At 66.0% G+C, this 55,485-nt stretch carries 52 protein-coding genes and 3 pseudogenes (1 of these 55 only partly in view); 13 read left to right on the top strand and 42 right to left on the bottom strand.

The annotated features are described in order from the left end of the window. From ACE3QW_RS22320 to ACE3QW_RS22300, 5 genes are all read left to right on the top strand, one after another. On the top strand, window positions 1-455 hold the final stretch of the coding sequence (locus ACE3QW_RS22320) for an AMP-binding protein (protein ID WP_237355873.1). It extends 1,255 nt beyond the left edge of the window; only the last 455 of its 1,710 coding nucleotides appear in the window; the start codon falls outside the window, past its left edge; the stop codon is at window positions 453-455. Window positions 456-476: 21 nt separating this feature from the next. After that, complete coding sequence (locus tag ACE3QW_RS22315) at window positions 477-1,664, top strand: acetyl-CoA C-acyltransferase (protein ID WP_237355872.1); 1,188 nt, start codon at window positions 477-479, stop codon at window positions 1,662-1,664. Between the two features lie 3 nt (window positions 1,665-1,667). Then, the gene (locus tag ACE3QW_RS22310; protein WP_374254097.1) at window positions 1,668-2,864 is read left to right on the top strand and encodes an acyl-CoA dehydrogenase family protein; all 1,197 of its coding nucleotides are present in this window, start codon (window positions 1,668-1,670) and stop codon (window positions 2,862-2,864) included. Window positions 2,865-2,874: 10 nt separating this feature from the next. Further along, a complete protein-coding gene (locus ACE3QW_RS22305; protein WP_374254095.1) occupies window positions 2,875-4,029 on the top strand; it encodes an acyl-CoA dehydrogenase family protein in 1,155 nt (384 codons plus the stop codon). 100 nt (window positions 4,030-4,129) lie between these two features. After that, window positions 4,130-5,806, top strand: a complete 1,677-nt coding sequence (locus tag ACE3QW_RS22300; RefSeq protein ID WP_374254093.1) for an electron transfer flavoprotein-ubiquinone oxidoreductase — start codon at window positions 4,130-4,132, stop codon at window positions 5,804-5,806. A gap of 838 nt (window positions 5,807-6,644) precedes the next feature. Here the strand turns inward: ACE3QW_RS22300 and ACE3QW_RS22295 are convergent. Further along, a pseudogene (locus ACE3QW_RS22295) lies at window positions 6,645-7,274 on the bottom strand (transposase); the annotation flags it as partial. A 5-nt stretch (window positions 7,275-7,279) separates the two neighbouring features. Between ACE3QW_RS22295 and ACE3QW_RS22290 the strand changes: the two are divergent. After that, window positions 7,280-7,474 (top strand): annotated as a pseudogene (locus tag ACE3QW_RS22290) (transposase); the annotation flags it as partial. A gap of 112 nt (window positions 7,475-7,586) precedes the next feature. Here the strand turns inward: ACE3QW_RS22290 and ACE3QW_RS22285 are convergent. Further along, window positions 7,587-8,483 (bottom strand): SDR family oxidoreductase, encoded by an 897-nt coding sequence (locus tag ACE3QW_RS22285; protein WP_237355868.1) that lies wholly within the window; start codon window positions 8,481-8,483, stop codon window positions 7,587-7,589. Window positions 8,484-8,577: 94 nt separating this feature from the next. Here ACE3QW_RS22285 and ACE3QW_RS22280 point away from each other — a divergent pair, with 94 nt between their 5' ends. Continuing rightward, window positions 8,578-9,420, top strand: coding sequence for a helix-turn-helix transcriptional regulator (locus ACE3QW_RS22280; RefSeq protein WP_229644294.1), 843 nt, complete (start codon window positions 8,578-8,580; stop codon window positions 9,418-9,420). Window positions 9,421-9,504: 84 nt separating this feature from the next. Here the strand turns inward: ACE3QW_RS22280 and ACE3QW_RS22275 are convergent, their stop codons facing one another. Continuing rightward, window positions 9,505-10,410 carry an AraC family transcriptional regulator gene (locus tag ACE3QW_RS22275; RefSeq protein WP_229644295.1) on the bottom strand — a complete coding sequence of 302 codons (906 nt, stop codon included), beginning with the start codon at window positions 10,408-10,410 and terminating at the stop codon, window positions 9,505-9,507. An 87-nt stretch (window positions 10,411-10,497) separates the two neighbouring features. On the opposite strand from ACE3QW_RS22275, the gene ACE3QW_RS22270 reads away from it, so the two are divergent. Beyond that, window positions 10,498-11,352 (top strand): SDR family oxidoreductase, encoded by an 855-nt coding sequence (locus tag ACE3QW_RS22270; protein ID WP_229646964.1) that lies wholly within the window; start codon window positions 10,498-10,500, stop codon window positions 11,350-11,352. 88 nt (window positions 11,353-11,440) lie between these two features. On the opposite strand, the gene ACE3QW_RS22265 is transcribed toward ACE3QW_RS22270, so the two are convergent. The 14 genes and pseudogenes from ACE3QW_RS22265 to ACE3QW_RS22200 form a co-directional block, all read right to left on the bottom strand. After that, a complete protein-coding gene (locus ACE3QW_RS22265) occupies window positions 11,441-11,869 on the bottom strand; it encodes a CopG family transcriptional regulator (RefSeq protein ID WP_229644296.1) in 429 nt (142 codons plus the stop codon). Between the two features lie 5 nt (window positions 11,870-11,874). Then, complete coding sequence (locus tag ACE3QW_RS22260) at window positions 11,875-13,848, bottom strand: conjugal transfer protein TraG (RefSeq protein WP_374254090.1); 1,974 nt, start codon at window positions 13,846-13,848, stop codon at window positions 11,875-11,877. A gap of 24 nt (window positions 13,849-13,872) precedes the next feature. Continuing rightward, a complete protein-coding gene (locus ACE3QW_RS22255; RefSeq protein ID WP_374254088.1) occupies window positions 13,873-15,612 on the bottom strand; it encodes a relaxase/mobilization nuclease domain-containing protein in 1,740 nt (579 codons plus the stop codon). Continuing rightward, a complete protein-coding gene (locus ACE3QW_RS22250) occupies window positions 15,605-15,859 on the bottom strand; it encodes a hypothetical protein (protein WP_374254086.1) in 255 nt (84 codons plus the stop codon). Before ACE3QW_RS22250 ends, ACE3QW_RS22255 begins: the two co-directional genes overlap by 8 nt. Next, on the bottom strand, window positions 15,856-16,395 hold the full coding sequence (locus tag ACE3QW_RS22245; protein ID WP_374254175.1) for a lytic transglycosylase domain-containing protein: 540 nt from the start codon (window positions 16,393-16,395) through the stop codon (window positions 15,856-15,858). Before ACE3QW_RS22245 ends, ACE3QW_RS22250 begins: the two co-directional genes overlap by 4 nt. 291 nt (window positions 16,396-16,686) lie before the next feature. Beyond that, window positions 16,687-17,237, bottom strand: a pseudogene (locus ACE3QW_RS22240) (S26 family signal peptidase). Then, window positions 17,234-17,764: a DUF2840 domain-containing protein gene (locus ACE3QW_RS22235; RefSeq protein WP_237355866.1), complete on the bottom strand. Its 531-nt coding sequence runs from the start codon at window positions 17,762-17,764 to the stop codon at window positions 17,234-17,236. The pseudogene ACE3QW_RS22240 and the gene ACE3QW_RS22235 overlap by 4 nt, the downstream one beginning before the upstream one ends. Continuing rightward, complete coding sequence (locus tag ACE3QW_RS22230; protein WP_237355824.1) at window positions 17,761-18,012, bottom strand: hypothetical protein; 252 nt, start codon at window positions 18,010-18,012, stop codon at window positions 17,761-17,763. Before ACE3QW_RS22230 ends, ACE3QW_RS22235 begins: the two co-directional genes overlap by 4 nt. Further along, window positions 18,009-18,662, bottom strand: a complete 654-nt coding sequence (parA, locus tag ACE3QW_RS22225; protein ID WP_374254084.1) for a ParA family partition ATPase — start codon at window positions 18,660-18,662, stop codon at window positions 18,009-18,011. Before parA ends, ACE3QW_RS22230 begins: the two co-directional genes overlap by 4 nt. Continuing rightward, window positions 18,659-19,813: a replication initiator protein A gene (locus ACE3QW_RS22220; protein WP_374254082.1), complete on the bottom strand. Its 1,155-nt coding sequence runs from the start codon at window positions 19,811-19,813 to the stop codon at window positions 18,659-18,661. Before ACE3QW_RS22220 ends, parA begins: the two co-directional genes overlap by 4 nt. Before the next feature lie 15 nt (window positions 19,814-19,828). Next, window positions 19,829-20,110, bottom strand: a complete 282-nt coding sequence (locus ACE3QW_RS22215; protein WP_374254080.1) for a helix-turn-helix transcriptional regulator — start codon at window positions 20,108-20,110, stop codon at window positions 19,829-19,831. 140 nt (window positions 20,111-20,250) lie between these two features. Next, window positions 20,251-20,709: a DUF2285 domain-containing protein gene (locus ACE3QW_RS22210; RefSeq protein ID WP_374254079.1), complete on the bottom strand. Its 459-nt coding sequence runs from the start codon at window positions 20,707-20,709 to the stop codon at window positions 20,251-20,253. Then, window positions 20,675-21,019 carry a transcriptional regulator domain-containing protein gene (locus ACE3QW_RS22205; RefSeq protein ID WP_374254077.1) on the bottom strand — a complete coding sequence of 115 codons (345 nt, stop codon included), beginning with the start codon at window positions 21,017-21,019 and terminating at the stop codon, window positions 20,675-20,677. Before ACE3QW_RS22205 ends, ACE3QW_RS22210 begins: the two co-directional genes overlap by 35 nt. A gap of 130 nt (window positions 21,020-21,149) precedes the next feature. Continuing rightward, window positions 21,150-21,425: a DNA -binding domain-containing protein gene (locus ACE3QW_RS22200; protein ID WP_374254075.1), complete on the bottom strand. Its 276-nt coding sequence runs from the start codon at window positions 21,423-21,425 to the stop codon at window positions 21,150-21,152. Window positions 21,426-21,613: 188 nt separating this feature from the next. Here ACE3QW_RS22200 and ACE3QW_RS22195 point away from each other — a divergent pair, with 188 nt between their 5' ends. Beyond that, the gene (locus tag ACE3QW_RS22195; RefSeq protein WP_237353990.1) at window positions 21,614-21,832 is read left to right on the top strand and encodes a helix-turn-helix domain-containing protein; all 219 of its coding nucleotides are present in this window, start codon (window positions 21,614-21,616) and stop codon (window positions 21,830-21,832) included. Between the two features lie 57 nt (window positions 21,833-21,889). Here the strand turns inward: ACE3QW_RS22195 and ACE3QW_RS22190 are convergent, their stop codons facing one another. The 7 genes from ACE3QW_RS22190 to ACE3QW_RS22160 all read right to left on the bottom strand — a co-directional run bounded on the left by ACE3QW_RS22190 (window position 21,890) and on the right by ACE3QW_RS22160 (window position 29,741). Next, window positions 21,890-22,216: a DUF736 domain-containing protein gene (locus tag ACE3QW_RS22190; protein WP_237355859.1), complete on the bottom strand. Its 327-nt coding sequence runs from the start codon at window positions 22,214-22,216 to the stop codon at window positions 21,890-21,892. 450 nt (window positions 22,217-22,666) lie between these two features. Beyond that, window positions 22,667-23,248: a hypothetical protein gene (locus ACE3QW_RS22185; protein ID WP_237355858.1), complete on the bottom strand. Its 582-nt coding sequence runs from the start codon at window positions 23,246-23,248 to the stop codon at window positions 22,667-22,669. A gap of 119 nt (window positions 23,249-23,367) precedes the next feature. After that, a complete protein-coding gene (locus ACE3QW_RS22180; RefSeq protein ID WP_237355857.1) occupies window positions 23,368-23,535 on the bottom strand; it encodes a hypothetical protein in 168 nt (55 codons plus the stop codon). Window positions 23,536-23,920: 385 nt separating this feature from the next. Further along, window positions 23,921-24,841 (bottom strand): DUF2493 domain-containing protein, encoded by a 921-nt coding sequence (locus tag ACE3QW_RS22175; protein WP_374254072.1) that lies wholly within the window; start codon window positions 24,839-24,841, stop codon window positions 23,921-23,923. Between the two features lie 338 nt (window positions 24,842-25,179). Beyond that, window positions 25,180-26,217, bottom strand: coding sequence for a toprim domain-containing protein (locus ACE3QW_RS22170; protein WP_237355855.1), 1,038 nt, complete (start codon window positions 26,215-26,217; stop codon window positions 25,180-25,182). Window positions 26,218-26,307: 90 nt separating this feature from the next. Continuing rightward, window positions 26,308-28,371 carry a ParB/RepB/Spo0J family partition protein gene (locus tag ACE3QW_RS22165; protein WP_237355854.1) on the bottom strand — a complete coding sequence of 688 codons (2,064 nt, stop codon included), beginning with the start codon at window positions 28,369-28,371 and terminating at the stop codon, window positions 26,308-26,310. A gap of 173 nt (window positions 28,372-28,544) precedes the next feature. Then, window positions 28,545-29,741 (bottom strand): DUF932 domain-containing protein, encoded by a 1,197-nt coding sequence (locus ACE3QW_RS22160; RefSeq protein ID WP_237355853.1) that lies wholly within the window; start codon window positions 29,739-29,741, stop codon window positions 28,545-28,547. A gap of 215 nt (window positions 29,742-29,956) precedes the next feature. Here ACE3QW_RS22160 and ACE3QW_RS22155 point away from each other — a divergent pair, with 215 nt between their 5' ends. Both ACE3QW_RS22155 and ACE3QW_RS22150 read left to right on the top strand, forming a co-directional pair. Further along, a complete protein-coding gene (locus tag ACE3QW_RS22155; protein ID WP_371745042.1) occupies window positions 29,957-30,124 on the top strand; it encodes an integrase core domain-containing protein in 168 nt (55 codons plus the stop codon). Window positions 30,125-30,280: 156 nt separating this feature from the next. Beyond that, window positions 30,281-31,252, top strand: coding sequence for a hypothetical protein (locus ACE3QW_RS22150; RefSeq protein WP_374254069.1), 972 nt, complete (start codon window positions 30,281-30,283; stop codon window positions 31,250-31,252). Window positions 31,253-31,371: 119 nt separating this feature from the next. On the opposite strand, the gene ACE3QW_RS22145 is transcribed toward ACE3QW_RS22150, so the two are convergent. The 6 genes from ACE3QW_RS22145 to ACE3QW_RS22120 form a co-directional block, all read right to left on the bottom strand. Then, on the bottom strand, window positions 31,372-32,628 hold the full coding sequence (locus ACE3QW_RS22145; protein WP_374254067.1) for a three-Cys-motif partner protein TcmP: 1,257 nt from the start codon (window positions 32,626-32,628) through the stop codon (window positions 31,372-31,374). After that, the gene (gene tcmP / locus ACE3QW_RS22140; RefSeq protein ID WP_237355850.1) at window positions 32,625-33,539 is read right to left on the bottom strand and encodes a three-Cys-motif partner protein TcmP; all 915 of its coding nucleotides are present in this window, start codon (window positions 33,537-33,539) and stop codon (window positions 32,625-32,627) included. The genes ACE3QW_RS22145 and tcmP overlap by 4 nt, the downstream gene beginning before the upstream one ends. Beyond that, window positions 33,539-34,276: a DUF5131 family protein gene (locus ACE3QW_RS22135; RefSeq protein ID WP_237355849.1), complete on the bottom strand. Its 738-nt coding sequence runs from the start codon at window positions 34,274-34,276 to the stop codon at window positions 33,539-33,541. Before ACE3QW_RS22135 ends, tcmP begins: the two co-directional genes overlap by 1 nt. Before the next feature lie 111 nt (window positions 34,277-34,387). Beyond that, entirely contained in the window at window positions 34,388-35,674 is a 1,287-nt protein-coding gene (locus ACE3QW_RS22130; RefSeq protein WP_374254065.1) for a type II toxin-antitoxin system HipA family toxin, read from the bottom strand. After that, window positions 35,671-36,003 (bottom strand): helix-turn-helix domain-containing protein, encoded by a 333-nt coding sequence (locus ACE3QW_RS22125; protein WP_237355847.1) that lies wholly within the window; start codon window positions 36,001-36,003, stop codon window positions 35,671-35,673. Before ACE3QW_RS22125 ends, ACE3QW_RS22130 begins: the two co-directional genes overlap by 4 nt. Window positions 36,004-36,271: 268 nt before the next feature. Next, the gene (locus ACE3QW_RS22120; RefSeq protein ID WP_237355846.1) at window positions 36,272-37,543 is read right to left on the bottom strand and encodes a site-specific integrase; all 1,272 of its coding nucleotides are present in this window, start codon (window positions 37,541-37,543) and stop codon (window positions 36,272-36,274) included. 395 nt (window positions 37,544-37,938) lie between these two features. Here ACE3QW_RS22120 and ACE3QW_RS22115 point away from each other — a divergent pair, with 395 nt between their 5' ends. Next, the gene (locus tag ACE3QW_RS22115; protein WP_374254062.1) at window positions 37,939-38,145 is read left to right on the top strand and encodes a hypothetical protein; all 207 of its coding nucleotides are present in this window, start codon (window positions 37,939-37,941) and stop codon (window positions 38,143-38,145) included. 140 nt (window positions 38,146-38,285) lie between these two features. Here ACE3QW_RS22115 and ACE3QW_RS22110 read toward each other — a convergent pair whose 3' ends face one another. The 4 genes from ACE3QW_RS22110 to ACE3QW_RS22095 all read right to left on the bottom strand — a co-directional run bounded on the left by ACE3QW_RS22110 (window position 38,286) and on the right by ACE3QW_RS22095 (window position 46,803). Further along, window positions 38,286-39,011, bottom strand: coding sequence for a SapC family protein (locus ACE3QW_RS22110; protein ID WP_374254060.1), 726 nt, complete (start codon window positions 39,009-39,011; stop codon window positions 38,286-38,288). 258 nt (window positions 39,012-39,269) lie between these two features. Then, window positions 39,270-39,704: a globin family protein gene (locus ACE3QW_RS22105; protein ID WP_374254058.1), complete on the bottom strand. Its 435-nt coding sequence runs from the start codon at window positions 39,702-39,704 to the stop codon at window positions 39,270-39,272. A 9-nt stretch (window positions 39,705-39,713) separates the two neighbouring features. After that, window positions 39,714-45,392, bottom strand: a complete 5,679-nt coding sequence (locus ACE3QW_RS22100; protein ID WP_374254056.1) for an autotransporter domain-containing protein — start codon at window positions 45,390-45,392, stop codon at window positions 39,714-39,716. A 226-nt stretch (window positions 45,393-45,618) separates the two neighbouring features. Then, window positions 45,619-46,803 carry a helix-turn-helix transcriptional regulator gene (locus ACE3QW_RS22095; RefSeq protein ID WP_374254054.1) on the bottom strand — a complete coding sequence of 395 codons (1,185 nt, stop codon included), beginning with the start codon at window positions 46,801-46,803 and terminating at the stop codon, window positions 45,619-45,621. A gap of 189 nt (window positions 46,804-46,992) precedes the next feature. Between ACE3QW_RS22095 and ACE3QW_RS22090 the strand changes: the two genes are divergently transcribed. Next, window positions 46,993-48,036 carry a helix-turn-helix transcriptional regulator gene (locus ACE3QW_RS22090; protein ID WP_374254053.1) on the top strand — a complete coding sequence of 348 codons (1,044 nt, stop codon included), beginning with the start codon at window positions 46,993-46,995 and terminating at the stop codon, window positions 48,034-48,036. Between the two features lie 157 nt (window positions 48,037-48,193). Here the strand turns inward: ACE3QW_RS22090 and ACE3QW_RS22085 are convergent, their stop codons facing one another. The 8 genes from ACE3QW_RS22085 to ACE3QW_RS22050 form a co-directional block, all read right to left on the bottom strand. After that, window positions 48,194-49,381, bottom strand: coding sequence for a GNAT family N-acetyltransferase (locus ACE3QW_RS22085; RefSeq protein WP_374254051.1), 1,188 nt, complete (start codon window positions 49,379-49,381; stop codon window positions 48,194-48,196). After that, on the bottom strand, window positions 49,378-50,283 hold the full coding sequence (locus ACE3QW_RS22080) for an alpha/beta hydrolase (protein WP_374254049.1): 906 nt from the start codon (window positions 50,281-50,283) through the stop codon (window positions 49,378-49,380). Before ACE3QW_RS22080 ends, ACE3QW_RS22085 begins: the two co-directional genes overlap by 4 nt. Further along, window positions 50,283-51,203, bottom strand: coding sequence for an arginase family protein (locus ACE3QW_RS22075; protein WP_374254047.1), 921 nt, complete (start codon window positions 51,201-51,203; stop codon window positions 50,283-50,285). The genes ACE3QW_RS22080 and ACE3QW_RS22075 overlap by 1 nt, the downstream gene beginning before the upstream one ends. Before the next feature lie 13 nt (window positions 51,204-51,216). After that, window positions 51,217-52,659, bottom strand: coding sequence for an aspartate aminotransferase family protein (locus ACE3QW_RS22070; protein WP_374254045.1), 1,443 nt, complete (start codon window positions 52,657-52,659; stop codon window positions 51,217-51,219). Then, entirely contained in the window at window positions 52,652-53,371 is a 720-nt protein-coding gene (locus ACE3QW_RS22065; RefSeq protein WP_374254043.1) for an MtnX-like HAD-IB family phosphatase, read from the bottom strand. The genes ACE3QW_RS22070 and ACE3QW_RS22065 overlap by 8 nt, the downstream gene beginning before the upstream one ends. An 8-nt stretch (window positions 53,372-53,379) precedes the next feature. Then, on the bottom strand, window positions 53,380-54,597 hold the full coding sequence (locus ACE3QW_RS22060) for a beta-ketoacyl synthase (protein ID WP_374254041.1): 1,218 nt from the start codon (window positions 54,595-54,597) through the stop codon (window positions 53,380-53,382). Further along, the gene (locus tag ACE3QW_RS22055; RefSeq protein ID WP_374254039.1) at window positions 54,594-54,911 is read right to left on the bottom strand and encodes an acyl carrier protein; all 318 of its coding nucleotides are present in this window, start codon (window positions 54,909-54,911) and stop codon (window positions 54,594-54,596) included. The genes ACE3QW_RS22060 and ACE3QW_RS22055 overlap by 4 nt, the downstream gene beginning before the upstream one ends. Before the next feature lie 87 nt (window positions 54,912-54,998). Beyond that, window positions 54,999-55,485 (bottom strand): HlyD family efflux transporter periplasmic adaptor subunit (locus tag ACE3QW_RS22050; protein ID WP_374254037.1); only part of this gene is annotated, 487 nt, incomplete at its 5' end.

Here is a 55,485-nt window from a genome sequence, read left to right as displayed (position 1 = left end):
AGGGCTATCTCGGCGACGAGGCGGCCACCGCCGCCGCCTTCCACGACGGCTGGTTCCTCACCGGCGACATGGGGCGCATGGACGAGAGCGGCCTGTTCGAGATCGTCGACCGCCGCAAGAACATGATCATCTCGTCGGGCTTCAACGTCTATCCGGCGGCGGTGGAGAGCGCGATCTACGAGCATCCGGCGGTGGAGGAAGTGATCGTCATCGGCGTGCCCGATGCCTATCGCGGCCAGTCCGCCAAGGCCTACGTGAAGCTGAAGGCCGGGGCCGAGCCCTTCACCCTCGACGCGCTCACCGACTTCCTCGCCGACCGGCTCGGCCGCCACGAGATGCCCCGCGCGCTGGAATTCCGCGCCGAGCTGCCGCGCAGCCCCGTCGGCAAGCTCCTGCCCAAGGTGCTGATGGCGGAAGTGGCCGCGGCCGCCGGCGAAGCCCCCGAAACACACTGAAGACCAGAACGAGGAAGCCCAATGGCTGATGCCGTCATCGTCTCCACCGCGCGCACGCCCATCGGCAAGGCGCAGCGCGGCGCGCTCAACATCACCAAGGGCGCCGACATGGCCGCCCACGCCATCCGCCACGCCCTTGCCCGCGGCAAGGTGGACCCCGCCGAGGTGGAGGAGGTCGTGATGGGCTGCGGCTATCCGGAAGGCGCCACCGGCGGCAACGTCGCCCGCCACGGGGCGCTGGTGGCCGGCATTCCGGTGACCGCGACCGGCGTCACGGTCAGCCGCTTCTGCGCCTCGGGGCTGGAGGCGGTGGCCCATGCGGCGCGGCGCATCGCGTTCGACGGCGTGCCGGTGGCGGTGGCCGGCGGCGTGGAATCCATCTCGCTGGTGCAGCCGGTGAACCGCGAGCTGTTCCGCAACGACTGGCTGATGGCGCACAAGCCGGACATCTACGTCACCATGATCGAGACCGGCGACAACGTCGCCCGGCGCTACGGCATCACCCGCGCGGCGCAGGACGCCTTCTCCCTCGAGAGCCAGCAGCGCACCGCCCGGGCCCAGCAGGCCGGCCTGTTCGACACCGAGATCGTGCCCATCACCGTCGAGAAGGCGGTGACCGACAAGGAGACCGGCGAGACCCGGCGCGAGAGCGTCACCCTTTCCCGCGACGAGGGCAACCGCGCCGACACCACGCTGGAGGGCCTCGCCAAGCTGAAGCCGGTGCGCGGCGAGGACGAGTTCGTCACTGCCGGCAATGCCTCGCAGCTCTCGGACGGCGCCTCCGCGAGCGTGCTCATGTCGTCCACCGAGGCGGCGCGGCGGGGGGCGCAGGTGCTCGGCATCTTCCGCGGCTATGCCACCGCCGGCTGCGAGCCGGACGAGATGGGCATCGGCCCGGTCTTCGCCGTGCCGCGCCTTCTGGAGCGCAACGGGCTGAAGGTGTCCGACATCGGCCTGTGGGAGCTGAACGAGGCGTTCGCCTCCCAGTCGCTCTATTGCCGCGACACGCTGGGCATCGACCCGGAGATCTGCAACGTCAACGGCGGCGCCATCTCGGTGGGCCATCCGTTCGGCATGAGCGGGGCGCGCCTCGTCGGCCACGCGGTGCTGGAGGGGCGCCGGCGCGGCGTGCGCTATGCGGTCGTCACGATGTGCATCGCCGGCGGCATGGGTGCCGCGGGCCTCATCGAAATCAATCCGGAGGCCTGATCCATGGACCTGCGCTTCACCCCCGAAGAAATCGCCTTCCGCGAGGAGGTCCGCACCTTCTTCCGCACCGCCATCCCGGCCGAGATCCGCACCAAGGTGTCGGAGGGCCGCAAGCTGGCGCGCGAGGACTACGTGACCTCCCAGCGCATCCTGAACGACAAGGGCTGGGCCGTGCCCCACTGGCCGGTGGAGCATGGCGGCCAGCCGTGGAGCGCGGTTCAGCGCTACATCTTCATGGAAGAGCTGATGCAGGCGGCGGTGCCGCTGCCGCTGCAGTTCAACTGCTTCATGGTGGGCCCGGTGATCGCCACGTTCGGCAGCGAGGAGCAGAAGCGCCGCTTCCTGCCGCGCATCAAGAGCCTGGAGGACTGGTGGTGCCAAGGCTTCTCCGAGCCCGGCGCCGGCTCGGACCTCGCCTCGCTGAAGACCCGCGCGGTGCGCGAGGGCGACCATTACAGCATCGACGGCCAGAAGACCTGGACCACGCTCGGCCAGTATGCCGACTGGATGTTCTGCCTCGCCCGCACCGACCCCAACGCCAAGAAGCAGGCTGGCATCTCCTTCATCCTCATCGACATGAAGAGCCCCGGCGTCACCGTGCGGCCCATCATCACCATCGACGGCCGGCACGAGGTGAACGAGGTGTTCCTCGACGCCGTGAAGGTGCCGGTGGAGAATCTGGTTGGCGAGGAGAACAAGGGCTGGGACTATGCCAAGTTCCTGCTCGCCAACGAGCGCACCGGCATCGCCCGCATCGGCATGTCGAAGGAGCGCATCGCCCGCATCAAGCGCCTCGCCCGCACCACCCCGGCCGGCGCCGGCACCATGTGGGACGACATCGATTTCCGCTCCCGCCTCGCGAGCGTGGAGATCGAGCTGAAGGCGCTGGAGATCACCCAGATGCGCGTGGTGGCGGCGCAGGCGACGCGCGATCCCACCAAGCCCGATCCCGCCTCCTCCATCCTGAAGATCAAGGGCTCCGAGCTGCAGCAGGCCACCACCGAGCTGCTGCTGGAGCTGGCCGGCCCGCAGGCCCTGCCCGCCCTGCGCGACGGCGCCGGCGACAATGATGCCGAGGCCCTGTTCGCCTGGGCGGACGCGGCGGCGCCGGTCTATTTCAACCACCGCAAGGTGTCCATCTACGGCGGATCCAATGAGATCCAGCACAATGTGATCGCCAAGGCGATCCTCGGCCTGTGAGGAGGGCTCCATGGATTTCGACCTGACCGACGAGCAGTCGCTCCTCAAGGATACCGTCCGGCGCTGGGCGGCCGACACCTATCCCGGCATCGAGCAGCTGGCCTCGGCCCGCGCCGAGCCGCTCGGCTTTCCGAAGGCGCGGTGGGTGGAGCTGGCGGAGCTGGGCCTGCTCGGCCTGCCGTTCGCGGAAGAAGATGGCGGCTTCGGCGGCGGCCCGGTGGAAACGCTGGTGGTGATGGAGGCCCTCGGCCGCGCGCTGGCGCCCGAGCCCTACCTCGCCAGCGTCATCCTCGGCGGCAGCGCCGTACGCCTCGCCGGCAGCCCGGCCCAGCGCGCCGCGCTGCTGCCCGGCCTGATGGACGGCACCGCCGGCCTCGCCTTCGCCCATTCCGAGGTGCAGGCGCGCTACGACCTGAATGACGTCGCCACCGCCGCCCGCGCCGTGGACGGCGGCTTCCGCCTCGACGGCCGCAAGAGCGTGGTGCTGAACGCCGATGCCGCCGCGACCCTCGTGGTCAGCGCCCGCACCGCCGGCGACCGGCGCGATGCGGCCGGCATCACCCTGTTCCTTGTGCCGGTGGATGCGGCGGGCGTCAGCCTCATCGCCTATCCCACCCAGGACGGCGGGCGCGCGGCGGACGTGATCCTCTCCGACGTGTTCATCCCCGCCGACGCGATGCTGGGCCCGGAGGGCGAGGGGCTGGCCATCGTCGAGCGCGTGACGGAAGGTGCCATCGCCTCCGTGTGCGCCGAGACGGTGGGCCTGATGGAGGCGCTGCACGAGCTGACGGTGGAATACCTGAAGACGCGCAAGCAGTTCGGCGTCGCCATCGGCTCGTTCCAGGCGCTGCAGCACCAGGCGGTGGACATGTTCGTCGCGCTGGAGCAGGCCCGCTCCATGGCGCTCTATGCCGCCATGATGGTGGAGGCGGAGGACGCGGCCGAGCGCGCCGTCGCCCTCTCCGCCGCCAAGGTGCAGATCAACCGCGCTGCCCGCTTCGTGGGCCAGACGGCGGTGCAGCTGCACGGCGGCATCGGCATGACCATGGAATATATCGGCGCCCACCACTTCCGCCGCCTCGCCATGATCGAGCTGATGTTCGGCGACACCGCCTATCACCAGCGGCGGGTCACCCTCGCCGGCGGCCTCGTCGGGATAGGTTGAAGGTTCTCCTTGGGTGTAAGGGCGCGGCCGGTTTAGGCGCCCCCGCGGTCCACGGGAACAGAGTCAGAGGGGCGTACGATGATCACTCTGGGATATTGACATGAGTACGGAGCACGGACTGCCTGAACGCGAGGGCATGGATTATGACGTGGTGGTGGTCGGCGCCGGGCCTGCCGGCCTTGCCACCGCCATTCGCCTGAAGCAGCAGGCGGCCGAGCGCGGCAGCGACATCTCGGTGGTGGTGGTGGAGAAGGGCTCCGAGGTGGGCGCCCATATCCTTTCCGGCTCGGTGATCGATCCGGTCGGCCTCGACGCGCTCCTGCCCGGCTGGCGCGAGGAGGCGGACGCGCCGCTCTCCGTCCAGGTCAACGATGACCATTTCTACCTGCTCGGCCCCGCCGGCGGCATCCGCCTGCCCAATTTCGCCATGCCGCCGCTGATGAACAATCACGGCAATTTCGTCGGCTCGCTGGGCAATGTCTGCCGCTTCCTCGCCACCAGGGCCGAGGCGCTGGGGGTGGAGATCTATCCCGGCTTTGCCGCCGACGAGATCCTCTTTGACGACAAGGGCGCGGTGACCGGCATCGCCACCGGCGACATGGGCGTCGACAAGAACGGCTTGCCCAAGGGCGAGTTCACCCGCGGCATGGAATTGCGCGGCCGCTACACCGTGTTCGCCGAGGGCGCGCGGGGCCATCTCACCAAGCAGCTCATCGCCAAGTACGGCCTCGACGCCGGTCGCGACGTGCCGAAATTCGGCATCGGCCTGAAGGAGCTGTGGAAGGTGAAGCCGGAGAAGCACAAGCCCGGCCTGGTGCAGCACGGCTTCGGCTGGCCGCTCGACGGCAAGACCGGCGGTGGCGCCTTCATCTACCATATGGAGGACGAGCAGGTGATGGTGGGCTTCGTGGTCCACCTCAACTACCAGAACCCCTGGCTCTCGCCCTTCGACGAGTTCCAGCGCTTCAAGACCCATCCCTTTTTCCGCGACACCTTCGAGGGCGGCAAGCGCATCGCCTATGGCGCGCGCGCCCTCTCGGAAGGCGGCTACCAGAGCGTGCCGAAGCTCAGCTTCCCCGGCGGCGTGCTGGTGGGCTGCGCGGCGGGCTTCGTGAACGTGCCGCGCATCAAGGGCAGCCACAACGCGGTGCTCTCCGGGATTCTGGCCGCCGACCACCTCGCCGGCGCGCTGGGCGAGGATCGCGGCCATGACGAACTCATCAGCTACGAGGCGGCGTGGCGCTCATCCGCCATCGGTGCGGACCTGAAGAAGGTGCGCAATGTGAAGCCGCTGTGGTCGAAGCTCGGCACCTTCATCGGCATTCCGCTGGGCGCGCTGGACATGTGGACCAACACGCTGGGCTTCTCCCTGTTCGGCACCCTGAAGCACGGCAAGACCGACGCCGCCTCCCTGAAGCCGGCGAAGGATTGCAAGAAGATCACCTATCCCCGCCCCGACGGCGTGCTCACCTTTGACAAGCTGTCGTCGGTGTTCCTGTCCAACACCAACCACGAGGAGAACCAGCAGGTGCATCTGGTGGTGAAGGACATGGCCCTGCAGAAGGCGTCGGAGCACGACATCTATGCCGGCCCGTCCAACCGCTACTGCCCGGCCGGCGTCTACGAGTGGATCGAGGAGGGGGCGGACGCGCCGCGTTTCCAGATCAACGCGCAGAACTGCGTCCACTGCAAGACCTGCGACATCAAGGACCCCAACCAGAACATCACCTGGACCGCCCCCGAGGGTGGCGGTGGGCCCAACTATCCAAATATGTGAGGGACGCATCACGACCGGGAGGGAGGCAACCTGAACTGCGTTTCCAGGTGCGGATTTGCGGTCTTATGCCGCTGCCGCCGACCTCGGCGGCTTTCGGTTGCGGTGGCTGGGCGGATTGCTGGCACGAAGGGAAGCCGGTTTGGAAGCACCTGACGCCGCGGCCGCTTCTTCCTGCTCGACGAGGTGATTATCTCGTTTGGCCTCCTCTATGGGGACCACCTTGCTTCCAGTTACGTACGGTTGGCAGTCCCCACAGACCGAACAAAAAGCAAGAGACCGCTTTTCGGCGAGACGCCAACGTCTGCTCCTGTGAAGGGTTTCGGATGCCGGCCCGATCACGACAGCGGGACTGGGCATGCGGGCCGGCGTCGGAAAGCCTCCAGGGGAGGAAACCGCGGTTCGACGTGCACGACGGTCGAGGTCTTTGCGGTGCTATGGGGATTTGAGGCAGGCGTTGACGGGGGAGACACCGATCGAGGGACCGATATCGAGGTACATGATGGGGCCAATGCACTCCGGTCGTGTTCCGGTCTTCGCGGCAACAACATCTTTCCGGTGCCGCAATGATGATGGACGCGGCCTTGCCGATGACAAAGCGCGTGCGGCCCCGATGCCGGAGATGGCGTTGCCTTCGACGAGACACTGGTGCCGGGGAACGGGCTCGGCGCTCATGAGCTGTCGAACCTGAAGGGTTCAGCGGACCATGTCCGGGGCAGTGCCCCATGGGCGAATGTCTCGATGACGGTCATGGAGCCGCCGCAGCACCGGCAGCGCAGAGCTGTTGCCTCCTTTTTCTCGTCGACGGAGGATGGCGCCAGGCGTTGCGAGTTCTCCTCCCGCGGCTCCAGCAGCGCGCGGATCCTGTCGATGTTGGCGGCGCGGACCGCGCTGGCGAACAGGCCGTAGTGCCGGATGCGGTGGATGAACTCGTCCGCCGGCAGGATCAAGGCCTTGATCCAGCCGTTGCCGGTGGCCTTGGCCCGGGCGCGATAGTCCTTCCAGCGGAAGGTGACCCCACGGTCGTCCATGGAGATGAGCCGGCTGTTGGAGATGGCGACGCGGTGCGTGTAGCGCGACAGATAGGCCAGCACCGCGGCAGGGCCGGCGAACGGACGCTTGGCGTAGACCAACCCACTCGGCGCGGCGCAGGGGTGCCAGCATGGCCTCGAACGCCCCCTTCTCCGCCAGCGGGACGAGATCACCGAAGAAGGCGAGCCGGCCGGTGGCGTGGAGCCTCCGCAGACCGTCGAGGAAGAAGCCGCCGGAACAGGCGGGACAGCACCCGCACCGGCAGGAAGAACCGGGCTCGGCCGGCAATCCAGCGGGTACCATCAGTCGAGAGCCCGCCGCCGGGCACCACGGCATGGATATGGGGATGGTGGGTGAGCGCCGATCCCCAGGTATGGAGCACCGCAGTGATGCCGATGCGGACGCCGAGATGCCTCGGGTCAGCGGCGATGGTGGCCAGAGGCATACGTCACCTCGCGCCGGCAGCGGAAGAAGGTGGAGATGCTGTTCGCCCACCTGAAGCGCATCCTCAGGCTCGACCGCCTGCGACTGCGCGGCCCGAACAGTGCCCGGGACGAGTTCCATCTCGCTGCCACCGCTCAGAACCTCAGGAAGCTCGCCAAGCTGGTGCCCAACGGCCCCAGAGCCGTGACGGCTTGAAGGAGAAGCGCACGCCCCTCACGAGTGCCAATGTCGCCACGCCTCCAGCGCCGACTTTTTCAACGGAATCGGCGCGATCTGGAGGTCCGCGGATGCGGTGGACCGAGGCCGGTCACCCCTCGGAGAGCGGCAACCGGTCCAGGTCGGCGATGAGACCGGGGCCGGCCGGCTCCCAGCCCAGCTTCTTCCGAGTCTGCTCGCTCGAGGCAGGCAAGCTGTGGGTCATGAAGGAGGAAAGCCAGCCGAAGTGGGTCTCCGCCGCCTCCGGAGCGATGGGCGTGACCGGAAGCTGGAGCCGTCGGCCGACCGCTTCCACGATATGGCGGAACAGCACGCCTTCTTCCGCCACTGCATGGTACCTGGCCGACGGCTCAGCCCTTTCGACGGCCAGCCGATAGAGGCGCGCGACGTCGAGGACATGGGCGGCGGGCCAGCAATTCTCGCCGTCTCCCACATAGGTGCACACGCCTTGCGCGCGGAACATCGCGATGGCGTAGCTGACGAGCCCTTGCCGGGCCGTGTCGTGCACTTGCGGCAGGCGCACCACCGAAACGTTGGCGCCATCGGCGGCGAGGGCGGCGGCAGCCTCTTCCGAGGCCGCGCGGGGATTGGTTTGCGAACTCAGCGCCGCATTATCTTCCTTGGCGGGCGCGCCGGGCGCGGTTTTCGCGATGGCGGTCCCGGAGGTCACGATCAGAGGACGGCTGGAACCGGCGAGTGTGGAGCCGAGCGCCAGGATGACCCGGCGGTCGTCCTCGCAATTGGCGACGAATTTCGAGAAATCGTGGTTGAATGCCAGATGGATGACGCCGTCGCATTGGGCCGCAGCACAGGTCAGATCTTGCAAATCCTCGAGCGATCCCCGATGAACCCCGGCGCCGGTGTTCAGCAACGCCGTCGCCTTCTCCGGCGAACGGGCCAGCCCGAGCACCTGGTGGCCGGCTGCGATCAATTCCTTGACGACGGCGGAGCCGATAAAGCCGGTCGCGCCGGTGACAAACACACGCATGGGAAAGGTCTCCGCGGGTTGACGGGAGACGGGTTTCGGCGCCTTAGCTATCCGGGTAAAGTCGTGAGCTTATACGGGTATAATGACTAACAGCATGGCCGATCCCACGCGCGACGAAAACCGGCTCGGGGCCTATCTGAAGGATCGGCGCGGGAAGCTCGATCCTGCCGCCCTCGGCTTTTCCCCGGCGCGGCGGCGCACCCCCGGCCTGCGCCGGGAGGAGGTGGCGCAACGCGCCAATATCAGCCCCACCTGGTACACGTGGCTGGAGCAGGGACGCGGCGGCGCCCCTTCCGCCGACGTGCTCAACCGTATCGCGCGCGCCTTGATGCTGACCGACCTGGAGCGCGAGCATCTCTTCCTGCTCGGTCTCGGCCGCGCCCCCGAAGTGCGCTACAGGAAGAATGACGACGTCTCGCCCCGTCTGCAGCACGTGCTCGATGCGCTCGACCCCAGTCCCGCCTTCATCCGGACCGCATTGTGGGACGTGGTCGCCTGGAACAGGGCGGCGACGGTGATGCTCACCGATTACGGCAAGCTGCCGCCGGAGGAGCGCAACATTCTGCGCTTCATCTTCCTCGATCCACGGGTGCGCGCCGCCCAGGCGGACTGGGAGAGCGTCGCGCGGCTCGTGGTCGGCGCGTTCCGCGCGGCGGCGGCGCGAGCGGGTGCTGCGGCGGAAATAAAACCCCTCGTCGAAGAGCTCTGCCGTCTCAGCCCGGAATTCGCGGCCCTGTGGCGCGACAACGACATCCATGGCCAGGGCGAAGGCCTCAAGCACATCCGCCACCCGGTTCTGGGCACCGTGACGCTTGAATTCTCCACCTTCACGGTGGAGGGCCGCTCTGATCTCAGCATGGTCGTCTACAATCCGGCGACCCCTGCCGATGCGGCGAGGATCAGGGGTTTGGTGGAGGCGAAGGCTGGTTCTGAGTGAAGAGCGACGGTGCGAGCGGGGGCGATCTCGGGAAGGACTTCAATGTCTGGAAGGGGAGAGCGGCCCCATTGATCCGGAGGGTCGTCATGCGCTCCGTCTGGCGCGCGCGAATGCGCCCGGTGACGTGCCGACCCGCCGGCGAAACGCGGTGCTGAAGGCGCTTGCGGACTCATAGCCGAGCTGTTCCGCGAGGCGTTCCAGCGATTGTCCGCCGCGGCTCAGGGCGTTCTGCGCCAGGGCCATCCGCCAACGCGACAGATACTCGATGGGCGCGCAGCCGACGACGTCAGAAAATCGGGCAGCGAAGGCAGAGCGCGACATGCCGGCGACAGCCGCCAGCTCGGCCACCGTCCATCCGGTTCGAACGTCGGTATGCATGCCCCGCAGCACCCCGGCGAGCGCCGGGTCTTGCAGTCCCGCCAGCAAGCCCGCGGGCAAGGCGCCGTGGTCCCGGCCGCGCCAACGCAGGCACTCCACCAGCAGCACCTCCAGCAGCCGCTCCAGGATCATGTCCCAGCCGGGCCGATCGGCTCCACATTCCTCCATCATCAGATCGACAAGACGGCCGAGCCGGCCGGTATCACCGTCAGACGAACGGATGTGGATCATGGACGGCAGCAGCTCGAGCAGAACCGGCGCATTGACAGGATCGATCCTGAAGCTGCCGCCGAGCATTCGGAAATCCGGCTCGCCTTCCAAATCCCCGTGGTGGACGGCCTCGCTCGACGGGGCGCACGGCGCACAGGCGACGCCGGGCCGGCTGAACAGGGTGAACGATGGCGTATCGGGCAGGAGCACGAAGTCGCCGCGGTCGAGCAGAACCGGCTCTTCTTTCTCGATCGCAAGCCAGCATTGCCCGGCGAGCACGATGGCAAACCCCGGCTGCCCATAGGCGGCGTAGCTCGCCCCCCAATCGCCGCCCCCGGTGATTGGCTTGGACAAAGCGGCGCTCGGGCGCAGCAGAGAGATGACCTCGCTGAGGGGATCCATTCTGGACGAGCAATAATGATTTTAGGCATATTGATTATATATCGTATCGCCAGCCTGTCTATCCTGCAGGGGAACACGGAGACAGGCATGACCCCCACCATTCTCATCACCGGCACCTCCTCAGGCTACGGCAAGGCGATCGCGGAGCACTTTCTGGCTCAGGGTTGGAATGTCGTCGCCACCATGCGCCGGCCGGCCCCCGGCATCTTTCCCGTTTCGGATCGGCTGCGCGTCCTGCAGCTCGATGTCACCGATGGTGACAGCATCACCCACGCCATCGCTGACGCGGTTGCGGCGTTCGGTGCCATCGATGTTCTGGTGAACAATGCCGGGATCGGCATGGCCTCCGTGGTGGAAGCGACACCGGACAGCATCATCCGCGAGATCTTCGAGACGAACAGCTTCGGCGTGTTCGCAACATGCCGCGCCATCATTCCGCACATGCGCCGGCAGGGACATGGTGTCATCGTCAACGTGACGTCCAGCACGGCCATCGGCGTCATGCCGCTGGTGGCGATCTACGCCGCCAGCAAGTGTGCCGTGGAAGGCTATACGGAATCCCTGTCCTATGAGCTGGAGCCGTTCGGCATCCGCGCCCGCCTCGTGGAACCCGGCTACGCCCCGACGACGAATTTCACCACCAATGGTGGCCCGCGCATGCAAGGCCTGATCCCGGCGGACTACGAGGCCTTCGCCCTCGGGTGCTTCCAGAAGATGGCCCATTATCCGACCGCCTATTGCACCGAGGCAGAGGTGGCGCAGGCTGTGTTCACGGCTGCGACGGCCGAGGGCGAAGAGATCCGCTATCCGGCAGGTCCCGACACCCGGCTCCTCGCGGAGCTGCGCTGGAGCACTTCTGAACCCCATTATCTGGAGAAGATGCGGGAGATGTTCCGCCCGAATCTCCCAAGCCGTGCCCTTGCCGACACGCGCGCGCTCTGAGGCTGCGCCATCGCGCCAGCCATCATGGCGGCGGGACTGTTTGACCGCCTGCGGTGCGAACATTGGTCATCGCGCAAGAGCCCCTGTCTCACGGTTTGGGAACACCGCCTTCCTCAGAGACCTCCTGCACCAACCTCGGCCCCTGCGCGAGCCGCCGCCCCAGCGCCGCGACGAATGCCTCATACCGCTCCCCCACCTTGGCTCGCGCGGCCTGGGCCGTCGGCTCGGGCAATGCCGGCGTGGTGGCCAGCCAGAATCGCACGAACACGGCCAGCGTCTCGACAGAGATGCCGAGGTCTCGTTCCAGCCGGGCGATCCGCCTGTCCAGCTGATCAAGGCGCTTCGCGACGGCAGCCTCCCGCTGCTCGGCCGCGTCTGGAGACAGGAAGGAGGCAATGGCAGCCTCCGCGATCAGAGACTGAGGCTGATCCCGCCGAGCGGCATAATCGGCGAGAAGCCGCATAGTGGCCGGATCGAGATAGACCGAGATCTGCGCCTTCTTCTTGCGTAGGGCCATCGCCGTCACAGCTCCATGCTGTCATTGGGATCGAGCGAAACCTGGCGCGCGACGCCCTGCATCGTGCGTGTCATGCGACTGGTCCGGGCGACGTCGTCCTCGCTGTCGTCGATCAGATAGATCTCGAACTCGTTGGGGGGCTGCTCATGGGCCTCCACCACCCGCGCCAATTCCGGCTGGCGCCGCTGTTCGGAGCTGGTGGTATCCTCGTCGTCGCTCCCCTCGACCATCAAGTTGATCTGTGAAGGCACGGGCTGCGGAAAGACGCTCCAGTCGTCGGGCTGACGATCGCGAGGGGCCAGGAGCTCCGGCGGGTGCAGCACCCGCTCCCTGAACCGCTCATCCTCGTAATATCGCGCCTTCTTCGCCCGGATCGGCGGCGTACCGGCGATCATGACAATCTCGTCCGCCGGCGGAAGCTGCATCACCTCGCCGGCAGTGAGCAGTGGTCGGGCTGTTTCCGAGCGCGACACCATAAGGTGCCCGAGCCAGGGCGACAGCCGGTGGCCGGCATAGTTTTTCATGGCCTTCATCTCCGTGGCGGTGCCGAGGGCATCGGACACGCGTTTCGCCGTGCGCTCGTCGTTGGTCGCGAAGCTCACCCGCACATGGCAGTTGTCGAGGATGGAGTTGTTCGGCCCGTAGGCCTTCTCGATCTGGTTCAGGGACTGGGCGATGAGGAAGCTCTTGAGCCCGTAGCCCGCCATGAAGGCAAGCGCGCTCTCGAAGAAGTCGAGCCGCCCGAGCGCGGGGAACTCGTCCAGCATGAGCAGGAGGCGATGCCGGCCGGCCTTCGCCTGCAGATCCTCTGTGAGGCGGCGCCCCACCTGGTTCAGGATCAGGCGGATCAGCGGCTTCGTGCGATTGATGTCCGAGGGCGGCACCACAAGGTAGAGGCTGGTCGGGCGGCCACCTGCCACCAGGTCGGTGATCCGCCAGTCGCAGCGCCGAGTCACCTCGGCCACCACGGGATCTCGGTAGAGCCCGAGGAAGGACATGGCGGTGGAAAGCACGCCGGACCGTTCGTTCTCGGATTTGTTGAGGAGCTCGCGGGCGGCGCTGGCGATTACGGGATGGGGACCCGCCTCTGCCAGATGCGCCGTCGTCATCATGGCGGCGAGGGTCGTCTCGATGGGCCGCCGGGGATCAGAGAGGAAGGCCGCGACACCGGCCAGGGTCTTGTCCCGCTCGGCATAGAGCACATGGAGGATGGCGCCCACCAGCAGAGCATGGCTGGTCTTCTCCCAGTGATTGCGCTTCTCGAGGGAGCCCTCGGGGTCCACGAGGATGTCGGCGATGTTCTGGACGTCGCGCACCTCCCATTCCCCGCGGCGGACCTCCAGCAGGGGATTGTAGGCAGAGGAGCGCACATTGGTGGGGTCGAACAGCAGCACGCGCCCATGCTTCGCCCGGAAGCCTGCGGTGAGCTGCCAGTTCTCGCCCTTGATGTCGTGGACGATGGCCGAGCCCGGCCAGGTGAGCAGCGAGGGCACGACGAGGCCGACGCCCTTGCCGGAGCGGGTGGGCGCGAAGCACAGGACGTGCTCGGGTCCATCATGGCGCAGATAGTCCCGCCCATGGCGGCCGAGCACAACCCCGTCGGAACCGACAAGTCCGGCTGACCGGATCTCGTCCGGCTCGGCCCAGCGGGCGGAGCCATAGGTCTCGACGCGCCTCGCCTCCCGCGCCCGCCAGACCGACAGGCCGATGGCGATCGCGATGGACAGGAACCCGCCCGAGGCGGCGATGAAGGCGCCTTCTGTGAAAATCTCCGGCGCATAGGCGTCGTAAAAATACCACCACCAGAAGAAAGCCGGCGGGTGATAGACGGGCCAGTGCCCCAGCACGAACCAGGGCGGGCCGAGCTGGTCCTGGAAGCCCAGCCGCCAGGCGACATATTCCGTCGCCCCCCACGTGGTGGCCAACACGATGGCGAAGACGGCGAGGATCTGGCCCCAGAGGATCTTGGTCGCGGACATACTGCGGTCCCTTCACGGTTAAGGTCAGAGGCCGAGGCCGCGCTTGCGGCCGAAGGACCAGTCGATGCCGCCGTCAGTTCGGGCGACGCCGGAGATGTGCTTGCCCAGCTGCTTCTCCAGCGAAGGCGTCCAGGGCACGAGCTGGAAGCCGAGGCCGTCGTCGATCATGGCGAAGCGCCCCGAGGCCAGCGCAAAGCGCTGACGGTAGGTGCCGGAGACATAGTCTCCCCCGCCAGATCGATTGAACGGCCGTCCGGTCTCGGCAGCGAGCTTCCCGCCCAGAGCGTCCACCTCCCATTTGCGCAACGTCTCGATCAGGTCACGGGCGAAGGTGACGCGCTGGCCTTGACGCTCGGCCAACCCCTCCCGGACCAGATGGTCGGCGCGACGTTCCATCGCCCCGCGCACCTCGGCGCCGAAGCCGCCCTTTGACAGGGACGCCGGCGCACGGCTGAGCGCCTGCCGGTCGAGCCAGGTGGCGCCGGAGGCCGTGATCTGCCGCTCGATGTCGAGGTCGGAGCGGACCGCGAGCGCAACCCGCGCCTGACCCCGCCCATCCTCGAACCTCCGGAGTTCGACGATGGAGCCGGGAGCGCCGTCGCCAGTCGCCTCGAGGTCGGGCAGTCGGATGTGATGGGTCCGTCCGTCGATGCCATCCACCACGGCATAGACCGTACCCTTCAGCTCGTCATCGAGGCCTCGATCCACGAGACGACCAATGATAGGAGCATCCAGGTTCTCGCCGGCGAGCACATAGCTTGCCGTGCCGCGCTCGATACCTTGGTCGCTGAGCGCGCGGTGCATCCGCTTGATGATGTCGCCGCGCTCTCCGAGGGCACGGAGCGTCGCCTCGGCCTTCTCGTCGATCACCCACTGGCCCGGGCCAATCTCATCGGCGAGGCCGAGGGCCTGGAGCTTGCGCAGCCGGCCGACCTTCATCGGCAGGAAAGCGTCCGCCCCACCATCGGCATCGCGCGCGACGTCAATGACGCCAACCTCGCGCTGGTCGCGGATCAGCTGGCGATCGAGCTGGGTCCATCTGTCAGCCTCCACCTGCTGCTCGACGGCGCGGTGGATGTCGAGGTCGGTACGCGGCCCCAGCTCCTGGGTGACGAGATCCTGCGCACGGGCGCGCATGCCCTCCTTGATGTAGTCACGGGAGATGACGAGGTCCTGGCCGTCATCGGTCCGGCCCCGCACCAATATGTGGAGGTGGGGATTGTCGGTGTTCCAGTGGTCGACCCCGACCCAGTCAAGCTTTGTGCCGAGGTCCTTCTCGATCTGGCCCATGAGGTCGCGAGCGAAGGACCGGAGGTCGGCCATGTCCGCCGCATCCTCGGGCGACACGATGAAGCGGAAATGGTGCCGGTCGTCGGTACAGCGCTCCGCAAAGACACGGCCGTTCCCGTCCTCGGCGCTCGGCCCGAACAGGCGCGCCTTCTCTCCGTCCCGGGTCACGCCTTCCCGGCGCAGATAGGACAAGTGCGCGGTCAGCGGTGTGGCACGGGCGGTGTGGCGCACCACGCGGATCTTGATGACGACGACGCGCGAGCGACCCGTGAGCAGGCGGTTGGCCTGGATGCTCGCCGTCCGCCCGCGGCCGAAGTGGGAGCGCTTGCCGGAGGTGAGGCGGCCGGATCGGGAGACATGCCCGCCGGCCTTCTGGGCCGCCGTAAGGGCTTGGGCGATGAAGGGGCGGGCCCGCTGCGTGCGGGTCGAGCGGATGCGGCCGGGGCGGACGCGGAATTCACGCTCATCAGCCATGACGCAGCCCCGCAATGTGGGAGAACATCAATGAAACTAGAGGCTTGAGCGTTCGATGCACGTTGTCGATCAGCGGGACAATGTGCGTTTGGCTGAAAATCCACCTGCAAAAACAACCGCCCGACCGAAGCGCACCTTGCGCCCTTTTATCTCGCCATCGGTCGGTGGTTTCCCAGTCCTTCCGCCCCGTCCTTCGCTTGAACGGCAGAAAACCCGACGAGGTGCGAATGAGCCCGGTCGTGGTCATTGCACGCCTCCCGAGCCACCAAGAGCCACGAAGAGGCCTTCCGCGCGCGGAGCAATCGCTGAGACATCCCGTAAGTCGGGCGTCGGCTGGGCACGATCGTGTGACGCCAGATCTGCAGCCGACGTGCGGATCGGCTGCACCGCAAAGATTGGAGATTGAGCCCAGGATGGCGTCTCGACCGCCGGCGTGGAGCGCGATGTCGGCGAGGAGGGCTGAGCCTCTCCGCGCGCGATGTCCGGCGCCAGCCTGTCGACATAGGCGCGCGTCTCCGGTGGCAGGGGGCGCCCTTTCCGCGAAGCCTCGTAGCGGCCCGGCCCCGCATTGTAGGCCGCGAGGAAGCCGGGATTGCCATAGCGGTCGAATAGCTCCCGCAGATAGGCGGCGCCCGCCACGATGTTGTCGTGCGGGTCGTAGGGATCCTCGCCGAGACCGTAATGGATGCGCAGTTCGGCCCAGGTCTGCGGCATGATCTGCATCAGCCCCATTGCGCCTTTGGACGAGGTCGAGCGCGCGTCGCCGTCGCTTTCGGCGCGCATGACGGTCCGGATCCAGGCTGCGGGAATGTCGAAACGCTCCGCCGCCTCCGCGATGAAATCGGCGTAGCGATCGCTCGGCGAAGGTGGGGTCTGTGGCCCTCGTGTTTCCGCCGCCATGGCTGTTGTTGGCCAGGCGCAGGGCACTCCGGAAAGGAGAAGAAGCACCAGCGCACGGGGGCAAATGAGCACTCGCATCGATGCGTGTACGCCATCGCAGGCGCAAGAAAACAGTATGGCCCGCAGCATGACGGCCTCTCGAGGTGTGATGAAGGTGGAGATGGTCGGTGGCGCTCAGCGCGTCGGCGCGCGCCAGACAAAGTGCCCGTCGCCAGCCTCGTCGGTGTAGATCGGCACGGCACGGCGCGGCCGATCACGGTGCTTGCGGGCAGTGGCCCGAAATACCGTCCGTCGAGACTGTCCGGCACGTCGAAGTTCATGAGGAAGAGCTCGCCTTCCGCGATGCGCCGACAGCCGCGCCAGACCGGCAGGGGACGGCCGATACTGTCGCGCTCCAGCGCCTCGCCGTAAGCCACGCCATCGACGGTGATGGTGCGGTCCTTGCGGCAGACTTCCTGTCCGGGAAGCGCCGCCACGCGCTTCATCAATGGGACGCCCGCGCCCACATAGCCGCGCTCCACCAGGAAACGGGCGAGCGCCGCCTGCTGCGTGATGGCCAGGAGGTCCGTGACCTCGAGCCTGCGCGCCGGCTCGATGGCATAGAGCCCAATGGGCGCGCTTGCGGAGACGTTCCACACCAGCTTCAGCGGTGTCGGAACGAACACAGCGACTGCCGTGCCCATGACAAAGAAGTAGGTGACCATCACGTAGCCGAAGCGGGTCATTCCTCGCACTCCCGCCGCTTCAGCCACGCCGCATGGCGCTCGACCGTGTAAGTTCGGGGCGTGTGGCCGGCCGCCAGGCGGTTGTGAACGTGACGCCAATGGTCCGGCGCCACGTCTGCGCCATGGATGCCGAGGGTATCGATGGCATCCACGTGCTGGAGCACCTTCTCCACCTTCGGCCAGCCATCGACGCGCAGCAGGATCTCGCCACCCGGTCGCACGAAGGGAAGCGTCTGGTAGGCCTCGCCGGGTGCGACGGCGCGCACGATGTCGATGCGCGACACCACGGTGCCGAAGTCGTTTGCCGCCCATCGGACGAAGGCGAAGATCGTCCCGGGTGCAAACGATACGATGCGGCGGCTGCGGTCGAGGGCTTGCGCATGGACGGGCCGGCCGAAGCGGATCCAGTTCTCGATCCGCTTCTCGATCCAGGTGAGTTCCACATGGGTGAGCGGATCTGATGTCGGCGCGGCGGGTGACGGGACGATAGGCTTGGGAACCGAGGATGGCACCGGCGGGCTCATCATGAGGCCTCTCCTGATGTCGGGGGAAATTCTCGGGCGAGGAGATCGCGGAGCATGTCCGCGACGGTCTGGCCGCGACTGAAGGCGGCGATCTTGATGCGCCCGCGCAGGTCGGGCGTGACGTCGATGGTGAGCCGCGCGGTAAAGCCCCCGGCGACGTCATTCGACGTCTTCACTTCTGCTGCCTTGATCCACTGCTCAGGATTGGCAGGCCGCGCGGCGAAGCCCTTGCGGGTCGGCGGCGCGCTCATGGGGCGGTTTCCGGAACACCGATGCCGACGATCTCCGCGGCGAGCGCCGCAATCTCGCGCGCCGCCCGACCTCCTTCGTCGAGTTCGCCGACCAGCCGCCCGGACTGGGCGGACATGGCGAAGGACACGCGCTGGCTGATAGTGGTCGCAAGCACGGGCGGATCGTGATCCGCTAATGTCTCGGCCGTCTCACGGGCGAGCACTGTGCGAGTGCCGCAGCGGTTCAGCACGAAGCGGGCGGCCAGTTCCGGCCGGTAGATGCGCGCCTCATTCAGGAGCGCGAGCATCTCCGCGGAGGCCCAACCATCGAGGGGCGAGGGCTGCACCGGGATCAGCACGAGGTCGGCGGCGAGGAGCGCGGAGCGCATCAAGCCGGCGACACGGGGCGGCCCGTCGATGACGATTATATCCGCACCGCGCGCCAGTTCGGGCGCTTCACGATGGAGCGTGTCACGGGCAAGTCCGACGACGCCGAACAGGCGCGGCAGCCCTTCGCGGCTGCGCTGCTGCGACCAGTCGAGGGCCGAGCCCTGCGGATCCGCATCGATGAGCGTGACGCGCTGACCGCGGTTCGCCCACGCCCCGGCGAGATGCAAAGCGAGCGTCGTCTTGCCGACACCGCCCTTCTGATTGAGCAGCGCGACGATCATCGGGGATCTCCCGAGGTGTCGGCAGGCATCATCTCGGGTGCGGAGAGAGGATCTGGAGCCTGAAATCCGTCTTTACGGCAAGACGGAAGACCTTCATCCTTAGAGGTGCGCAGATGGGCAGGTTTTCGGGCCGGCTGAGTGCGATTGTCCACATCGCCCGCGCGCCTTTTAAGGTTAGAGTCTATGTTAGACTCTAAGTTAGGGGTGCGATTTTGCGTTTTCGGGCTTGCGGTTAACCCCTGTTTCGGTTCCCGAAAGCACGAGGGGCCAGTTCCTGATGGCACGTGGCACCGGGTTCCCGATGGCACGAAGGGATTCACAGGTCGTCCACAGGCCGGCTCGAAAGCGAGCAGCGCGCGCGCACCCGCGTCACACTCCAGGAACAGGGTGTAGCCGGGCAGCGGCTGGCGGCGAATGATGTCCCTGAGCTCGAAGGCGAAGCGCTTGAAGGGCGAGAGGCTACCGGACTTCAAGTAGAGGTGGCGGAAATCGAAGCGCCAGCCGTTGTACTGGTGCCCGCCGTGCTTGCGCACCAGCCGGTAGAGCCAGCGGTCGAGACCACCTGTCAGCTCGAAATAGGCCCGGTCGATGGTGAGGACGAGCGCATCTTCGAGGATGGCGCAATAGAACCAGTCGGGGACGATGAGCTCGATTCCGGCGGGCCTGCCATCCCGGTCGGTGCGCTCCTTCCATTCGTTGATCCAGGAGAAGCGATGGCGCCGTCCCTCGGCCCGCTGGCGGATCGAGGTGGACACGGTGGTGGACTGCAGCCGATCGAGCGCGGCCTTCAGGCGCTGGTAGTCCCGCAGCGAGGTGCCGCGCCCCACGAACCTGAGGATTTCATAGGGGGTGGCGACCATGAAGCGCGACGTGCGCAGCCCGGCATCGCGGGCCTCCACGATCTGGCTCGCCGCCCAGATCAGGATGTCGGCGTCCCAGATCGTCGCCATGCCGTGATCAGGCACGGCCTCGACCCGGATGGAGACATCGCCGGCGGCAAAATCGATGGGCGCGATACGATGGGTCTTGGAGAGGGAGAAGAAGGGATAGGCCATGAGATCCTGCGCATCTCGTGGCGCGAACGCGCCGGGAAGCGCGCGGAACAGATCGAGCTGTCCGCGCTCCGGCTGGGAGTGATGCCGCGCCGCCATGGAGAAGGGTTCCGATCAGCGTGCGAAGCGGTGGGGCTCGGCAATGCCGGGCAGGCCCTGGCGCTTGGCCGGCAGGATCGAGCCGCGTGGATCGGAGGTGGAGGTGACGGCGCCGCGGGCAACCCAGGCCTGCAGATCCTCGATGGCATAGACGACCCGGCCGCCGAGCTTGCGATAGGCGGGACCGGTTCCGTAGGTACGGTGCTTCTCGAGCGTCCGGGGCGAGAGGCTGAGGAAGACGGCGGCTTCCTTGGTGCGCAGGTAGCGTGGCGGCAGCGGGACAGCGTCGGGTCGCATGGATCGAACCTCCGTGGGCGATCTCGGGCCGCTGGTCATCAGCGGCGGATGGCGATCACGGTGGCGAAGGGCAGCCGTCGAGGGGGATGGGGAAGTTGAGGGGGGCGAAAATCCCCACCCTCAGGATGCCGGCGATGCAGCTATGGTCTTCTGCGATGACGCAGGAGCTTGAGATAACCGCCGCCGATCATGGCGAGGCCGCCTTTGACGAGGCCGATGACCTTGTCGCGCAGCGCCGAGGTTTTCCAGGGCTCGGATGCCACGCGCTTGTGGCCGTAAAGGACCATGGCGATGTCGCGGTAGCTGGCGCCGTTCGCCCGACCATCGGCCGCCAGCATCATGGTGCGCAGCCGGCCACGCTGCTGCGCGGTGACGCGGGTGTCGGGGATCGTCGGCCGACCCTCGACGGCGCGCCAGAAACGGGTCAAGGCCTCCACCCTCCCAATCGTGTCCGCATCCAGCGGGATCAATGCCGCCAGCGGCGCGTCGGGGCGAGTCTCAGCCAGCAGCAGCACCTGCGAGGCATGGCGTGCCGGACCATGGACCCAGTATCGTCCCTCGGTGCTATCGCGCGGCGCAACCATGCCATCGAACGACACACTGGCCGCGCCCGGAAGAAACGCGGGTTGCTGGGTGAGAACCACGATTGCCGGATCGACAACCGGCGACCACGGGACGTTCTGTTCCACAGCGGAGAGAGATGGCCGCGCGGCGAAATCGCAGCCCCCAGCGTTGCTCCACCTCCCGGGGGAGCGGGTCGGCATCCGAGCCGGCCGTCACGAGGGACTGGTAGTGGTCCTGGTAGGTCTCGTCCCGGCGCAGGCATTCCCAGGCGAGGCCTTCGACGGAGAGGTCGTCGAAATAATCGTAGCTGGCGCTATCGCGCCAACGCGATGTGTCCGGCTTCATTTTCTCGGCTCCGCATCACTGGCGTGCGTGTCGAGCAAGGACAATCAGGGATTAAGGGTATTGGGGGAAGCCGGCCGGGGAGCATCGCGTGATGCGACTGCGGCATCACCCCTGCGAACGGGCAGCGACGTCAGACAATACGGCTGAGGAGGTCCTTGTAGCCGCTGGAGGCCACCCATCGGGCGCGCGCCAGATGGCTGTCATGGACGCGCTGGGCACGTTCGGGCTCCCGAGCCGCGTCGATGCCGAACAGCACCGAGGCGATCTCCTCCCAGCCAGCGCCATCCGCCGTGGCATCGAGCAGGCGTGCATAGAGCTTGATATGCCCCCGGTCGTAGTCGGTGAGCTCGGGAGCGGTAGGGACGGTATCTGCAAACGCGTCGGTCATGTCACACCACGTTTCCATGCCTGGCGCAGCCTTCGTCCCTTCTAGACGACGACGGATCGTGAAGCGAGCCAGCGCGCTGGGAGCGTTCCCAGGGTCGCTCGATAAGCGCTTGGCATCGGGAGTGCCGCCGTCTAACCCGCTAGGGTCACTTGATTACATATTATAGTTGATAAGCTCAAAGTGTGTAAATTGCGATCCGTCTGCGCATGGATATGCGCAAGCTGGTCGGCCGGAATTTCGCGCGCCTACGTCAGGAGAAGGGCCTGACGCAGGAGGACGTGGAAGCGCGCTCCGGTTTCAGCCAGCAGTACATCAGCGGCCTGGAACGCGGACGACGCAATCCGACAGTGATCACCCTCTACGAGCTGGCTCAGGCGCTGGGCGTCAGCCACGTCGAGCTGGTGCAGCCCGACGGTAACGACTGACCGGCGAACCTGATGGTAGGAAAGCCCCGGCCTGAACCGGCCGGGGCCTTGGGTGGCTCACTCGCCACGGCGCCCGCTCGGTCGGGACCAGATCAGCGAGAAGGTGTCGCCGTCCTCGTCGTCGAAGAGGTTGGCGTAGATGGGGGCGTTGAAGCTCGGGTCGTCGAGCTTGAGGCCCAGATAGTCGCGGCCCTCGCTGGAGCGCTTGGACCAGGCGGCGCCGATCTCGATCCGGCCCACCAGGACTCGGTGGCTGGGCGCGTTCTCGCCGTTGGCCCGCAGGTCGGGGACGATGCGCACGCCCTTGGCCTGGACGCTGAGGGTGACGATCTCGCCGGTGAACTCGTTCGCGCCGGTCTTCTTGAAGGTGCCGATGGTGGCCATTGTCGATCTCCGTCTTCCGTTTCCGAGCCCACACCGTTGCGGCCTCGATGGCGATCGAAAGGCCGCGGGCGAGCGACGCCGCATCCCGCCGGGCCACCGGCTTAGGGGCCGCAGCGCAGCGGAGGACGGCGCAGAGGCGGCTTTCTTGTTCCGCGCGGAATGGGCGATCCGGGCCCCCGAAGGGGTGGTCGTCCAGGGGAAGAAAGTCGTGACGCGCCGTTGCGGCATAGGCTGTCGAGGCGCAGCCGTCCTGCGGCCAGATCCGCCCATCAGAGAGGCCGTATGGAGCGCGCGATGACGGATACCGACGGAGAGGATGGCCGTTGGGTGCCCATGAAGAGAGGGAACGGAAATTTCGGCGTACATCCCGGTGGCTCGTGGCATGGCGAGCCTTCGTTGCGATCCACATGCTGAACCGGCCGCTTCCGAAGCCCGGAGCGTAAGCGCGTCTTAGGGCACCGCCTGTCCCTCGTTTCGGCTGGGAAAGATCGCTGGTCGCCAACGCTCCCGCGCTTCACAGCCCCTCGTCGCAATGGCTCCAGGACGAAATCGGCGGGCCTCCGGAGCTACTGATGCTCTCCTGGGAGCTGGGCCTGGGCGCGAAGGAGACCCGGCTGTTTGGACGGGCGCCGGCACCTTCGTGACTTGCTTGAACGCCGCAATGCCAACCGCCACCGCACCTATTGCGGCGAAGGAGGCCTGCCAGATGCTTGACGGCACGAGGTAGCGAACGATGCCGAAGATGACGCAGTAGCCGCAGACCATGGCCGGCATCACGAACGCACCCACGACGATCGTCCTTGCCCAAAGGGAGCGGGTCGTCAGGATCAGGACGTGACCGGCGCCGAAGACAAGGAGGGCGGCGGCGGTCCCGAGAACGACAGCCCCAATGGCGCCTGCATCGCGCTGATAGGCCCAACTTGCCGCTGTGATCCCCATGATGACGGGGAGTGCCAAGGTCGCGAGCTCGAACAGCAGCCAACAGAACAGGCCCGCGGCAATGCAGGCGACGATGATAACGGGCATGATCATGGCGGCGGCTCCGCAAAGGTGGGGCGCTCGCGCCTCCACCACCGCGGCGCGACAATCAGGATAGCAACCGAAGAAATCTCCCGGAATCCTTGAGCTGGGAATATCCGGGACACCCTCCGTTATCTGGCGAAGGGATCAATGTCCCGGACGATCTGGGAGGCATCCCCATCGAACTCGTCGGCAGGAACGACCGACAGGCTGCCGTCTCCGGCGCGGAAGATCACGATGACGACCATCAGGGTCTTGGCAAGGCTAAGGGCGAAGGCCTGTGCATCGGTGGAGGACATAGGGTCCGGCTCCTGCTCGAAGCGGAGGACCATCCCCCGCTGACAGGCGCCCGACGGGTCCGGCCGTGGGCTGCAATCACCGCGATCGCGAAGCGGGAGCGGCGGCACGCTGTGCGTAGCCGACCCCTTGCGGGTTGATGGCACCAGGCCCTCGGCCGGCACCTAAGGATCAGCGCAGGAAAGCGGGGGTGGACCGTTGCTTGAAGATCGGCAGGTGTGGCCGTCTCTTCGCATGCGCTGGCTCAGGAGATTTCGTTCAGCTCGACGCCTGATGAGCGCTGGTCCTGCTCGCCAGTCCGCTGAAAATCGATGCCGAGAACCTCATTCCCGTGAAAAGCGATAAGGCCCCGTGAAATCAGATTCCGGAGATGGGGAACGGCAGCGCTCATGCGCCGCCCGACCCGAACCGATAGACCGGAATGCCGAGCTTGCGGGCCTTGTCGGCGAGATTGTCCTGGATGCCCGTGCCGGGGAAGATGATGACCCCGATGGGCATGACCGAGAGCATCTGGTCGTTGCGCTTGAAGGGGGCAGCCTTGGCGTGCCGCGCCCAGTCCGGCTTGAAGGCGACCTGCGGCACCTTGCGGGCATCGGCCCAGCAGGCGGCGATCCTCTCGGCCCCCTTCGACGAGCCACCGTGCAGCAGCACCATATCGGGGTGCTTGGCGTGCACCTGGTCGAGCTTCGCCCAGATGAGCTTGTGATCGGCCGTGTCACCGCCGGAGAAGGCGATCCTCGGACCTGCTGGCATCAGCACCTCGATCTCCGCGCGCCTGCGGGCGGCGAGGAAATCGCGGCTGTCGATGAGGGCTGCGGTGAGGTGCCGATGGTTCACCAGCGACCCGAAGCGGGGGCGCCAGGCTGATCCGGTGTGGCGCCCAAAGATGTCGGCGGCTTCGTCGCGCATCAGCTCGAAGGCATCGCGGCGCTCCACGAGGCTCTGGCCCTCGGCGATGAGGCGCTCCAGCTCCACCGAGCGCACCTCGCTTCCGTCCTGCTCCTGCTGGCTGCGGCGCTGGCCTTGCTCGTTATCGTCGAGGGTGCCGGCGATGCGGCCGGCGGCACGGTGGAACAGATGGACCGTCGACCACAGGAGATCGGGAAGGTCGGGCTCCAGGCGAGTATCCTGAAGCGTCGCGATCAGCGCATCGAAGATGTCTGCGATGGCACCGGAGATACGGTCGGCCTCGGGAAGCGGCCGGGGATCGGGCTCGTCCCCGAAGGAGCGGTAGCCGTAGAGCTGAAGGTCCTGCAGCAGGTGATCGGTTGGAGACGAGGCGTGGGGTTCGTCGTGCTCTGCGCTCATGGGATGCTCCGTCGGTTGGACCGCAGCCTTGCGGCCTTCATGGCGACGAAGCCGGCGGGCGGGACGGACCCGCACCCCGCGGGCAGCGTGGGGCCGGAGCGCAGCGGAGGATGGCGAAGGCCAGGGATTTTGTTTCGCGATGGAACGCCGCGTGTCGGGGCCCTGCGACGCCTGCGTCGTGGGGAAGCACCGGCGACGGAAAATCACCGGCCGGAGCCATTGCCGGTCCGGGACGACTGCCGGCCGATCGCCCTCTGGAAGGCCTGGCTGCGGGTCCTCTGTCGGCGGTGAGCCTCAGAGCGTGCCGTTGGCGCATCCCCACTCCCAGCTCCTCCAGGTCACGGGCTCAACGCCATGAAGCGGCTGACATCCTCAGGAGCAAGCAGGCATCGCAGTTCAGCCCGCACCGCATCGACCCCAAAGGCGCGCAGATCCTCGTTGAAGTCTCCGAGAGCTGGTGAGAGCACGATGGCCTCGATCCCGGCAAAAGCCGCTCGTGCGATAAGGCTGTCCCGTGCCCTGTTGCCGGCAGGATCGTTGTCGCAGACGATGTAGAGCCGCCGCAGCCTGGGTGGAAAGGCGATGACGGCGAGGTGTGCGGCCGAGAGCGCCGCTGCCATCGGGAGGCTGGGCAGCGCTGTGCGCACGGAGAGGATGGTCTCGATGCCCTCGCCGGTGGCCATCACGTCGTAAGGTCTGCCGAAGCGAACCGCATGCTCCAGCAGGTGGCCCATAGCGCGCCGGGGTGTGGCGATGTTGGCCTTGTCCGATCCATCCGGAGCGAGCCATGTCCGGTGGATGCCCATGATCCGTCCCGTGAGATCGGTGACGGCCGCGATCATGGCTGGCAGGAGTTGAGTGGACCCGTGTGCATCTGGACGATAGTAGCAGCGTGGGTTGAAGCGCAGGCTGCCGGTTTCGTGCAAAGCCGTGATGCCGCGGTTCCGCAGATACGTCTCCACGATTGTGCCCGGAATAGGCTTTGCGGCTGCAAAGAGCCGTCGTGCCGAGGTGACCGGATCACGTGAGGAACATTGCTTTCCGCCATGAGGAGCTTCCGCGCCTTGTGAGATTGGTGGAAGGTGCAGAAAGGCTTCAGCCTCGGCGACCACTTCGGTGAAATTGGACAGGCCCCGGCTCTCCCGGATCACGTCGAGGAGGTCGCCGTGTTCCCCCGTGGCCGCATCGGTCCATTTGCCGGCCGGGCCTTTTACGGTGTCCATCAGCCGCACGAACATTGAGCGGCCGGGCGTGTTGCGGGCATCACCCACCTGCCAATAGTGCCCTTGCCGCCGACCAGCGGAGAGATAATGGCGGCAGACTGCCTCCGCCTGCCGCCCCAGCCGCCGGGCGAGATCGTGCGCAGCATCCGTCATGGGGACGCTCCAAGAAAATGGCCCGCCGTCCGGGCCACGCGATAGGGGATCGCGGAGCCACAGGCGGCGGGCCAAGTTGCCCGGGGAGGATTATTCGGCAGCGATCGAGGAGGAGATCGCTTCGGGCTCCTCAGTGTCGGCGAGGTCTTCGCTGTCGGCCATGGCCGTTTCGCCGTCGGTCTCCGCCGTTTCCTCGCCGACGGTGTCCAAGGGCAGGGTCCGCAGCGCCTCCGGGAGCCAGCCGCTGTCGGCGAGGAGGGTCTCGGCCTCCCGGGCCATGTCGCCCTTCTTGAGGTGGGCGATCCGCTCGGCCGGGCGCTCCCCCTTGGCCTCGGTCACCGCCTGCAGGATGCGGGCCTTGGTGACCCTGCCGAGGAAGGTGTCCACCGTGGGCTTCCATCCGACGGCTGCCATGTCGAGCGACACCGCCTGCGCCAGCCTATCGGCATGGGCGAAGGCGCGAGGACGGCGGTTCCAGGCCTCATGCACCGCATTGACCGATAGGCTCACCACATGGGCGAACAGTGCGGCCCGGCTGTCGAGGTCCCACCCGCTCAAGGTGTCCCAGAGCGAGCCGGACTCCTTGGGCAGAGCCTTGACCCAGCTCTCATGCCGGACACGGATCGCCTCGGCCGAGACGCTGTCATTGAGGCCCGGCGCCTGGGCATTGAACGAGACGCTCTTGAGATCGAGCTCAAGGCAGCTGTCCGAGCCATAGACGTAGAAGGCCTTCAGCGTGAGAGCGTGGACAGCCGCGAGGAAGGCCACATCGGGCTGCTCGCCCAGCGCATGGCGCAGGCCGAGGGTCCGATGGGTGGTCAGCTCCGTGAGCAGCCGGTCGGAGATGGGGGTGAGGCCGTTTTCTTCCTCGGGCTCCGCAGGTGCATCGCACGCCGCTGCCTCCTGGTGCGGTGCCGAGGGCATGGCGGACCCGTCATCGCTCTCGGCGGAACGGTCTTGGTCCTCCTCGACGGGTATCTCGTCCTCCGGGCGGACATAGCCCCGCTCCACCCGGAGCTTGCCGTCCTGAGCGATGCTGACGAAGGCGCCGGCCCGGGCGACCTCCGCCGGATCGAACACGAGGGGCCGCGTCTCGAAGGCCTCCAGCATCGCCTCGAGCTCACCGAGCCGCACGTCGACCTCTTCGGGAAGCTCGTCGACATCGGCATGTTCTTCGGACAGACGATCGTACTCCGCCTGGGCGGTCGCCCGCGCAGCCTCCTCCTCTTCGGTTCGCGGCGTGGGCTCGCCCCTCAGCTGGCGCAGGCCGTAGGTGTGGCCATAGGCGAAGTCGGGCGCCACCTCGATCCACTTCCAGCCTTCGCTCCGGATCACGTCGGCCTCGGCGGCGAGCTTCTCCGCCACCATGCGATCGACGAGGGTCACATCCTGCAGCCAGCCACCGTCATCCCCCTGGAACAGGTCTCGCAGCACGATGCCGCCGGCCGCCTCATAGGCCTTGATGCCGATGAACCGGGTCCGCTTATCGGATGCCCGGACCGCACCCTCCGTCAGCATGCGCCGGATGGCATAGGGCTGCTTGTCGTAAGCCTGGGCGAGACGGTCCAGCACCTGCTCCTGCCGCTCATGGTCGCCCGATACGGTGAAGGCCATGAGCTGGTCGAGGGTGAGACCATCCTCGGCATAGGTGTCGAGCAGCTTTGGTGAGACAGAGGCGAGCTTCAGCCGCTGCTTCACCACGGCGACCGAGACGAAGAAGGCAGCGGCGATCTCCTCCTCGGACTGGCCCTTCTCCCGCAGAGCGAGGAAGGCGCGGAACTGGTCGAGGGGATGAAGCGGAGCCCGCTGGACATTCTCGGCAAGGGAATCCTCCTCGGCGATACCGCCCTCGCGCACGATGCAGGGGATCGGCGCGGTCCGGGCAAGGCGCTTGCGCTTCACCAGCAATTCCAGCGCCCGGTAGCGCCGCCCGCCAGCCGGAATCTCATACATGCCGGTCTCGACGCCATCGGCATCGACAACGGCGCGGACGTTGAGGCCCTGGAGCAGCCCGCGCCGGGCAATATCCTCGGCGAGCTCCTCGATGGACACGCCCGCCTTCACCCGGCGGACGTTGGACTGGCTGAGTACCAGCCTGTTGAAGGGGATGTCGCGGGAGGACGAAAGGGTGATCTTTTGAACGGCCGTAGCCATGGGATGTTTCTCCGCGACGGGCGGCCGGAGAACCTCTCTCTGGCCTCCAACCCGTCACGAAGCACGGCGCGGCCCTCTTCCTCTGAGGGCCGCGCCGCAGAACCGATGATCCGGAAATCCGGAACAACACGAAGCCGGAGACACTGCATTCCACATCTCCGGCAATGCGGATCTCAGGCAACGCGATCGAGAAGCTTTTTCGCCCGAGCCTCCAGATCGAGACGCGCATCCTGGTGGGGCTTGTCCCGCGCCACGGCGGTGATGCCCTGCACGAAGTCGAAGATGCTCTCGGGTTTCCGGCCCTCCTCGGCGAGCACGGTGTCGATCACCTTCTGCGTCTCGGCCTTGGAAAATCCTTTGCGGCGCAGAAACTCGGTGCGGTCCTCGTCGGTGCGCGCCACGATGCGCTCGCGTGCCGCCCTGATGCCGTTGACGAACGGCATGGGCGAGGAATTGGCAAAGCGCTCCAGGGCCGGCGCGGCCTGATGGGCGAAGCGGGATGCGGCATACTTCGAGTGTCGGATGGTGATCTCCTCGAAATCCTCGACGCCCCAGAGGTTGCGGTTCTGGCAGACCGCCCTGAGATAGAAGCTGGCGATCCCCAGCGTCTTCGCACCCACCTCCGAGTTCCAGCAATAGAAGCCTCGGAAGAAGAGGTCCGGTGAGCCATCCGGCAGGCGGCCGGCCTCGATGGGGTTGAGATCATCCACCAGGAACAGGAAGACGTCCCGGTCGGAGGCGTAAAGGGTGGTGGTGTCCTTGGTGATGTCGACGCGGGGATTGTAGATGCCTGTCGACCAGTCGAGCACGCCCGGCACCTTCCAGCGGGTATCGCCGGTGCCGTTGCCGGCAATACCGCGCACGGCGTCCACCAGCTCATGGTCATAGATGCGGCCGTAGTCCGGGCCGGTCACGGCCCGGAGCTCGACACGGCCGTCCTCGACCTCCAGCGTCTTGACCTGCTCGGCGCGATGCGTAAGCAGCCCGTGCTGCAGGTTGATGCCGGCCAAGGGTGCTGGGAGCTGACGCAAATAGGCGGCGGGCGCCCCTATGAGGCTCGCAAGCTGGCCGAAGCTCCAGTGGGTCGGCGCAACAGGAGCCTCCGCCCCCGGCAGCGCGAGCGTCAGCCGGTCCGGCGCCTCTCGGCTCGCCTCGACGCGGATGGCGGCGCTCTCCACAGTGCGTGTCCGGCTCCGGTCGGACCGGCCGCGCACCGCACCATACAGCTCAGACAGAGACAGATAGCGCTCGTCCCCCGGCCGGGAGAACCACTCGGACGACACCCGCCCATTCCTCTCGCCGCGGCTAGCGTCGATTCTGTACCCGCCCGACGCTTCCCGGCACGCCTCTAGAACCTGAATCTCAGTCATGGGACCAAACTCCATGACGGGCGCCGGGAGCCTCACTCCCGGTCCTCAACCCGTCGCGGAAATCCGATCCAACCTCTCACTTTAGGAGTTCGGGAGGCCCACCATCTTCGAAGCCGTTAGTCAATTGATTGAGCTCAGTTCACCACCCAGCGCTTCACCGAGGCGCTGTTGGGGGCCGCGACGTCTAAATCTCCACGGATGGCTGCGGGCGACGGATGGACAACGTGTTCATCGAGCGCCTCTGGCGATCCCGGAAAGACGAGTGCATCTTCCTCGACACCTTCGAGACCGACACAGACGCGCGGGCCGGGATCGACTGGTGGATCACCTACGATAGCCGCACGAGGTTCCGTTCCGCCCGCGGCGGCAAAACGCCGGAGTAGGTCCACAGGGCTCGAGATGGTATCGACACATCGACGTAACGGATACCAGTACCAAGCTTAGCAAAGCAGCCAATGCGGGACCACCTCAGACCACTGGATGGATCATTTCCGACACGGATGTCTCGACGGCTGCTGCACCGGAGGTAGGTTGCAAGGATGCTTCTCGGACTGCACTCACCCGAGCGCTGGCGGCTTCTCACACCAGCCAACATTCAGACACGTCGACTTTGGGGCTGGGGCCATTCAATACAGAAGATACTGGGGGCGTCGGAACCGAAGCCGTGTCAGAGTGGCCAACTCTTGATTGCGTCGGACTTCGGCGGAGATCATAGCAAATCGACCCATCTGATCTATTGCTACCTCATTATCCACGGAGGAACTCCAACGTGGTTGTCCGCTGTTCGGACGGCGCGCCGTGAGCATCTGCCAGACGGGAGAACGCTGTCCTATAAGCGCCTGGATGATCCGGCTCGCCAACAAGCGCTGGTGCCATTTCTGAAAGCGGCTGCGAGCCTCGACGGCCATTTGGTCGCGATTGCGGTAGACAAGAGGAAAAAGTGGCTCTCAACCGTTCCGAATGCAGCAGAGGATTTCCGTAAGGCTCTTCAGTTAAAGGCCTCCTGGAATGCTCGAGCGCTGGAGGCCATGCTGCGGAAAGTGCAATTTACCGCCATCTTGCTCTCCATCTGGTCGCGTCCATATGCCAATGTAACCTGGATAACCGACGAAGACGAGTTTGTGGCGAATGACACGCGTCATGACGATGCTCTCCAGGCCGTCGCACGTATGTGCTCGTTCTATTTCCAGCACCCGATGGGTGTTTTTCGGCTGAACACCACCGGGCAAGACCTTGAGAATCGCGATTTTGAAGATCTCTGTGCGATTCCCGACCTCGCCGCCGGAATGCTTTCAGAGGTTTCTACCCGTCTGGCTCAGGTAGGTAGCTGGGAAGGTCGCATACACAAGGTGCTCGACGGCGAGCTCCCTTTCAAGACTGAGCTGATCGCCGACTGGTTCTGGGATACGGAAATGACCCTTCGGAAGACCCTGATCACAATCGATCTTGAGGGTTCGCGCTTCGCCGTTCGGAAGATCTCGACACAAAATGGTGACATCTCTCCGAACTAAAAATCCGAAGAAAGCAGAGGGTCATCATAGATTCATGGCAGTAACCTAGCTCTACCGCTTCTCCCGCATGCTTAGTTATTCTTATGTTATCTTGACTAACGCCGATATTTGGAATTTCACTACCCAAGACGACTGAACAGAGAGCGTTCGCGGGGGAGGATAACATGATCGCCCCAGCCGATTGTCTTTGCCCGCGGCTTCAGTGATCCGTCTTCCCCCCTGATGAGGAGTTCCCCCTCATCGCGAAGCAGGACGAGCTGACGGCTCAGGATGTCTGAGGTGACCGGCGTGTCGTTGCAGTTGCCCGCGAAGAGCGCCTCGACGGCGAGGCCGGCGCCATCTTGGTTCGCGGCGTGGATCATGCGCGGCAGTTGGTCGAGAACCGCCGCCTCCGACCGACGCATGGCGTCGTCGTCGAACATGAAGGGGAGCAACCCCTGGCGCAGGTCTCTCGCCGGATCGAAGCCGAGCGCGTGGAAACCCGCGCCACCGTGGTGCTGGAACCGGTTGTTAAGGCGCCAATGCAGCTTGCCCATCTCGTCGCGGGCCTGACGATGGTTCGAGAGATGCAGCAACCAGTAGGAACGGTGCGCCTCGACCGAGTGGATAAAGAAGGGTGTGTAGAATCGCGCGCCCGTGCGCCCCTGGACATGACGGTAGAGCCCGTTCTGGATGAGATAACGCCACCCCTCGCCGTTCTTCAGGCCCATGAGGGCGCGAACGTCCTCACGAGCGAGTTCGATGTTGAGGAGCGCCTGCGTTTCCGCTGTCTTTTCCGACAGGAAGTCGATGAGCGCATCGACCGCGAACGTCAGCAGGATCTCTGGGTTCTTGAGCGTGCCGAGGATAGTGCGGATGGTGGCCAGTCTGACGTCGCTCCAGCCATATTGGTCGAGGAAAAAGAGCGAGCGGTGCGCAGTCCCTTTCTTTTTGATGTGCGAGAGGATGTCCGGGCACGCTTCCTCGAACTGTGCACAACGGACGAAGATGTCCTGGCCCAGCCGGGGGCCGTATCCGCGCTTGGTCAGAAGATCGTTCAGGAAGGCGATGTGCTGCGGATTCTCATCGACAAAAAAGAAGTCGGCTCGAACGGCAAAGCCCTTTGACCGCGCTGCTTTGAGCGCAGCGTCGGCCGCCGTCACAGCGGTCAAGAGGCGAAGCGGCGAACCTTCGACTTCCGCCGAACCCAGGCGGTAAAGCCCACCGCCGCTGAAACCATCGACGATGGTCAAGTTGAGCATCGTCTGGCTCGGCGTCCGCGTCAGCCGCTCGATATAGATGCGGACATACTGCTCGAAGATGTCGTGCTTGGCGACACTGTGCTCGCCGAGAAAGGGGAGCGCTTCGCCGAGCTTCCATTCGTAGTGCCTGCTCACTTGGCCGCCCGCTCTCGTTGCCGTCGGTTGAGACGTTCGCCCATGGTCAGGATATAGTCCGCGCCTTCCAAGCCCTTTTTGTTGGGACCGGCCCACAATAGGTAGTAGAGCGGTGCGCCGCGGGTATTCCGGATCAGGCGCGGTGTCGAGACATGGCCGAAAGCTGACTGCAGCCGGGTGCGATATAGCTCAAGCAGCCGCTCCGAGTAGTCTGGTCGTTTCTCAAGGCCGTTCACTGCGAAGAGCCCGCCTTGCCGCCGCTGATAGACCTCATCGAACCAGGCACGGCTACCGAAGTAGCTGTCGAGGGTCGCGGCCCAGCTTTCGGGCACCTCACCCGAGTTCGGAAGCATGCGCTGGATGGCCATGCTGAGCGCGAAGTTGACGACCACTTCGAACAGGCCGGTGTCCGCGAGCCTCTGGATGCTCGCCCAGTCGAGCTTGGCGCCGAAGGGGTCGAGAAAGGCAATGCCGCGGTGCGTCCGGCGCGAGATCGGCTGCGCCGTCACCCAGGCGATGCCTTCGGCGGCCGTAGCCTGGAGGACATTGATGGTGCGAGTGCCCGCGAACTCCGCCTTCAGTGCTTCGAGCTCGGCGGCGCGGTTCGCGTCGGGGTCGACGAAAATATAACGATTGAAGGCGTTGGGGATCCTGAGCGCTACCCGCGGAGATCCATCGATCAACTCCCTTGCTTCGGTGTCGATCGGCGGCTCTTGGCCGAAGAGGTCTGGTCCGCCGTGGGTCGCACGTTCCTCGGTCCGAACGACAGCCCGACCGCCGCCCGCGTAGGCGTCGAGGTAGATCGTTCTCCACGGCTGGTTCTTCAGGACCTTTGTGTAGAAATCGAGGTAGCGCGCCAAGGCGTCCAGCTTCTCCTTGACCCAAGGCCCGACCTCCGGCAGATCCGCCATCAGAGGGCGCTCGCCGTGCGGTCGGGAAACTCGCTCCATTCGCGGCCATCGAGTTCGCGCCCGCCGGACTTCGGACGGATGCCGCCCCATTGTTTGAAAAAGAACGCAACCTTCTGCTCTACGCACTGGTCGCGGATCTCGCGCGCCCATTCGAGGTGGAGGGGCCGCGCCCCCGGTCCCGACTCGCCGCCGGCGATCACCCAGTCGATGCCCGTCAGATCGACTGGTCCGACGGCGCCGATCAAAGGCTCAATCGACAAGAAGCGCACGCCAGCCGGGGTCGCCCGTAGATGCCCGATGCGCCCCTTCGCTTGAGCGTCCTCGACCGACACGCCGCACCAGATGTGCTTTGGTCCTCGCGTAGCGCCGTAGCGGTGACGCAGATAGTCGCGCATCAGGGAGCTGCGCTTCGTAAGCACCTGGAAGACATGCCAGTCGGCCGCCTCCATCGTGTCGAACACCTGGTCGATGAAGGACGTGGGAACCTGCTTGTGGAACAGGTCGCTCATCGAGTTGACGAAGATCATCCGCGGCCTGCGCCATTTGAGCGGATGATCGAGCCGCTCAGGCCGCAACGTCAAGTCGAACCCTGTTGAAAACGGATGCCCTGGAACGCCTCGGAAACGCTCCGAGAAGCGCTCCGCGTAGCAATTATCGCAGCCACGCGAGATCTTCGTGCAGCCCGTTACCGGATTCCACGTCGCGTCCGTCCACTCGATCGCGCTTCCATCAGCCATGCTGGCGTCGCCTCTCGAGTCCGAACTCTAGCACGATAAGAACAAAACATGAACGCCTCTGACGGGGCCCAGCGTGTGGGCTGCACAAAGCGGCACGCGTCATGCCGGCCGTCATTGCAGCACCCGCTTCGCGGCTTGGCGTTCACCGTGCTCGAAAGCATCGGCGAAGCTCGCGAGGTCTTCGTTGGTCATCCCGAGCGCCCGGCCTTCCTCGCGCCACGTCGCGACTGCCGCCTCCACTTCCGTGAGGATGGCTTTCGCGCGCGCACTCGCGATCCGAAAGTAGGGCGCGACTGACATCAAGGCGTCGATGCTCGCCTCGGGGCCGGCCTCTTCGGACACCCAGGTCTTCAACTCGCGTACCCGCTCGGGGAACGGATTCACATCGAACGCCGGGGCCAGCCGCCACTGGCCGCGATCGACATGCAGGAAGCCGTGGTTGAGCAGGTGATCGTCCACGTTGGTGATGAGGATCGAGAAGGCGATGCGGCGCCACAGCTCTTCGATGTCCGCAGCGGGCTCGCTTCCATGCTGTCGAAGCGCATCGACCAGTTCGGTGTAGCTGTGCTCGCCTGGATCGCCGGGCACGGCACCGAGCATGGTCGCGGCTGACACATACATGAGCCGGGCACCATTGCCGGTGCGATCAAAGCGTCGGATGAGAGCTACGGGGGAGCCGTCGCTGTCGATGAGGCGGGCTTCTGCAGCATCGATGCCGGCCTTGCGGGCCAGCCGCAAGGCAAGCACCTCGCCCTTGGTGACGGGCCGCTCGTCCGTCACGCTCGGGAATTTGCCGATCGAGAGCCGCCCGTGCTCGTCGATGACGGAGCATTTCGGGCGGAGCCCACCGAGCGACGTGCCGCGGCCGCGGAGATAGGCGAGATCGGCCTCTGTCTCCGTATTGGTTTCGACAGCACGGGTTGCGGCCAGAAGCTGCGCCAGCTCGATGAGCGGCGGGATGGTCCGACGTCCGTCCTCGACCGAGCGCTGGTAGTGGCCATCTTCGTCCTGGAGCCGTAGCGCGCCCACGCGGCTGACGTCGTCCACGGCGAGGAGATAGTCCATCGCGTTGAGCGGCCGCGTCTCCACCGCCTGTCCCGCCCGGCGCGCCTCCTGGCGGCGCTTGGCGTGATCGCGCTGGATCACCCGCCGGCCCCAGCCGTCCGGTTCGGTATCGGCGATGGCGGCGTGGAAAACCGAGCCGTCGCGCGTCTTGCGGTGGAACTGAGGACCGGCCACGAGGGGCAGCCCAGGCTCGATTGCGAAGCGATCGGCGGCCGGGAGCCAGGCCGCGTCGTACTCGAAGGTCGCGCTTTCGCGTGCGCCCTGCTGGTCGTAGCGCAAGACGCCGAGAGGTCTTGCCTCTGCGCCGAGACGTATCGCAATGGTGCGCCTCATAGCGGTCGCGGCGTCTTGCGCGCCCGCACCCGTTTCGGCAGGCGCTCGGCGTCGAGCAACAGCCCCTGGTCGTCACGCCGCGGATCGACGATCTCGCCGAGCGCGCCGTCGAAGCCGAGGACGAAGAAGGTCATGGCGTAGGTGCCCATGGCGACGGTCGGGTCGCCCTTCTCGATCTTCAGATACGTGCTTTTGGCGGTCCCGACCCGCTCGGCCATCATGATGGTTGTCAGGCTGCGCTTCTTGCGGGCGAGCGCGATGTCCGCGCCCAGCTTGGCCAGGGCTCGCTTCACCTTGGGCGGCAGCGTGTCGACGACGGTGGATCGCATTACAGTCTCATGAAGAGAGCCATAATGCTCTCACGGTCGTGTATATAAGTCCTTAACGAGCGGCTGTCGAGTTGCCAGAGGGGTCCAGCCAGAGCCTGAAAGTGGCGCGCGAGGATCAAGTCTCGCCCGTCCCGTTTGCATCTCAGCGCGGCTTTGCGGTGCCCACGATAGTCGAACCGAAGAGAAACACGCCGGCATTCCCCTTGCTCGCGAGCAGCCCTCTTCCGGGAGTCTGTCTCCATGAAATCCGACGATTGCCATATGCCGACTATTCTGCCGCCATAGGAACTGCGGGGCACCTTTCGGCGCCCTTGGTGAGCAATCTCTCGATCTCGTCCGACGTCATGCGCACCGCGAGCTTCAGCGCTTCGTCAATGTGGACGTAGTCCTGGGTGACGCTTCGCGACGCGTGCCCGAGCATCGCTTTGATCGTCAGTTCCGAGAAGCCGAGATCGCCCGCGACGCTGCCGAAGGTGTGCCGAAGGGTATGCGGCGTTACTCCGCTGATGCCGGCGAGCTTGCAGACCCGATCCAGGCAGGAGCTGACGGCCGTGAACGGCCCGTCGGTGATGTCCGAAGGAAACACATGCGGGTTGCCTATGATGACCGGCTGCGCTTCGACGACCCGGATTGCCGCCGGACCGATCGCACGGATTTGTGCGTCACCCTTGGTGTCGGGAAAGGCCACGTAGCCGCCGTCTCGATGGACCCATGCGCGATGCATGGCCTGCGCTTCTTCGCGCCGGTAGCCCGTCAGCAGGAGCAGGCGCATCACGCCGAGAGCCGTCTGATTTTCACCATTGCGTTCGGCATAAGCGATGGCAGTGCCGACAGCCTCGATCTCGGCCACGCTCAGGCGCCGGTTCTTCTTGTTGCCTGTGAGCTTTTTCGCGCCCTTCGTCGGGTGCTCGGCGAGAAGGCCTTTGTGCTTGGCATGGCCGATGATCGCCTGAAGCGTTCCGACGCACCGTCCCGCCACCCCAGCGCCGCCCGAAGCCTTGCCCCCGGGCCCGCCAGCGCGCGGCTTGGCGGTCTTCCCGTTCCTGACATCGGTCTGCATCTGCTCGACGTCGGCGATCATGAGGTGGCGGACGATACGCTTGCCAAGCAGCGGCTTGATGTGCGTCCTGATCCGGCTTTCATCCATGTCCAGTGAAGACGCCTTGATGGGCCGGTTCTTGCGGCCAAGGATGTTTCCCGCTCGCGCTTCGGTGAGATACCAATCGCACATTTCCGCAACCGTCATACCCTTGCGGGCCTGGCGGGCTTCGTCGGCGGGATCTTCCCCGGCCGCGACGGTGCCGAGCTGGATCTTGGCTTTCTCGCGGGCCTGCTCGACGGTCATGACGCCGTAGCGTCCGAGATTGGTCCGGCGCTTGATCCCCTCTGCATTGCGGTACTGCAGCACGAAGGTCTTGAGGCCTGACCTGAGGATCCGGACGCCGAAGCCACGGATTTCGCTGTCCCAGTGAATGATCTGGGCCTCACCAGGTGGTGCGAAGGCGTCAACGGCTTTCTTGGTCAGCTTGATGGTCGGCATGCCGGCGCTCTCCTTCTGGAGACAAAGCTCCGGTAAGGAGGCTTTGTCTCCAAAATGTCTCCAGAAACGCGAGTTTCGTGGGCCAAAAAAGGATACGTCGTCGTAAGGTGACAATCAATAAACATATGATAAATAGTATATTTTAGTGCGACAGCGTGTGGCGGCGCAGGCTCCGCCCAAAGTTGCCAAGGTTGGGGTCGAGGGTTCGAATCCCTTCGCCCGCTCCAGTTTCTCTCAAGAAAATCAGATGGTTGGCAAACGCCCTTTGGGGCGTTTTCTGCTTACCGGCAACGGTTCGGCCATATCCGCAAGCAGGCGGTCAGCTCGGCGGGGAAAGCCATGGCGCGCTCCAGCGTGGGCGACCGCCCTGCCCGACCGGTCAAGCGAGCACCGCCTTGGCCTGGGACAAGCCGTACCAGGATGCCCGCCTCGATCTGGAGGCCCGGGCGAAGAAGCTCCGCCCGGGTCGCATCCGCTCGACGCGCGCGCGGCGGGTCCGGCCCTTCGTCGCCCAAGGCATCGAGCGGCGGCACGGCGAGTTATGTGCTCGCGGGCGAGAGCCTGGACGCAAGGCGTTGTCGACGCTCTTGAGCGTGGCCTGATCTCACCCCCCAACCGGAATGACCGCAGCCTTAGAGGAGGTTCGCGCCGTCCACGAGAAGATGGAAGCCCGCAAGACCACGGGTACGATTGTCCGGAAGGGTTGCGGCGGCGCAGAGGCCGAGAGTGCTTTTCCTGCTCGTCACGCCAGCGCCGTCCGTTCGCTTGTGCGCTGCGCGTTGAGGTCGAGGAGATTCTGAAAGCTCTGGAGCGATGCGAGATGCAGCACGACCAGCGCGAGCCAGCCCTTGCCGTGCCAGTCGTTGACGGTCTCAGCCGGCAAGGCGCGGAACGCCTGTTCGTTCGCGGCATAGAAGCCGTCGAGCTTGTGCAGCGTGCCGTCCGGCAGGCGGAAATCGGCGTGATAGGGCTCAAGTATCTTCGCCGCCAACAACGCCTTACCGAAAGCGACGGTCTTGACGTAGTCGGTGTGGAAGGTCTGGCAGAAGGCCATGGCGGTCTGCGCGACCATGGTCGGCTTGCCGGTTTCGTCGAACAGGCGCTGCGCCTCAGCGTGATCCCCTGCGGAAGCGACGAAGCGCGCGCTGGCGCGGTCGATCGACAGGAGCTGCTGTGCGCCATCGGGCGTGTCCATGCCGATGAAGGGATAGCGGCGGACATAGGCTGGCACATAGCTCTTCGCCCGCCAGCTCCCGTCGCGCTCGATGAAGAGATTCTGGTCCTTGTGGATCGCGACCAGAGCGATGGGCGACGCCTGATCGTCCATGGCGAAGGCGATGGGATAATGCCGCATCGCGGTCGGGAATTCGCCGATGGAGAGCGGAATGGCGACGGCCTCGCGGGCGAAGTTGAAATCGCTGCCGGGAATCAGGCCGACATCGCCATGCGCCTCGAAGCGGAGAAGCATGGGATCCTTATAGAAGAGCGGTAGGGGCGATGGCTGGTCCAAGACTTCGGTATCCCTGTTGGGGTCGGGGTCCGCCGACGATCAGGTCCGTGAGGACATCCCCGCCCGCGTCGCCCGTTTTGCGGCCCGCCGCCGCCGAACCGGCGAAGACGCCGACCACGATAACGGTTTCCCGCGCCTCTGCCATGACCGAGCGTCCGGCCGCGGGCAGAAGGATGCCGGAGCGCTGGCCGAAGCCGCCGAGCGTGCACCCGGTGCTCATGCATGGCCTCCCGCGGCGCGCGGCGGTTCGTGCATGGCGTCGATCATCACGTCCGACAGGGTTGTGAAAGCCTCGATCCAGGCGTCCTTGATCTGCTGCGTGAAAGCGTCGCCCAGATGGTGCTCCAGCGTCAAGATCAGCGTCTCGCCGACGACGGGATAATGGGCTTCGGCGACACCGTATTCCCTGTGTCGGCGAGCGAGCGCCGCGACCTCGCTCTGGATGGCGGGGAGCCGGTGCAGGCCGTTCACCACCATCGCCAGCATCTGCACCAGCTTCTTGGCCTGCGGCCTGATGTCCTCGGCGAACATCGGCCGTACTTCGGGATGGGTCTCGAAGAGCCGGGCATAGAAGGTCTCACCGACCATATCGGCGATTGGGACGACATCCTTGAAGCTTCTCTGGACCAGGGTGATCGTGTCGTGATTCATCACAAGACCTCAGAACGTGACCGAGAAGTCGGCGTGCAACGTCTGGTCGGTGACGCCCGATCCGAACTGACCGCCGTAGGAGATGCCCAGCGTCGTGTTGGTGCTGAGGCGCATGTCGAGGCCGAGATCGACCACCGCGGCGTTCTCGGCGATCGGCACGCCTGCGATGCTGAAGGGCGCGCTGCCGGCGAAGGACATGACCGAGGTCGGGGTGATGTCGCCGAAAGCGTGCCGCCAGCCGACCATGCCCTTCGCCGTCACGACCATGTCGTTCAGGCCGAAGCTGGTCGCGGCGCGCAGGCCGATCGTGGTGAAGGTCGTATCGGTAACGGTCGACGGGCTGGTGAGTGCGGCGACGCCGCCCGTTTCGGTGAAGCCGTCGGTGCGCAGGTTGACATAGGCGAGGTTCGCGAACGGCTCGAGCGCAACACTGCCGGCTTGCATCTTGTTGCCGAGTTCACCGAAGATTTGCGCCGTGCCGGCACTGTAATCGCCAGACAGGTTGTTGGCGAAGCCGGTGAAGTTCACGCTGCGCTTGATGGCAATGTCGGAGATCGTGTAGGCCGCGCCGGTGCGGAAGGCGAGATCGCCCCATTGCGTGCCGCCATAGAGACCGACGCTGTAATTGTCGCTGCTACCCGACGAATGGCGATCCTCCGCGTCGAAGCTGGAGCGGCTGTAGCCGGCGACCGCGCCGAAGCGCCAGGTGTCGAAGACCGAAGCGTCCGCGCCCATGAAGAAGCCGCCGATGGAGCGATCGAGCTTCGCGGCGTTGCCGTCGCTGTTCCAATGGCCCCAGGAGCCGAACGCCTGCCCCCAGACCGCGCCGCCGTCCGTGGTGGGATCGACCGCGCGCGGCTTGCCGTCGTCATAGGTGACGGTGTTGCCGCCCGACGCGCCGACGCCGCCGAAGGCCGCCCGCAGGCGGTCGTTGACCGCGCTGCGCAGGAAGCGGCTGTCTTCGATCAATACCGTATTGGCGGAAGCATGAATCTCGCCCGAGAGTTGGTCGAAGGCATATTGCGCTTGAGAAGCCGAGAGGTTCAGCACAGCATTGTAGATCGTGTTGCCAAAGCCGAGGCTTTCGACGCCACCGCCAGTCGCGATCTGGTTCGGCGTAATGCCCACGCCCGCAAAGTTGATGTTGTTGCGGGTCATCGTGAGATAGACGTTGCTCGCGTCATAGCTGAGCGACGGGTCGAGGAAGGCGAGATTTGAGGTCACGCCATCGGTAAAGGTGCCGGTGCGGCCACCCGTTGCAGTGAGGATCGTGTAGGTCGTGGCCGGGGCATAGTTGCCCGAACCGGCCAGCACCTTGACTCCGCCGCCGTCGATGGTTGCGGTGCCACCCGCAACGATCTTGTCCGATTGGCCAGCCGCATTGATTTCGACCTCGTAGATCGAACCGGCATTGAACGCGATGTTGCCGGCGATGTTCAGCGTGCCGATGGAGTTGCCGGGCGCGATGATCGATCCTGCATTTGCCGCGAGGCTGCCGATCATGCCATTGCCGCCAAGTGTACCACCGTTGGACACCGTGACCTGCCCGCCGCCGAGCAGGCCGTTCACCGCCAGACGGCCGCCCGTGACGTTCACCGCGCCTGTGAAGCCACTGGAGTCTCCCGTCAGGTTTGTAGAACCAGAGAACTGGTTGATCGTGCCGGAACCCAGCATGTTCGAGGCGAAGGTGTAGTTGGTGTCGGTGTGATTGAAGTTGAGCGTTCCGGTTCCTTGGCCGAATTCGAGCGTCCCGGCATTGAGCGTGCCCGCCGTCTTTGCGGACGAGCCTGCCGCACCGCCGATATTGAGCGTACCGGTCGAACCGGCCTGTCCGGCGAGGACTACGGCGCCGCCGGCGTTGACCGTGGCGCCATTCGCAATCGACAGAGTGCCTGTTCCGTCCAGACCGACGAACAGATTTCCACTGTTCGTCCAGCTGGACCCGATGCCATCGACGATGACCGTACCTTGCGCCCCGGAGCCATTGCCGACAGCCGCGAAGGCGCTGCTGACGCTACCGCCGTTCACGATGTTCAGTGCGCCGGCACCATCGACGCCCACCAGCAAGCCCGTTCCGTTGGTCCAGGTCGAACCTGCACCCGTGACCGTTACCAAGCCGGTCGAGCCGGCGTTTACGCCCAGAACGCCGAAGGAATCGCTGACCTTGCCCCCGTTCGTGACTGTCAGCGCCCCGGTTCCGTCGCCCCCGAGCGCAAGTAAGGAGGAGCTGTTCAACACGGAGCCCGCGCCGTCGACGACGAAAGCCCCGGTTGACCCGGCGAGCCCGCCCGCGAAGAGGCCGCTTGAATTCAGGACGCCGCCAGCCTTGATGCCGAATGTGCCGCCATCGACCTGCACGACGCCGGTGAATGTGCCGGAGTTGCCGGTCAGATCGATCGTGCCGGCGCCTTCCTTCAGGATCGCGCCATTGCCGGAGATCGCTCCGCTGAACGTTGATGCGTCGGAACGGTTGAAGATCAGCAGTCCATCATTGACGATATTGCCGACGACCGAACCACTGGTCCCGCCGTTGCCGAGCTGGAGCGTGCCGTTGGTGATCGTCGTGCCACCGGTATAAGTGTTGTCGGCGGTCAGGATCAGAGTACCGAGGTCAGTCTTGTTGAGGCCACCCGTTCCGGTCAGCTCCGAGCCGATGGTCGCCTTGTAGTTCGCTCCGGCCGCCGAGCCGTCGCCGACACGAATGATGGAGTTGGGATCGGCGAGCGTGATCGGATCGCCGGTGAGCAGATAGCCGTTGGTGGCGAACTGCATTCCGGTGACCGAGATCGGCCCGGCGCTGGCGTCGATCGTCACCGTACCCGCCGCGCCCTGGAAGATCGCAAAGCCCGGCTGCGGGTGCATCACACCGTTGATCGAACCGTTCATGTCGGTCCAGTTGGTGGAGGTCGCGGTCCATGTGCCCGACCCTCCGTCGACGATATTGTTGTTGGCGTTGCCTGGAGCGTCGCCGTCCCAGAACGACAGGTTCGGCAAGGCGGTGCTGACGAGGTTGACCTGGCCTGCGACGGAGGTCTGCACCCCGAAATCGCTTGCGGTCGATCCCGCCGGGGTCGTCCCTATATCGAGGCCATTATCGGTCAGTGTCCCGCCATAGGTGATCAGACTATAGACGCCGGGGCCGAACGCGCCGCCAGAGGTGATGTTGAGCGTGCCGTCGAGCGTCAGATCGTTGGCGACGTTGAACAGGGCCGCGCCGCCGGGGGAGCTGAGTGTCACATTGACGTTCGCGCCGCTGTCGAGATTGAGGTTCTGCATGGTCAGGGTCTGGCCCTGGACGCCGCTGAGGATGCCACCCGAAGCGACGGTTACGGTGCCGCCGATCGAGCCCTTGCCGCCGAGCGTGCCGCCTGACTGGACATCGACCGCGCCGCTGCCGATCTTGCCGTCGACCAGCAATGTGCCGCCCTTGATATGGGTCGCGCCGGTGAAGCCAGTGGAATCCGCCGTTAGATGCGTGACGCCTGACACTTGATTGATCGTGCCGAGGCCGGAAATCGCTGCACTGAAGTCATAGTTCGCGCTCGTATGGTCGAAGGTGATCCGGCCGGTGCCCGCACCGAAACGGACCGCCGTCGCGTCGAGAATCCCCGGCACAGCGCCGCCGATGGTCAAGCCGCCCGTCGCGCCCGCATGATTGGCCAGAACCAGTTCGCCACCCACGGAAATCTTGGCGCCATCGTCGATCCTGAGCGTGCCCTGACCGTAGTCGCCGACGATCAGATCGTTGGTGACATGCCAGATCGAGCCCGCATCCGAGACAGCCACGGCGCCTTTAGAGCCGGAAAGGGCGCCAACCGTGCCGGAGAGGCTGCTCACCCTGCCGCCGTTTCCTATGTTGAGCAGGCCGATGCCGCTCTGTCCGACGGTAAGGCTTGCCGTGTCCCAGACCGAACCTGCTCCATCGACCAGTGCGCTGCTCTGGGATGCCGCATTCCATCCGATGCTGGACATGCCACTGATGACTTGCCCACCGTTCGCGATATTCAGCATGCCGATGCCGCTGTTGCCCACCCTCAGGTCGCCGCTGTTGGTATCCCATTTGGAAGCGGCCCCATTCACGTTCACAGTGCCGGTCGAGCCTGTGGCGTCGCCGATGGTTCCGCCAAGACTGCCGACTGCCCCGCCATGGGTGACGTCCAACGTGCCGGTACCTGCATCGCCGACAGTGAGATCGCCGCTGTTGGTCCATTTCGAGCCCGCGCCATCGACCGTGACCATGCCGGTTGAACCGGCAACAGCTCCGATGAAACCGTCGGTGTTTTTGACGAGACCGCCGCTCGAGATGGTCAGCGACGCCGTGCCTGCGAGGCCGATAGTCAGGCCTTGGCTGTTGTCCCAAGTCGAATTTGCGCCGTCGACGAGTACAGTCCCGCTGGCTCCCGCGACAGCGCCAACATAGGCCCAACCGCCATTACCGACCTTGCCACCATTTTGAATGGCAAGTTTACCAGTTCCGCTATCACCCACCCGAAGAGCAGAGTTGTTGGTCCACGTGGAGCCGGTACCAACCACCGTCACATCGCCGCTTGAGCCGGAAGCGACACCGATTTCACCAAGGCCGCTGGTCACCCCGGCGCCATTTGAAATCGTAAGTTTGCCCGAGCCCGCATTTCCGACGAGGAGATCCCCTGTGCCTGTCCAAGTCGAGCCCGCGCCGTCCAATGTCGCGACGCCGCTCGCACCGGCTGTGTAGCCAAGGTATCTGTCGCCGGTCGATGTGACCTTGCCGCCGTTTTTGACAGTCAGTGAAGCCGTTCCGTTGAGGCCGACAGTCATTCCTAGACTGTTGTCCCAAATCGAATTTGTACCATCGACAAGCACGATCCCGCTGGCACCGTTCGCAACACCGACGTAGCTCCAACCAGTATTGATCACCTTGCCACCGTTCTGGATGGTAAGTTGACCTGTGCCGCTATCACCGATTTGAAGAGACGATCCGTTCGTCCAGGTGGAACCGGCACCATTGATTGTTACAGTGCCGACAGACCCGATAGCGTATCCGATTTCGCCAGGCCCATTCGTGACCTTCCCACCATTGAAGACGTTCAGCGTGCCCGTGCCATGGTCGCCGACCGTCAGGGTTCCCGTATTGGTCCATGTCGCGGTCGGGCCGCTGACGCCGACGAAGCCGACGCCGCCGGCCAGCGCGCCGATGGTGCCGTCGGTGTTCTTGACCTCGCCTTTGTTGATTGCCAAGGTTCCCTCACCGGCATTGCCGATGATGAGCGCCCCGCTCACATTCCACAAAGCGGAACTACCGGCGCTGCTCACGATGGAGCTGCCGACATCGACGAGGCCTTTCGAGCCGGCGAGGTTGCCGATCACGCCCGAAGCGCTGGCCAGCGTTCCGCCATCTTCAATGTTGAGAGTGGCAGTCGAACCGTCTGTGTTGGTGTCGCCGACCGCGATTTTGTTCGCTACTCCATTCTGAAGAGGTCCTGAGATATTGGGTATAGAGCCAGGACCGGCCTCGATCGTCACATCATCGGCGGCCGTCGGGACATGACCGGGGTTCCAGTTGCCAGCATTGAACCAGCTCCCGTTCGTCGCCCCCGTCCATTCCTGCGCCTGCGCGGAGAGAGGCAGCGCGAGGCCGACAAGTGCAGTCGACGTCAGCGCAAGAATCTTGAGCGTGGCGGCCCTGCGGCCCGTATTTTTCCTGCGCATTCCTGAAAACTCCCGGCGGACCAAGCAATTGGATAGCGATTGATCCAGCTATCGCACCGGGCTTCCGGGAAATCTTGGACAGCGCCACGCGCTTTTTGGACGGTGACACGCGCTATTGATTTTTCTTCGCGGTGTGGCGCTCAAAGCAGCCCGTCGGAACGAACAAGGCCCCGCCGAGTCGCTGCGCGCGATCACGACGGGGCCTCGGATCGGTAGTTCGGCGGGGTTAGTCGACCGCGCCGTCTTCCCGCAGACGGGCGGGCGCGTCGATGCCGGCGACAGCCAGTGGAGCACCGATATCGGCGATGAGCTTGACGAGATCGGGCTGACGGTTGGTGTTCGTCTTGGCGTAGATGCGGTTGAGATGGGTTTTCAGGGTGTTCTCGCCGATCCCGAGCGACAGGGCCGTCGCCGCCGCGCCTGCGCCGCTGCCGATCTTGAGAAGAACGCGCGCCTCGGCGGGCGTCAGGTCGAAGAGGGTTGTCAGCACCGCCTCCGGGATCGGTGTCGCCGAGATCGTGGTCGAGATGAAGACGGCCGCCCGCGCCGGTCGGAATGCGGCGCGCGCCGTGCCGGCGGTGAGCGGCAGGACATAGGCGACGGCGGGCGCTTCCCTCGCCGCCGAGATCGGCAGGCCGATGCCGCGGGCGCCGAGCGTGACATCGGCGTTGGACGCCGCAGCGATGGCGGTCAGCAAGGCGTCAGCCATGGCGGGGTTCGTCGGTTGCAACACGCTGCCGCGCGACAGGATGGGCGCCTCGGCCGACAGCATCCGCTCGGCGCTGGCGTTGGCGTATAGGATGCGCGCCTCGGCGTCCGTGAAGAGAATGGGTGTCGTGAGCGCACCCAAGGTCTCGCGATAGAAATGCGCCATGACGCGCGCCTGGTCGAGCAAGTCGCCGATCAATGCCGCGCGGCGCAGATGCGGCGAGAGCAATGTCAGGAAATGCTGCTCCTCGCCGGAGATCACGTCACGGTCGGCATAGATGGAGGTGCCGAGAAGGCCGATGCGATCGGAGGTGTGGACGAACTTGACCATGCAGCCTTCGCGCAGGCCCTGCGGCCCGGCCCATTCGCGATAGAATTTGGTGGCGCGCAGCTCGGGTTCGCTGAGGCAGGACAGCGTCGTCAGCGGTGTGTCGATGTCGCCGACGAGGGCGGGTTTCAGGCCGGGAATGTCGTCGAAGCCGTATTCGACCTGAAGCACACGCATCTGGTCGGCCGCCCAGGCGGAATGGGCGGCGAAACGGCCATGACTATCCTGTGTGCTGGCGAGCGCGATGGTTGTGTAGGCTGCGTCGGTCGCCTGTGTTATTCGGTTCAATACGCTGACCCAACCCTCGGGGTTCAAAACGCAGTCGTAGATGTCGCCAATAATAGATGAGAGTTGCTCATAATTACGCCTTGTCACGCTGCACTCCATCATAACATGCAGAGTCAAAGGGGTGTTCTTGTCGCCCTATAGCGCAGCACCTGCGCGCTGTCTTCGGAAAAGGAAAACAAAAGGCGATCAGGCGCCAATTCCCCGTGCGTCATACTTTGCGGTGACGACATGGACAGGTGCGCAAGATTATAGGCTTGGGCGCGGGCTTCGAGCCCGGTGGATGCCGCCGTCACCGGCCGGATGATCACGCCGAACGGTGCAGCGGTTGCCAGGACGCGCGGGACAAGCCGTTGTGAGGGGGGCGCGGTGCAGGCGAAGACATTCACATCCGCGAGCCTGCCTGAACATCTCATCCATCAAGAACGCTTCCGCCTGTGGCGCGACATCTCCTATTCCCGTGTCGCGTCGGTCGAGGTCGGCATATCCGACCTGCCTTTCGAGGCCGGCCTGAAGGCGAACAGCATCGGGCGGCTGGGATTGGCGAAGATGTCGGCCACGATCAACCGGGCGGCGCGCATGCTGCATCATATCCGGGCCGCGCGCACAGAGGTGTATCTGTTCACGATCAATCTCGGGCCCACGCTGATCGCCAGCAATCCGGGCAAGAGCGATATCACGATGCCCACGGGCAGCGCGATCCTCCATGCAACGAAGGCGCAGGCGTTCGTGGGCAGCGACCGCAACACCTGGGCGAACCTCGCGCTGCCGCGAAAGATCGTCGACGATAAGTTTCCCGGCATGGAGGGGCGGCAAGGCGCGCTCATCCCGGCGGACAGCGAGGCACTGACGCTGCTGCGCAACTATCTATCGATGCTCGAAGCGATGGAGTTGCCGGAGGAGTCGGTCCTCTTCGACCACATCAGCGAGACCGTCGTGGATCTCCTCGGCCTCGCGACCGGGGCCAAGGGCGGCGAAGCCGAGCTGGCCGGGACGCGGGGACTACGCGCCGGTCGGCTGCAAGCGGTGCTGAAGCAGATCAAGAGCAATTACCGCAACCCGGCACTCTCTGCGTCGCTGGTCGGTTTGCAACTCGGACTTTCCGGTCGCTACGTTCGGGACCTGCTCGCCGCGACAGGGGCGAGTTTCTCGGAACGCATTCTGGAACTGCGCCTGCAAGATGCGAAGGCGATGCTGACCGACCCGCGCCATCAGGACAAGAAGATCGGCGACATCGCCATGGAGGTCGGGTTCGGCGACATCTCCTACTTCAACCGAAGCTTCAAGAAGCGCTTCGGATGCAGTCCCGGCGCCGCGCGCTGAAGCCGCCTGACACTCAATCGCTCAACCCGGCCAGCACGTTGCCCAGCACCGAAGGGATGGACGTGCGCGTGAAAAAGTCGGGGACCAGACCCGGCGCCGCGCCGGGGATCACAAGTGGAAAATTCCAGCTCAGATTGGCCTACAAAAGGGGAGCACGTCAGTCCGCTCGCTCCCGATCCATCGGATCAGGCGACGAAGCGGTTCGCGAGGAGGCAAGCTGGGGATCCAGGTGATCGAAGGACAACCAGGGGCCCAGGCCTGCGAGCAGGCATTGCACCATGCGATTGTGATGGCGGAAGCGAATGATTGAAGGGACCAGACGGCTGCCGAAGCGCAGCTTCGAGGCGTAGGCGGTCTGCCCGGTCTGCAGCTCGCTTACGGCCCGCTCCAGGCAGAACCGCACGTTCGCCATCCAGCTGACCGCATAGAGGTTGTGGTTGCGCGCCAGCGGGTAGCGCATGCCCAGGAACTTGTCGATCACTCGGTCGGATTCGACGAGTAGCAGATTGAAGGCCGCGAGCGTGTCTCCCACCCAGTAGAGGGCAAAGACGGCCCGCTCTCCGAGCGCCTCGGCGACGGCTGCGAAATAGCCCGGCGGCAGCACTTCGAGTTCGCCGTAATCGAGGCCGCTCCGCGCGCGCGTCGCCTCGTAGAGGGCTTCGATTTCGTCCTCCAGCCCGGCGATGCCGACACGATGCTCGATGCGCACCGCCCCGGCCTTCGCGAGCTTGCGGCGGATGTCCTTGCGCGTCGCGCCGGAGAGCGAGGCGAGATAGCCGTCCGCATCCACGAAAGGCAGGTCTAGCGTGGCGACCGGAAGGCTGCCGAGACTGGCGAAGCCGGCGCGTCGAAGCATCGGTGCCAGCGCCTCATCCTCCCGAGGCGCGAGATCCTTGAACGCGACGAGATGCGCGCCCCGCGCCCGCGCCTCCGTCTCCAGCGCGGTCAGCAGGGCCGCCATCACCCCGGCGCGGGCGTCCGCATCGAGGCGGGCGGCGAAGCCGAGGTGACAGCGCTCCGCATAGGGCGAGCCAACGCAAAGCACCCGGATCGCCGCAAGACCGGGAACCACCCGGAAGGCAGCCTCCGCCCACCGCCGCACACGCCCCTGCAACGGCGTGTCCAGCCTGTAAGCGAAGGGAAAGACCGGCGCCACGGCAGCGACGCCGACACAATCCGTGACGACCACGGCCCCGCAGCGCAGGCCGACACCGGAGGCGACCGCCGCGCTGTCGCAGGCGCTGAAATAGGCGTGATCTTCCGCCTCCCCCGGCAGGCAGGCGTCCCAGTCCGCCGCCGCGATCTCGGCGATGCTTTCGACGACGCACGCCGCGAACCTCGTCATTGCGCCGCGGCCACGCGCGCACGGCCGGGCCGCGTTCTCCCGCCCGCGGTCGCGAGGCGGTTCGCGAGCGCGAGCGTGCGGTCCACGACAATGCCGCGCTGCTGGTCGATGGTGACGAGGTGATAGCAATCGTCGAGGATCACCGCGTCGACGAGACCGCCGAGGCGATGCTGGATCTCGAAGACGTTGGAAAGCCCGGCGATATCGTCCTCGCGCGCATGAACGAGCAGCGCCGGGCAAGTCACGGCGGGCATCCGCGCGCGCGTCACCGCGACAAGCCGCCAGAGCTGCTGGAGCGCCCGCGCGGGCGTGCCCTCCAGCCCGGCCATTGCGGTGTCGCCGGAGGCCATCGCCTCCATGATCGTCTGGCGGGTGCGCCTGTGCTTGATGCCGTAGGGCTCGCGCTCGGGAAAGCGGTAGCGGCGGCCGAGCGGCGTGTTGATCAGCCACTTCAGCAGAAAGGCGTAGCGTGGGATCGACCAGCCGTCGTAACGCAGGGTCGGCGCGTACAGCGCGAGGCCATCCACCTGGGCCGGACGCTCGGCGGCGACATGGATGGCCAGCACCGCGCCCATCGAAAGGCCGCCGACGATCACCCGGTCGCACTCGGCATGGAGGCGCGCCAGGGCGCCCAGGGCGCTCTGCGCCCAGTCGCGCCAGCCTGTGGCGAGCAGGTCGCCCTCGCTGCCGCAATGACCGACGAGCTGCGGACAATGGACCGTGTGACCAGCGGCGTTGAGCGCCCGCGCGATGAGTTTCAACTCCACCGGCGTGCCACCGAGGCCGTGCAGCAGGAGGAAGCCGGTTCGCCCGCCGGCCAGCCTTATGCCGTGGTCAGCCGCGGCCACCCGGGGTGCAGGGCCATCCTCTTCCCGCGACGGGCGCGCGTTTCCAGAGATCATCACAGCACCCGGTCGAAGAGATCGATGAGTTGGGCATTCACCCGCGCATTGACGGCGAGGTCGTCCGCACTGGGGCGAAGGGGCAGCGGATGGTCGAACCTCGCCAGGGCGGCGCGGAACGGGTCTTTGAAGCGCGGCTCCGACCAGTCGCCGCAGACATCCACGCCGGCGATGTGGCGCGTGCCGGCAAGATGCTCGACCGCGGCGAGCAGATGGCCGAGCGGCAAGGCGCCCTGGTCCCAGTTGGTCAGCGCGTCGCCGCGCGCGAGCACGTCCTTGTCGATGGTAATCCATATGGCGCGGGTCGGAATCTCCTCGACGAGTTCGTCGAGGAAATCCGTCCAGCTTTCCTCGGCGAGATTGCGCCAGTGCAGATGGTCGCCCTCCTGCCGGTAGCACCGCGTGTGGCCGTAGCGGCCCCAGACGCGCGACGGGGGATGCCGCCAGGGATAGAGCGCGATGCGCCCGTCGCGCACCGCCCCGAGGTTCGCGAGCTGCAATTCCGGCCGCACCAGATCGCCGCTGCATGGGCCGATCGTGACCACCTTGTACACATGCCGCAGGCTGAGCGCGCGATTGACCCAGGCGCCGCAATTGTGCGTGGCGGGAAACCGCACCCAGTCGGGATGATTGTCGAAATGGACGATGGTGACGGGCTCGTCCAGCGCCGCCACCAATCCGGCCGTGAGGTGGTGGAAATCGCCCGAGCCGTAGAAGGTGACGGTCGCGCCCGCGCCACCCTCCGCCCGCGGCAGCCGCGCGGCGAGGCGGCGCAGCGCCCCGCGGCTCGCGACGATGCGCAGGCGGCCGGCAAGGTCGACGGCATCGATGCGGGTGGCCGTTCCCGCATCCATGCGCCGGCGCAGCGGCTCCTGGGCCGGCAGGCTACCGTCCAGATCGATCACACGAAATCGCGCCATGGTCGCGCGCCGCTCAAGCCGCCGCGACGCGGGCGAGCAACTGGTCGAGCAGCGCGATGGCGAGATCGATCTCGGCGTAGCTCATGGTCAGCGCCGGCGCGAGGGTGATGACGTTCTTGTGGTAGCCGCCGATGTCGAGCACGAGCCCGTAGCGGCGGCCGGCGACCTCAAGATCGGCCTTCATGCCCTCATCGCACATGAGGTCCACGAGGCGTTTGGCCGGCGTATAGCTGTCGTGCGCCTCGCAGATCTCCATGCGCAGCGCCATGCCAAGGCCGTCCACGTCGCCGACGATCCTGTGGCGGCGCTGCAAGTCCCTGAGCCCCTCCAGGAAGTAGGCGCCCTTGGCCATGACCATGGGCTCGTAGTCTTCCTCGGCCATCATCTTCATCGCCTCCAGCGCGACGGCGGTGCCGAGCGGGTTGGCGTTGAAGGTCGAATGGGTGGAGCCGGCCGGGAAGACAGTGGGATTGATGAGCTCTTCCTTCGCCCAGACGCCAGACAGGGGATTGAGGCCGTTGGTGACCGCCTTGCCGAAGACGATCACGTCCGGCTGCACGCCGAAATGCTCGATCGACCAGAGCTTTCCGGTCCGGTAGAAGCCCATCTGGATCTCATCGACGACCAGCAGGATGCCGTGGTCGTCCAGCACTTTCTTCAGCCCCGTGAAGAAGTTGCGCGGGGGAATGACGTATCCGCCCGTACCCTGCAAGGGTTCCACATAGAAGGCCGCGTATTCGGCCTGCCCGAGCTTGGGGTCCCAGACGCCGTTATACTCGCTCTCGAACAGACGGGCGAACTGGGCGACACAGTGTTCGCCATACTCCTCCTTGCTCATGCCCTTCGGTCCGCGGAAATGGTAGGGAAAGGGGATGAATTGCGCGCGCTCGCCGAAATGGCCGAAACGGCGGCGATAGCGATAGGACGAGGTGATGGCGGACGCGCCGAGGGTGCGGCCGTGGTATCCCCCTTCGAAGGCGAACATCAGGCTCTTTCCGTTGCTGGCGTTGCGCACGATCTTGAGGGAATCCTCCACCGCCTGGGCGCCGCCGACGTTGAAATGCACCCTCCCCTTGGCCCCGAACTTGCCCTCGGCATCCTTCCCGATCATGGCCGCGAGCTCGATCTTCTCGCGGTGGAGATACTGGCTCGCCACCTGCGGCAGGGTGTCGATCTGACGCTTCAGCGCGGAGTTGAGGCGCGGGTTGGCGTAGCCGAAGTTGACGGCCGAGTACCACATCTGCAGGTCAAGGAAGCGGTTTCCGGCCGCATCCAGCATGAAAGACCCTTCGCAGCCCGAGAAGATCTTCGGAAACTGCGTGTAGTGCACCGTATCGCCATGGGAGCAATACTCGGCCTCAAGGGCCAGCAAGCGCGCCTCCTCGGCGGCGAGGCCGGCGCGCGTCGCCCCGCTGGCGGCGGTCGAGCGGTCGTGCTGGAGAACGGCGTTATCCATTGATCTTGTCCTCGAATTGACGGGGTGCGGCCGGCAGCGGCGCGCCGGCGAGAACCACTTCCAGACGCGCGCTGGCGTCGGTGAAATCCGCGATGGGGTGATGGGGGATGCCGGCCTGCGCGCAGTGGGCGACGAGGCTGGCCTTGGCGAACACGAGGTCGGCTTCGCCCGCCACGCAGAAGTCCGACCGCCCGTCGCCGACGAGCAAATTCAGCGGCCGCGCCAGCTGCGCGGCGACACGGCACTTGCAGGTGCCGCTGCCGCAGGCTCCGCCCGGCGCCGCATGCGGCGACAGTAGCCGCCAGCGGTCGCCGCCCATCCACCTGAGTTCGTTGGCGACCACCGGGATGGGACCAAGGCCGGCGCGCGCCATGACCGTGCGGATCGTCCTGTCGAGCCCGTCGGACACGATGGTGAGGGGAATGGCGTGGCGCCCGCAGAGGCGGACGAACTCCGGGAAGCCGGGATCGATCTCCAGCGTGGCGGCGAAGGTGTCGAGCGCGTCGGGCGAGACGCGCAGCAGATCGACCTGTCGGGCCATGCAGGCGCGCGAGCCGATGAGGCCGGCGTGCCACTCGGCCTCGATCGCCTCCCAGCCCGGCGCGGCGAAGCGTTCCAGGACGCGGTCGGTGGTGTCTTCCCGGGAGATCGTGCCGTCGAAATCGACGATGGCCTGCCAGAGGGACGGCGGCGAGGATGGCGCAGGGGGCAAGGCGGACCTCACAGGGGCGCGAACGGGAGCGCCTCGACGATCAGCGCGGCATTGACGCCGCCGAACGCGAAGCTGTTGCTGAGGCCGATCGCACCTGCGATGGGCTGGTTCTGATCGCTGATGGCCAGCGGATATTCGGCCTGCGCCGCCTCGAAGCCGAGGGTGCCCGGCGCGGTGCGGGACTGGAGGGCGAGGATCGTCGCGGCAAGCTCCAGGGCACCCGAGGCCCCCAGCGTATGGCCGTGGACCGGCTTGGTCGCCGAGAGTGGAATGCGCGCCGCATCGGCACCCAGGACCGACTGAAGGGCTTCGGCCTCGGCGGCGTCATTCAGCCGCGTGCCGGTGCCGTGGGCATTCACATGGCTGATGTCGTGCGGAGCGAGGCCGGCATCTGCGAGCGCCGCGCGGATGGCCGCCGCCGCGCCGCCGGCATCGGGGCGCACCAGATCACCCGCGTCGGAGGTGGTGCCATAGCCACGCAGGCGGGCGAGGACCGGCGCGCCACGCCGTGCCGCCGCTTCATCGCTCTCCAGCACGAACACCGCCGCGCCCTCGCCCAGCACCATGCCGTCGCGGTCCGCGCAGAAGGGTCGGCAGCGGGTCGAGGTCAGCACGCGCATGGCCTGCCAGCTCTCAAGGGCGGACGGCGTGAGCGAGGCCTCGGTTCCCCCCGCGAGCACGCGATCGGCAAGGCCCGCCCTGATGAAGCTCATGCCGAGCCCGACGGCCTGCGCGCCCGAGGCGCATGCGCTCGATATGGCGAGGACGGTGCCGCGGCAGCCCCACCGGCGACTCAGCAGCGCGGGGGCCGCATGGGCCATCAGCCGGGGAATGGTGAGGGGGTCGGGCCGGCGCTGCTCCACATAGAGCCCGTGGTGGCTGTCGTCGATGGAGGTGGCACCACCGATGCCGGTTCCAAGCAGCACCGAAGTGCGATCGCCAGCCAGATCTTCCGCACCCAGGCCGGCCGCAGCAACCGCTTCCTCCGCCGCCAGCAAGGCCAGCACGCTGAAGCGGTCATACGCGCGTCGGTCGCCAGCCGTCTGCGCCACGCTGTCGGGGAGATCGCCGATCTGAGCCGCCCGGAAGGCGCGGCGCCCGAAGGCGCGCGGCAGCACGACGGGGCCGATGGCGCTGCGCCCATCGAACAGCGCGCGGGCGAAGGCGCGCCGGTCGGCTCCGGCGGCGGACACGACGCCGAAGCCGGTGATCGCGACGCTGCTCATGACTGCAGCGCAGGCGTCGCGCGCTTGACGGTGTCCGCGAGCAGAACCACGAGTTCGCCGAGATTGCGCACCTCGCCCCAGCGCACCTCGCTTCCGATCTCGATGTCGAAGGCCTGCTCGACGCCGTTGATCACCAGGACCGCCTCGAGCGAGTCGAAATCCAGCTCGTCGAGGGTGGCGCCGGGCTTCATCGCGGCGCGGTCCAGCATGCCTTCCCTGGCGATCAGGTCCACGAGGAGCGCGGCGAGCTCGGGCTCGACGGAAGAGGGCCAAATCTCGGTGGGCCGGTCGTCGTCGGGCAGATTGGCTGACAAAGGGGATCTCCGATCCGATTGCTTCTGAGGAGATCGATGCGGCCGGCGGATTACGCGGGCATTACGTGCGATTGCTGCACTTCATCTTCACGGATTGCGAAAGCGTACATAGACGCGCTGGCCGATGAGGAAGAGATCCGGCCGGTCGATTTCGAGGATGCCGTCCGCCACGCGCACGTCGGCGCGCTCGGTCGGCCCCTCACCCCCGCGGCGGTTGTCGAGGAAGGCGCCGACCCTCAGAACATGGCCGGGGGCGCTCGTGCGCTCGTCGCTCTCCGCGACGATCTCGGCCGTCATGCCCGGCTTCACCAGCCGCACGAAATTCTCCTGGATCTCCGCCCGCACGATCAGCGGCGCATCGGGGATGACGACGAACATCTCCGTCGCAGCACCGGCCGACACGACGTCACCCGGTTTCACCGAGCGGCGCCCAACACGCCCGGCGAGCGGGGCGCGCACGTCGCGGCGCTCGCGCTCATAGAGGGCGCTGTCGCGGCGGGCGAGCGCGAGCGCGGACGCGGCCTCGGCGCCCTTCAACTCGCCGGTCAGCGCGGCCATCGCCGCCTCGGCCTCG

The sequence above is a fragment of the Xanthobacter sp. genome (assembly GCF_041911315.1).
In the GTDB taxonomy this organism is placed as follows: domain Bacteria; phylum Pseudomonadota; class Alphaproteobacteria; order Rhizobiales; family Xanthobacteraceae; genus Xanthobacter; species Xanthobacter aminoxidans.
This window is presented reverse-complemented; position numbering and strand designations above follow the sequence as displayed.

What these genes read in the sequence shown, in the direction of transcription:
- ACE3QW_RS22315 (WP_237355872.1), top strand. Translation starts at nt 477, where the DNA reads ATGGCTGATGCCGTCATCGTCTCCACCGCGCGCACGCCCATCGGCAAG.
- ACE3QW_RS22310 (WP_374254097.1), top strand. Translation starts at nt 1,668, where the DNA reads ATGGACCTGCGCTTCACCCCCGAAGAAATCGCCTTCCGCGAGGAGGTC.
- ACE3QW_RS22305 (WP_374254095.1), top strand. Translation starts at nt 2,875, where the DNA reads ATGGATTTCGACCTGACCGACGAGCAGTCGCTCCTCAAGGATACCGTC.
- ACE3QW_RS22300 (WP_374254093.1), top strand. Translation starts at nt 4,130, where the DNA reads ATGAGTACGGAGCACGGACTGCCTGAACGCGAGGGCATGGATTATGAC.
- ACE3QW_RS22285 (WP_237355868.1), bottom strand. Translation starts at nt 8,483, where the DNA reads ATGCGTGTGTTTGTCACCGGCGCGACCGGCTTTATCGGCTCCGCCGTC.
- ACE3QW_RS22280 (WP_229644294.1), top strand. Translation starts at nt 8,578, where the DNA reads ATGGCCGATCCCACGCGCGACGAAAACCGGCTCGGGGCCTATCTGAAG.
- ACE3QW_RS22275 (WP_229644295.1), bottom strand. Translation starts at nt 10,410, where the DNA reads ATGGATCCCCTCAGCGAGGTCATCTCTCTGCTGCGCCCGAGCGCCGCT.
- ACE3QW_RS22270 (WP_229646964.1), top strand. Translation starts at nt 10,498, where the DNA reads ATGACCCCCACCATTCTCATCACCGGCACCTCCTCAGGCTACGGCAAG.
- ACE3QW_RS22265 (WP_229644296.1), bottom strand. Translation starts at nt 11,869, where the DNA reads ATGGCCCTACGCAAGAAGAAGGCGCAGATCTCGGTCTATCTCGATCCG.
- ACE3QW_RS22260 (WP_374254090.1), bottom strand. Translation starts at nt 13,848, where the DNA reads ATGTCCGCGACCAAGATCCTCTGGGGCCAGATCCTCGCCGTCTTCGCC.
- ACE3QW_RS22255 (WP_374254088.1), bottom strand. Translation starts at nt 15,612, where the DNA reads ATGGCTGATGAGCGTGAATTCCGCGTCCGCCCCGGCCGCATCCGCTCG.
- ACE3QW_RS22250 (WP_374254086.1), bottom strand. Translation starts at nt 15,859, where the DNA reads ATGACCACGACCGGGCTCATTCGCACCTCGTCGGGTTTTCTGCCGTTC.
- ACE3QW_RS22245 (WP_374254175.1), bottom strand. Translation starts at nt 16,395, where the DNA reads ATGCGCGCCGAAAGCGACGGCGACGCGCGCTCGACCTCGTCCAAAGGC.
- ACE3QW_RS22235 (WP_237355866.1), bottom strand. Translation starts at nt 17,764, where the DNA reads ATGATGAGCCCGCCGGTGCCATCCTCGGTTCCCAAGCCTATCGTCCCG.
- ACE3QW_RS22230 (WP_237355824.1), bottom strand. Translation starts at nt 18,012, where the DNA reads ATGAGCGCGCCGCCGACCCGCAAGGGCTTCGCCGCGCGGCCTGCCAAT.
- parA (WP_374254084.1), bottom strand. Translation starts at nt 18,662, where the DNA reads ATGATCGTCGCGCTGCTCAATCAGAAGGGCGGTGTCGGCAAGACGACG.
- ACE3QW_RS22220 (WP_374254082.1), bottom strand. Translation starts at nt 19,813, where the DNA reads ATGGCGGCGCGGCATCACTCCCAGCCGGAGCGCGGACAGCTCGATCTG.
- ACE3QW_RS22215 (WP_374254080.1), bottom strand. Translation starts at nt 20,110, where the DNA reads ATGCGACCCGACGCTGTCCCGCTGCCGCCACGCTACCTGCGCACCAAG.
- ACE3QW_RS22205 (WP_374254077.1), bottom strand. Translation starts at nt 21,019, where the DNA reads ATGAAGCCGGACACATCGCGTTGGCGCGATAGCGCCAGCTACGATTAT.
- ACE3QW_RS22200 (WP_374254075.1), bottom strand. Translation starts at nt 21,425, where the DNA reads ATGGAAACGTGGTGTGACATGACCGACGCGTTTGCAGATACCGTCCCT.
- ACE3QW_RS22195 (WP_237353990.1), top strand. Translation starts at nt 21,614, where the DNA reads ATGGATATGCGCAAGCTGGTCGGCCGGAATTTCGCGCGCCTACGTCAG.
- ACE3QW_RS22190 (WP_237355859.1), bottom strand. Translation starts at nt 22,216, where the DNA reads ATGGCCACCATCGGCACCTTCAAGAAGACCGGCGCGAACGAGTTCACC.
- ACE3QW_RS22185 (WP_237355858.1), bottom strand. Translation starts at nt 23,248, where the DNA reads ATGATCATGCCCGTTATCATCGTCGCCTGCATTGCCGCGGGCCTGTTC.
- ACE3QW_RS22180 (WP_237355857.1), bottom strand. Translation starts at nt 23,535, where the DNA reads ATGTCCTCCACCGATGCACAGGCCTTCGCCCTTAGCCTTGCCAAGACC.
- ACE3QW_RS22175 (WP_374254072.1), bottom strand. Translation starts at nt 24,841, where the DNA reads ATGAGCGCAGAGCACGACGAACCCCACGCCTCGTCTCCAACCGATCAC.
- ACE3QW_RS22170 (WP_237355855.1), bottom strand. Translation starts at nt 26,217, where the DNA reads ATGACGGATGCTGCGCACGATCTCGCCCGGCGGCTGGGGCGGCAGGCG.
- ACE3QW_RS22165 (WP_237355854.1), bottom strand. Translation starts at nt 28,371, where the DNA reads ATGGCTACGGCCGTTCAAAAGATCACCCTTTCGTCCTCCCGCGACATC.
- ACE3QW_RS22160 (WP_237355853.1), bottom strand. Translation starts at nt 29,741, where the DNA reads ATGACTGAGATTCAGGTTCTAGAGGCGTGCCGGGAAGCGTCGGGCGGG.
- ACE3QW_RS22155 (WP_371745042.1), top strand. Translation starts at nt 29,957, where the DNA reads ATGGACAACGTGTTCATCGAGCGCCTCTGGCGATCCCGGAAAGACGAG.
- ACE3QW_RS22150 (WP_374254069.1), top strand. Translation starts at nt 30,281, where the DNA reads ATGCTTCTCGGACTGCACTCACCCGAGCGCTGGCGGCTTCTCACACCA.
- tcmP (WP_237355850.1), bottom strand. Translation starts at nt 33,539, where the DNA reads ATGGCGGATCTGCCGGAGGTCGGGCCTTGGGTCAAGGAGAAGCTGGAC.
- ACE3QW_RS22135 (WP_237355849.1), bottom strand. Translation starts at nt 34,276, where the DNA reads ATGGCTGATGGAAGCGCGATCGAGTGGACGGACGCGACGTGGAATCCG.
- ACE3QW_RS22130 (WP_374254065.1), bottom strand. Translation starts at nt 35,674, where the DNA reads ATGAGGCGCACCATTGCGATACGTCTCGGCGCAGAGGCAAGACCTCTC.
- ACE3QW_RS22125 (WP_237355847.1), bottom strand. Translation starts at nt 36,003, where the DNA reads ATGCGATCCACCGTCGTCGACACGCTGCCGCCCAAGGTGAAGCGAGCC.
- ACE3QW_RS22120 (WP_237355846.1), bottom strand. Translation starts at nt 37,543, where the DNA reads ATGCCGACCATCAAGCTGACCAAGAAAGCCGTTGACGCCTTCGCACCA.
- ACE3QW_RS22110 (WP_374254060.1), bottom strand. Translation starts at nt 39,011, where the DNA reads ATGCTTCTCCGCTTCGAGGCGCATGGCGATGTCGGCCTGATTCCCGGC.
- ACE3QW_RS22105 (WP_374254058.1), bottom strand. Translation starts at nt 39,704, where the DNA reads ATGAATCACGACACGATCACCCTGGTCCAGAGAAGCTTCAAGGATGTC.
- ACE3QW_RS22100 (WP_374254056.1), bottom strand. Translation starts at nt 45,392, where the DNA reads ATGCGCAGGAAAAATACGGGCCGCAGGGCCGCCACGCTCAAGATTCTT.
- ACE3QW_RS22085 (WP_374254051.1), bottom strand. Translation starts at nt 49,381, where the DNA reads ATGACGAGGTTCGCGGCGTGCGTCGTCGAAAGCATCGCCGAGATCGCG.
- ACE3QW_RS22080 (WP_374254049.1), bottom strand. Translation starts at nt 50,283, where the DNA reads ATGATCTCTGGAAACGCGCGCCCGTCGCGGGAAGAGGATGGCCCTGCA.
- ACE3QW_RS22075 (WP_374254047.1), bottom strand. Translation starts at nt 51,203, where the DNA reads ATGGCGCGATTTCGTGTGATCGATCTGGACGGTAGCCTGCCGGCCCAG.
- ACE3QW_RS22070 (WP_374254045.1), bottom strand. Translation starts at nt 52,659, where the DNA reads ATGGATAACGCCGTTCTCCAGCACGACCGCTCGACCGCCGCCAGCGGG.
- ACE3QW_RS22060 (WP_374254041.1), bottom strand. Translation starts at nt 54,597, where the DNA reads ATGAGCAGCGTCGCGATCACCGGCTTCGGCGTCGTGTCCGCCGCCGGA.